Source organism: Mitsuokella apri (assembly GCF_047974105.1).
Classification (GTDB): domain Bacteria; phylum Bacillota; class Negativicutes; order Selenomonadales; family Selenomonadaceae; genus Mitsuokella.
Genome location: NZ_JBHYRS010000004.1, coordinates 61,563 through 119,233 on the forward strand (window position 1 = coordinate 61,563; position 57,671 = coordinate 119,233).

Below are 57,671 nucleotides of genomic sequence, written 5' to 3' on the forward strand. Positions count from 1 at the left end.
ACCATCACGCAGATCGCCGCACAAGTCGGCTACAACAACTCCAACTACTTCCAGAACGTCTTTAAGAGCGCCCTTGACATGACCCCCGGTGAGTACCGGCGCAAATGGACGATCTGAAATCCGAAGCCCAAGGTCTATATATAAGGGTCTATATATAATAGAAGCAAATGACAAAAACAGCGCGGCTGCCTGAATAGTCTTCAGACAGCCGCATCACTTTTTGTCATTTTTTATTTTAAAAGAAAAAATCCCCGAAGGCCGGGTAAGCCTTCGGGGCAAAATTGGGATGGGCGGATGTTCGTGCCATTCACACTTGCATCCTGTTTATCTCAATCAGAGTTCTCCCTTCGCCTCACGTGCGACGAGGTCACGCATAATCTGCGGATACTGCTTATCGAGCTTGTAAGCCCAGAGGATCAGCAGCAGGACAACCCAGACAAAGATCGGACCAAACTCATAAAGGTCAATGATCATCTGGATGGCGCTGTCCGGCTGGACAGCAGCAGCCGTCGTCGAAGAAACGTAACCGGCATAGGAGAGCAGGCCCGTGAGGACTGCACTCGTAAGACCGGAACCGACCTTCGTGCCGACAGAACCACCGGAGAAGATAAGACCTTCCTGACGGATGTGGAACTTCCACTGGCCATACTCAACAACATCGCCGAGGAAACCGAAGATGACGGAGTTCAGCGGGGCAAAACCAATGCCGCGGATAACGCAGCTGAATACGACCCAGTTAAAATCAAGCGGATTCAAGAGATAAATCAGATGACCGACAAAGCAGACGCTGATGCCGATGAGGCTCATGTTGCGTTTGCCGAAGCGGCGCAGCAGGGCCGGGCAGAAAACAATCGTGAAGCCGATTGTCAGGCCCGTCTCCAAGAGGTACAGGATGGAGTAAAGCGAGCTGTCCATGAAGATGTATTTGCAGTAATACGGCAGGACCGTACCCGTGATATAGAAGATAACGTTCTGCATCATCCAGATAGTCATGGCCATCCAGAAGTATTTATTGAGTGCGAGGCATTTCAGAGATTTGCCAACAGGGATCTTCGCGACTTTCTTGCGTGCTTCGATGACAACCGTCTCTTTGCACTGTGAGAAGCAGAAGAGCAGGAGAATGAGACCGAGAACTGCCCAAATGCTCATGACTTCGACCCAGGCCATCTGGTTATCGCCAAACATCTTGACGAGCGGCAGCGTAGCCGAGACCGAGAGAATTTTACCAAGTGGAGAAAGGGTCATACGCGTGATGGACAGCATATCGCGTTCTTTCGAGATACGCGTCATCATCGCCGAAAGAGAACCATACGGCAGATTCAGTGCCGTATAGCAGACGGTTGTACAGAAGTTATACGTAACAAAGAGGTACGCAAACTGCAGAGCCGAAGAACCTTGTGGTACCGTATAAATAAGGACGATAGAAAGAGCGAACGGAACACTCATCCAGAGAATCCAAGGTCTTGATTTGCCCCATTTGGAATTCGTACGCTCCACGATGAAGCCCATGACGACATCGGAAAAACCATCGAAGCAGCGGGAAATGAGGAAAACAAGACCAACCATTGCAGGATCAATGCCCGCATAGTCGGTGTAGAAGAACGTCAGGATGCTCATTGCACCCCAGACAATGTTCTGTGCCGTATCGCCAAGGCCATACGCAATTCGTGTGAGCCAGGACAGCTTGCCGGAATTCTCCGCAGCTGCATTTGCTGGATTTGCCATGAAAAAACCCTCCCATTTCTTGAGCCCTATAAAGCTCTATCATTATGAAACTACATTATATTACGACAATTCTCATCGGCAAACATATATCTCATGAACAAAAAGAATGGCTTCATGAAATATCCTGGCCGGGGACAGGCTCCCCTCCTGTCCTCGGTCAAGGAAAACTTTCATTTTTTGCTTTACCGTTTTCACTGCTTGCCAAGCAGAATCATTGACAACGGAACAATAAGTTATATTTTAAATCAATATACAATAGAAACCGGCTTGCCTTCTTTATAAGACTGCGTCGTAGCAAAGGCAATCTGCGTGGACTTCGTGCCATCATAAACTTTGACTTCCGGTTTGCGGCCCGTCTGGACACAGTCGATGAATTCCTGCATCTCCAGGAGATAAGCCTTGGCAAAACGCTCCGGAAAACCGCTGACACATTCTTTGACGGCACCGTGCTTATCATAGATCATGCAGAGGTTCTTCTCCGGAACCGGGCTGATGCGCAGCGTTCCTTCCGTGCCGACAACTTCCGTTTCAACATGGTAGCCATACGGAGCCGTGCGGCCGACATGGACAAAACCGATTTTGCCGCTCTTGCATTTGTACATCGCTACGCCCGTCTCATCATCGCCGGCAGCCTTGAATTCCGGATGCTTGAACGTCGCACCGGATGCATAGACTTCCGTCGGGTCCTCGCCGAGGAACCAGCGCATGAGGTCGATATCATGGATGGCCATGTCGATGAAGATGCCGCCCGAGGTCGGCGCAAAGCGGATGGCGCCTTGTACGAGAGCCTCCGGGTCAATGCCCGTAGCCTTTACCATATACGGCTCACCAATGAGGCCGGCCTTGATTTTTTCCATGGCATATGCATAGGACGGGTCGAAGCGGCGCATGAAGCCGAGGAAGAATGCGAGTTCCGGATGACGCTCTACAGCCTTTTCTGCCTGCTTGCATTCCTCAACGTTGACACCCAGCGGTTTCTCCGAGAAGACGTGCTTGCCGGCATCAAGGGCCTTGGCAATCTGCTCGCAGTGCAGACCGCTTGTCGTGACAATGGCCACGGCGTCGATATCGGCCTTGGCGAGCATCTCGTCAAAATCCGTATAAACATCCGTCACACCGAGTTCTTTCTTGGCATATTCAAGTTCAGCCGGCATGATTGAGCAGGCTGCCGTAAGCTCCGCATTGGGGATCTTATACGCGATGTTGCCTGCATGAACCTTGCCGAGACGACCGAGACCTGCGATACCAACTTTGACCTTTTCCATGATGACCTCTCCCTTTATGATAATCTAGTTCAAAACTTTATCATTTTTCTTCGTTCAAGCTTGTTTCATCTGAACTGTTATTATCATATCATGGGTCAGTTCTGAGGTCATTATCGCCACATGCTTAAAAATGTTCATTTCTTGCTCTCATGTGTCTGACTTCTCAGTTTCATCCGGAACTGTATCCTTGGCACGATCCTTCCCCTGGAACTTATCAAGGAAATGATACTTGCCTCTGGCAGAAAAATAATGACGGAATGTTTTCGGTGTCATATTCATCTCACGGCGAAAGGCACGCACAAAATACGAACTGCTTGTAAAGCCTGTCATCATCGCAATCGTATCGATTTTTTCCATCGTATAGACAAGCATCTTCTTTGCCTCGTCCAGCCGGTAATTGAGCAGGTACACATGCGGCGGCATCATCATCATGCGTTTAAAGAGCCGCGTAAAATAAAACGGACTCAGATTGACCGCAGATGCAACATCCGCTACCGAAATCGGCTCGGCAAAATGTTTCCTGATATAAGCAACGGACTGACGCACAGCTTCTTCTGCCGGCGTCTCCTCCTTAAGCGTCTGTTCAGCCAGACGGCAGAGCAGGCTGTACAGAAGGCGCGAAAACTGGAATTCGCTGCAGTCGCCGCTTTTCAGCCCTTTGAGGATATCGTCGACGAGTCCGACTACCTGTTTGCCATAAAAAGCGTTGAGGTGTCCCGAGCCATTTGTCTCATAAATATGCTCAAGGATTGGCGCGACTTCCCGGCCATCGAAATGAAACCATTTCACCACAGAAGGTCCCTCGGACCAATAATCATTTGACTCACGGCAGGCCAGCAGCACAATCTCTCCCTGCCGAGCGACAAAATGCTCACCGCGCAGCTTGAAATGCAGCTCCCCGCTTTCGATATACTGAATCATATAGGCATTCATGTAATCGCGGCGGATGCGGTACGGTGAGTCCAGCTTATACTTAGCTCCCCACATCGGATAAAAAAGATGCTGCTTGGCAAAATTGCTGGCCGAATAAAAATAGATGCCATCGCGCCAAAGCACGCCCGGTTCCTCTATCGTCATAAAAATCCCTTCTCTCAAGATATGCATTTCCTTGTTACCATTATCCATTATTGCACATTTTAAGAGAAGGGTGCAGGCAAATACAAATCAAATCAGAAGTTGCGTTTGATAACGGCTTCCGATTTTTCTTTGCCGATGCGGTAGACATCGTCAGCCGGCATTGCATAATACTCCGGACGGAAAAGTTCGAGAGAAAGTACATCCTGTGCCCAGCCAATCTTTTTAAGCGTCTGCAGGATGCCATCGAGGTCAATGCAGCCATCGCCCGGCCATACGCGGTCATCGTCGCGCAGAGCGCCATACTGGAAATCTTCTGTATCATTGAGATGAACAATGAAGATTTTCTTGCCATCAGCCTGAGCGAGGTCTTTCAGGCTGGAATGCATGCCGTGGAAATGGAAGCAGTCGAGCGTCAGGCCGACATTGTCCATATCGAGTTCCGAGATGATATCATATGCTTCGCCAAAATCGTTGATCGAAGCCTCCGGATGGCCCAAGAATTCGACCGAAAGGCGCATGCCCGCTTCACCGCAGATATTGCCCATCTCTTTGAGGCAGGCAAGGGTCGATTTGCGGATAGCCTGACGCGTGACTTTCTTGAGGCCGACTGTCGGCACCGTGATGACGGTCTTGCAGCCAATTTTCTTACCCCATTCACACATCTCACGCAGTTTGCGCAGCGTTTCCTTATAATCCGCCTCCGGCAGATTATTGAAGTACTCCAGCGTATTGAAGGCCCATGGCTTGACCGGATGCGCTGCAAAATAAGCGGCAAGTTCCTCGATGGAATGGTTTGCAAGATAATTCTTAAGGCAGTCCATCGTGCGGATCTCAATCATATCGTATCCGTACTTCTCGCAGAGCGCGAGATCCTGCTCCAGCGTCGTTCCCTTGCATTTGAGTGCCGTAGCTTCATTCATGCTGAGTTTCATTTCATACTCCCCTTTTCCTGAATCTGGCATCTGTACATGGTATAATATAGATGACGAATGAACAGATGCTTGTTTATTTATTGTTTACAGTTATTATTATATTGGTATTTCAGCTTATTTTCCTTTATGTTATTGTCGTTTTTCAGAAAAGAATGACGCAAATAAAGTGTTGAAACAGCACGCTCTGCCAAAAATACCATGCCATGTCTTCGAAAAATCCTCTATTATCTTGCTCTCATGCTGCTAAGAAGGTGATATTTTGCTTCAATATTTTATCCCGCGGACGAATGGACCTCATTCTGCCCAAGATTCCAGCTGCCATCTTCGCAGTGTCTGTGATATCGATTCGCGTCATGGCAAACTGCCGCGCACAATGCACATGCACACAGACCGCGCAGAAATCATCCTCGTGACAGCCGGACATGGCAGCTTCAATATTGACACAGGCCATTACCTCGCAGGCAAAGGCGATATCCTCTTTTTCGACAGCGGCATTCTGCATGACGAAACAACAGTCGAGGGTGACCTGGCTACCAGCTGCCTGTCTGTCTCGGATTTCAAGCGGACAAAACGACGGCCCAATGCCATGGTCGGAGACTGCTATGCTCCGCTCCTGCACCTTGGCGATTCCTTCCCTGAAATCTATGCGCTTTTTCAGGCCCTGACAAAAATGGCGCGAACAGGAAATCCTGTCTCCCTGCTCGATGCTCTCACGGCTGTCATTTTAAACAAACTTGACCTCGAACTGCACAAACACGGTCAAAAACCACAGAAGCAGGCAGAATCCTTAGGGCTGACCGTCAAGGCTTACATCGACCATCACTACCGTGAGGAAATTACCCTGAAATCCATTGCGGAGGCTCTGAAGTTCAATCCTTATTATCTTGCCCATGCCTTTAAAGAACATATAGGCTATTCCCCAATGCAGTACATCATCAGGCGGCGCATCGGCGAAGCCCAAAATCTGTTAATCAGTACAGACCGCAGCATTACGGATATCGCCCTTTCCTGCGGTTATAACAACTCCAACTACTTCCAGAGTGTCTTCAAAAACCTTATGGGTATAACACCGGGGCAGTACCGGCGGGACTGGGTCAAGAATACTTCTCTTCAAAAAGAATAAAATAAGCGGCTCTGGCAAACGCTGAAGCCGCTTATTTATCATATACGAATGGATTAGGGCAATTTACTTACCCTCTGGCCTTTGTCTTGGCCGTGACGACGACGTAGATGCCCGCCATGATCATGAGCATGCCGAGAAGGATATGGAGCGTCATGGGCTCGCCCAGGCAGATGATGCCGCCGACGACACCGACGATTGGTACGGCCAGCACGGCCACCGAGGCCTTGCTGACTTCAATATGCTGCAGGATCCAGCTCCAAAGGAAAAAGGCCAGAGCAGAAGCGAGCACGCCGTTATAGAGCAGGCAGAGGATGGATTCCTTGTTCCAGATGACGGGCCCCTGCGGCACGATGATCGTATAGACGAGCAAAGTCAGCGAGGCACAGACCATCTGCCAGGTCGTCAGCGAAATGGCGTTGACATCCGACAGCTTGAGCTTGACAAAAATGCTTGCGAGGCCCCAGAAAACAGCGCTCAAAAGGCCGATGAGGATGGCCGTAATGCTGCCGCCCGCGTGTACATCCATGAGGACGACCATGCCGGCAAGGGCCAGAATAATGCCAAATCCCTTGCGCCAGGTCAATTTCTCCCCGAGCAGAAAATGCGCCATAACCGCCGCAAACACCGGCATGCTGTAATTGAGCACCGAAACCATGCCGGCACCGAGCGTCAGCATGCTCGTCTGGGCCGCAATGTTGTTGAGCCCCATCTGCAGAATGCCCGTGAGGAAAATCCACGGCCAGTATTTTTTCTTTGGCAGCGGCAGACGCAGCCAGAGCCAGACCGACAGCAGCACGACAGCGCCAAAGAGAAAACGGTACGCCACAAACGTAATGGGCGGGAAAAATGTATTGGCCGTTTTCATGACAACCCAATTCATGCCCCATATCAAATAAATCAGCAATAATGCCTTAACCAAGGGAATCCCCTCTTTCCACAGAAGTACAGAGAACCAATCTGCTCAATATATACTCTTTATATTACCACGTTCATAAAGAAAAAACAGTTCCTATCTTGCGGAAAAATCGCATAAAAACAGCAAGACTGCTCAAAGTCTGGAACAGTCTTGCCAAATATGCAAAAAATCTGCGTATCTCTCTTCATCAGTCTTCACCGCGGGCAGCTCTTGCCACGAGATCCCGCATGATTCTCGGATAGAGCTGGTCGAGTTTGTAGCAGTAAAGAATGACAATGACGATGGCCCAGATGACGAGCGGGCCGTATTCATAGAGAGCCACGATCATGTCAATCGCACTCTGCGGCTGGGCAGCCGAGGCCGTCGCCGAAGAGACGTAGCCGGCATACGACAGAAGACCTGTGAGCAGGGCACTGACAAGGCCGCCGCCAATCTTATTGCCGACAGAGCCGCCCGAGAAAATCAGGCCTTCCTGACGAATGTGGAATTTCCACTGGCTGTAGTCGACTACATCGCCGAAGAAACCGAAAATAACGGAATTCAGCGGCGCAAAGCAGAGACCGCGGATAAAGCAGCTGAACAGCACCCAGTTGAAGCTGTACGGGTCCAGCAAATAGACCAAATGTCCGAAGAACGCCAAAATGATGCCGTAGAGCGACATATTGCGCTTGCCGAATCTCTTCAGGAGCTTCGGGCAGAACAGCATCGTCGCGATAATTGTCGTGAACGTCTCGACGAGGAACAGGATGCTGTAAAGCGAATCATCCATGAAAATGTACTTGCAGTAGTACGGCAGGATGGTACCGGTAAACAAGGCAATGCAGGCCTGCATCGTCCAGAGCCCCGTGGCCATCCAGAAGTATTTATTGAGCCCGAGGGCTTTGAGGGCAATCTTAGCGGGGATCTTCTCGGCCTTTTTCTTTGGGGACGGCTTGACTTTCTCCTCGCATTTATAGAAGCAGAGCAGCAGAAGCAGCAGGGCGACGACAGCCCAAAGGCTCATGACTTCAATCCAGGCCATCTGGGAATCGCCAAAGAATTTGACGAGCGGCAGAGTCGCCGAAACGGCAAGGATCTTGCCAAGCGGGGAAAGCGTCATACGCGTGATGGAGAGCATATCGCGCTCCTTGGAAAGATGCGTCATCAGGGCCGAAAGACTGCCATACGGGAGATTCATGGCCGTGTAGCAGATGGTCGTACAGAAATTATACGTTACAAAAATATAAGCAAACTGCAGGGCCGTCGAACCTTGCGGTACCATGTAGAGAAGCACGATGGAAATGGCAAATGGCAGGCTCATCCAGAGAATCCAGGGACGTGCCTTGCCCCATTTCGAATGCGTGCGTTCGACAATGAAGCCCATGCAGACATCGGAAAAACCATCAAAACAGCGCGAAAGCAGCATGACCACACCGACGACCGCGGGGTCAACGCCGGCATAATCCGTGTAGAAGAACGTCAAAATACTCATCGCACCCCAGACGACGTTCTGTGCCGTATCGCCGAGGCCATAGGAAATGCGGGTAAACCAGGAGAGCTTATCTGCAGTGGTCTGCGTCACCTGCGCTGCAGGTCCTGTTTGTCCTGTCATCGAAATTCCTCCTTTAATGCCAATGCTTATAATGCTTATTTATGAACCGACAGATTATATCATTCACGATTTCCCAAATTTGCCGAAAAAGAAAGCCTTCCGCGCGTCTGGGAAGGCTTTTCCCGCCATTACGGGATCATTTAGGAGTAGGTTTTCTGTTTTTGCATAAGAGAAACAAAAGCAGCAGTCAAGTGGGGGCAGCAAGAACGGTGCTTAGCAGAAACCGGCAGCACGCAGATTCTCGCGTCCTTTTTTCGCCAGTTTGAGCGGAATGTCAAACGATTTGACAGGGAACAGGTCCTGCTCGACGACGCACCAGCCGTCATAGCCCTTTTCCACCAAAGCGTCATGGAACTTCTTGAAGTCAATGCTGCCTTTGCCCGGCTCGACCATGATATCTTCTGTCACGGCCTTGGCAAACGACCAATGTTCCTTGTCCATCTGTGCCTTGACAGCAAGGTCGCAGTCCTTGATATGGATGTACGGAATGCGGTCTGCATGCTTCTTATAGAAGGAAATCGGCTCGCCGCCGCCATAAACGTGATGGCCCGTATCAAGGCAGAGCATGACGTTCGTATCCTTCAGCAGACGCTCAATCTGAGCCTCCGTCTGAACATGGGAGTCGACATGCGGATGGAACGTACCAATGAGGCCGTAGCTTGCCACATGGTCAGCAACGCGCTGGACGTTATCAGCATAGCGTTTCCATTCCTCATCCGTGAGCTCCGGATTCATGGCAATTTCGCCCGTCTCGAGGTCCGTGTACATCGGCGGCAGCATGACGATATACTTCGCCTGAGCAAAACATCTGAGTACCGGTGCCATCTCGTCAATCGTCTTCATCATGCCCTGCACAGAATCCTCATCGAGGAAATTTCCGCCAACCGTGCCAGCCACGAGGATGAGATTGCGTTTGTCGAGCTCTTTTTTGAGCTCCGGTGCCGTATTCGGGAAATAGCCCCAGGGGCCGAGTTCTACGCCGGCGTAGCCTGCTTCTGCCATTTCATCGAGGCAGCGGTCCCAGGACGGCTGTTTTTCATGTTTTGGGAACCATACGCCCCAGGAATCTGGGGCAATGCCAACCTGAATTGCCATTTTGCGTGCCTCCTTACTTTACATCAACCCATGCATGCTTGTCAGCCGACTCGAGGATGGCTTTGACCGTGCGGTCAATCTTGTAGCCGAACTCGAAGTTGCAGGTATATTTCGTACCCTTCGTGATTGCCGAGAAGAGCTCATGTGCTTCGAGAATCTTCATATCGTTGTAGGCAATGGCAATGCCGCCGGCCGGCTGGAATGCGGAATAGCCCTTGTGTTTCGGGTTCAGGAATACCTGACGGAAGCCGCGGTCGCGTTCATCATCCGACTGGAAGTAGACCTGTACTTCACCCATGCGCTCCAAATCGTATTTGACCGAGCCCTTCGTGCCCTGAATCTCATAAGCGAGGTAATTCTTGCGGCCCGTAGCAACACGGCTCGAGGAAATCATGCCCGTAGCACCATTTGCATATTCCATCATGAAGGAAATGATATCCTCGTTCTCGACTTTTGCCATTTCCTTCGAGCCTTTTGCTTTTGGACGCTCCGGGAAGATCGTGCGCTTCATGGCATCGACTTTCGTGATGTCGCCCATGATGAACTGGGAGACGGACAGCAGATGCGAGCCGAGGTCACCGAGTGCACCGCAGCCGGCCAGTTTGTTGATGTGGCGCCACGTGATCGGCAGATCCGGGTCAAGCAGCTGGTCCTGATCATAGCGGCCGATGAAGAGCATGATGTCACCGAGTGCACCGCTCTGTACGAGCTCGCGGACATAAGCATTGGCCGGGTTGCGCGTGTTGTTGAAACCGACGTAGTTGATGACGCCTTTTTCAGCAGCGAGTTTTGCGAGTTCTTCCGACTCCGCCGGAGAAATCGACAGCGGTTTCTCGCAGTATACGTTCTTGCCATTTTCAAGAGCAACCTTAGCTACTTCATAATGGAAGGCATTCGGCGTAGCGATATCGACGAGGTCAATGTCCGGATCCGTCACGAGCTCATGCCAGTCCGTCGTCATGCGATGGAAACCGATCTTATGCTGCGCGATCTTGGCACTTTCTTCATTATTATCAGCGACCATCTCAAAAACAGGTACGCCGAAATCCGGTCCAAAAAGCATCTGCTCATTGAGCATTGCCGTGCTGTGTGCTTTGCCCATCCAACCTGCGCCAACGAGGCCAATACGAATCTCTTTCATTTTTTACTCCTCCTCAATTTGTATAATCATGATTGTTTGGGGCTTTTGCATTTGCTCTAGCTCCTTACGTTGGTTATATTATATCTCTCTATGCGCTGGCAATCATTACATACAATTCGCACAAACTATACAAAAATTACTCTATTGATTTTTGTATAGTTTCGGATTAAAATAAAAGAAAATCCACCATTTTCATCTATATGATAAGAGGTGTTCATCATGGAAATACGCGATAAGGGCGTTGTGCCGCCGTCCTTCATGGACTTCTCGATCCCTTCGAGTTTTGCCCAGCAGGCACTTTATTACACACCGGAGTTCGGGCATTTTTACTGTCAGGAGAATTACCGGGTCAAGCGGCCGTACATCGATTCCTCTTTGCTGATGTTCGTAAAGAGCGGCGTCTTCTACGCTGAAAGCCGGGAACAGAAGGCAGCCGCCCATGCCGGTGAGGTTCTGCTGCTCGACTGCCGCTACGCACATATCTACGGCTGTCAGGAAGCCGGCGACTTCCTCTGGTTCCATTTCCGCGGAGCGGAAAGCGCCGCCTATACAGGCTATCTCTTCGAAAAAAACGGACTGCTCTTCACGGGTGAGAATATTCCGCTGCTTGAGCCGACCTTCCAGAGCATCCTCTCCATGGGACAGTATACGCTGCAAAGCGAGGCGATCCTTTCACACCGCATTGACCGCATTCTCATGAATCTCGCCAATTTAGAGGGCAGTTCCCAGCCGGTCAACGAAACCCTCGCGCCGGCCCTGCAGCATATTCAGGAACATTATGCAGAGCCTCTTGAACTCGACACGCTGGCCGGCCTATGCCTGCTGAGTCCCTCGCACTTCATCCGCACCTTCAAGAAATACCTCGGCTGCACGCCGCATGAGTACGTCCTGCAGTACCGCCTGCGCCAGTCCAAACACCTGCTGCAGACCACCGCGGATTCCATCGAGACCATCGCGGAAAACTGCGGTTTCAACAGCGCCTCGCATTTTGCCCGCGCCTTCAAACACGTCAACCACATGACCCCGACAGACTTCCGCCATCTCGATTTCTAAATTCTTCATAAGACTTAAGACGACAAAAAGCCTTTCCCCCTGGCAAAACCAGAGAGGAAAGGCTTTTTCCTGTTCTATGAAATAAGGAGAATCAGGCTTTTTTCTCAGCAGCGCGTTTCTGACGCAGCTCGATATACGAGATGATGAGGTCTGCTGCTGCTTCAAGCGAGATCTTGCTCGTGTTGATCATGAGATCGTAGTTCTGCGGATCGCCCCAGGTGCGGCCCGTGTAGTACGCATAGTACTGCTCACGGTGCTTGTCTTCGGCATCGAGGTCTTTGAGCGTATGGCCGGCATAATGCGTCTTGGCGCGCTCCTGGCGGAAATCATCGTCCGCATAGATGAAGAACGAGAACGTATTTGGATGGTCCTTGAGGATATAGTCAGCGCAGCGGCCGAGGAATACGGCACCCGTGCCTTCCTTGGCAATGCCCAGAATAACCTTTGCCTGTTCGATGTACATGCGGTTGTGCATTGGCACGCGGACATACGCATAGTCGCCGAGGTTGCCCATGCAGTTCTCCGGTGCGTTGTAGGAACGGTCGATGAGGTCATGGAAATTGTTTTCCTCGCCCATGTTCTGAGCTGCCATGGCCACGACCTTGCGGTCATAGCGGCGTACGCCCATTTTCTTCGCGACAAGGTCAGCAACTTCGCGGCCGCCGCTGCCATACTGACGTGTAATCGTAACAAGAGTGTTCTTTTCCATAATACTTCCCTCTTCTTTCTAAATTTCAAATTCCAAAAACAAAGCCGGCCTCTCCCGAGGGATCGAGCCGGCTGTATCTAACAGTGAATCTTAGAGTTCGCCTTTTGCTTCACGAGCAACGAGGTCACGCATGATCTGCGGATAAACCTTATCGAGTTTGTAGAAAGCAAGGACGAGAATCAGGACAGCCCAGACGAACATTGGGCCCCATTCATAGATCGAAACAATCATGTTGATAACGTCCTGGGACTGAGCAACAGCACCCGAAGAAGTAGCGACATAACCGACATAGGAGAGCAGGCCCGTAAGAGCTGCACTCGTGAGGCCGGAGCCGACTTTCGTACCAACGGAACCGCCGGAGAAGATCAGGCCTTCCTGACGGATATGCGTCTTCCACTGGCCATACTCAACAGCATCGCCGAGGAAACCGAAGATAACGGACTGGACAGGAGCAAAACCGATGCCGCGGATAACGCAGCTGAAGACGACCCAGTTGAAGTCCATCGGATTCAGAAGGAAGATTGCATGACCGACAAAGCAGACGATGACGCCGGCAAGACTCATGTTGCGTTTGCCAAAGCGTTTGAGGAGTCTCGGGCTGAAGACAGCCATGACGAAAATCGTGATGAGTGTTTCAAGGAGATACAGTCCGCTGTAAAGCGAATCGTTCATGAAGATGTATTTGCAGTAATACGGCAGGATGGTACCAGTAATCGTGAAGATGACGTTCTGCATCATCCAGATAATCATGCCGGCCCAGAAGTATTTGTTGACAGCAAGGCATTTGAGGGCTTTGCCGACAGGTACTTTTGCGACTTTTTCACGAGCTTCAATAACAACTGTTTCTTTACATTTTGAGAAGCAGAACAGAAGCAGGAAGAGTGCTACGATTGCCCACACGCTCATGACTTCAACCCAAGCCATCTGGTTGTCGCCGAACATCTTGACGAGCGGCAGCGTGGCCGAAACGGAAAGAATACGGCCCCATGGGGACAGGCACATACGCGTGATGGAAAGCATGTCACGCTCTTTCGAAGAACGCGTCATCATCGCAGACAGAGAGCCGTACGGCAGGTTCAGGGCCGTGTAGCAGACCGTCGTGCAGAGGTTGTAGGTTACGAACAGGTATGCAAACTGCATAGCTGACGAACCATGTGGTACCGTATAAATAAGGACGATAGAAATTGCGAATGGCACGCTCATCCAGAGGATCCATGGTCTTGATTTGCCCCACTTGGAATTCGTGCGCTCGACGATGAAGCCCATGATGACATCAGAGAAGCCATCGAAGCAACGGGAAATCAACATGACCAGACCAACCATAGCTGGGTCGATGCCAGCATAGTCAGTGTAGAAGAAGGTCAGGATGCCCATTGCACCCCAAACGACGTTCTGTGCGGTATCACCGAGGCCATACGCGATTCGCGTCAGCCAAGAGAGATGCGCGCCGGATTCAGCCGGAGCTGCTCCTGGATTACTCATTGAAAACCCCTCCCAATAATAATATGGAATTAAATATTTCTTGTGGATGAAGTCTCTCTTCATCTCTGTCTATATAATATTTTAATAGTTTTCGCACTATTTTGCCTATACTTTTTTGTCTTTTATGAGTAAGTTATGATTTTCTTTTGCTTGACTCATTAGCATTTTCAAGGCTTTATTGAGGTTATAACGCCAATGAAGAATTATCTTGCTATAAAATATTGCTTTCTGCCCTATGAACAATAAAAAAGACGGGGAAATTCCTGTCATTCCCCGCCTTTTCCAGTAAACGTTTCCTTTGAGATTGTCCCAGATTATGATTTCAGTCCACTATGTGTTGTCAGATAAACGCCGGCAAAAATTGCTGCGGCTCCAGCGAGCTCCTTGAAGCCAATAACCTCACCAAAGCAGAGCACACCGCCGATCATGCCGACCACCGGTGTGATGTTCTGGAAAATCGAGGTCACGCTCGCACCGGCATTGTGCACGCCGATATTCCAGAACAGCATGGCCATAACGCCGCCAAAGATAACGGTGTAAAAAAAGGCCAGCCATAAAGAGGTGCTCAGCATGACAGGAGCAAACTGCCCTGTGATGAGTCCATAGCCCGTCACGATAAACGCGCCGAAGATGCCGGCCCAGCCCGTTGTCTGCAGGGCCGACATGCGGCGCATGATCTTGAGTGCAATAAGAGAATACGTGGTCCAGGCGACCTGTGCGAGCAAAAAGAGAATATCGCCTTCATTAAAGGACAGCGTCCGCATAACCTCAAGAGAACCATGACTGATGACAATCAAAGCCCCCGCAAAAGACAGGACGATACCGCCCCAGGCCAGGAGACTCAAGCGCTCGCGGACAAAAATTGCCGCGAGAAAGGCCGTGATGGCAGGGCTGGCCGCTGCAATCAGGGTGCAGTTCGTGACGGTCGAGATGCCCAGGCCGGTAAACTGCATGACATTGTTGAGGCCGATGCCCGTCACGCCCATGAGGAAGAGCCCCAAAAGGCAGCTGCGCGGCGGCAGGAGTTTCTCACCGCGGTAAACTGACAGCGCCAAAAGTGTCGTGCCGATCAGATAATAGCGCATGGCCGTGATGGTCACAGGCGACCAGACTGCCACCAGCCATTTGATGCAGAGCGGCTGAATGCCCCAGATAATCGTAGTTGCCGCGAGCAGGAAATACGTCTTTCGCTTGGTTGCTTCGTCCATATAAGCCCTTCCTTTCCTTCAAGATTTACAAAAAACGTTGGGAACCACCAAAAAAATTACTTCATGCAAATCATTCAATGCCCGTAACCAGATAGATTCCGAGGCAGACAAAGACGACAAGTGTTTTGAGAAGTGTCAGAATGACCACATCGTAGTACGATTCACGGTGCGTGAGGCCGCAGACAGCCAGCAGCGTGACAAGAGCACCGGACTGCGGTACCGTATCAATGCATTCCGAAGCCATGCAGATGATGCGGTGCAGGACATCGGGACTCATGCCAATCTGCTGGGCCCAGGCCAGCCATTCCTGACCGAGCATGCCAAGGGCAATCGTCATGCCGCCCGAAGATGAGCCCGTCACGCCTGTCATAATGCCCGTCGTAACGATGGCCGACATCAAAGGACCGTCGCCAATCTGCAGGCCGAGCAGGGCTTCCTTGATGATGGCAAAAGCCGGCAGAGCGGCAATGACGCAGCCATAGGCATAGCCGGAAGCGACATTGAGAATGGCTGTAGTCGAACCAATCGCGCCCGTATTGATTGGTTTCGTGAGACCGCCCTTAAGACGCAGGCGCTTGCGGCCGATGATGGCCGCGGCAATACAGCTGACGATGAGCGCGGCATTGATGGACCAGATGGCCTGTACCTTATCAACACCGCCCGCGAGCAGCGAAAGGTGCAGCGGTACAAAAGAATCCAGGCTCGTCGGATCCCAGTGATAAGCCCAGTCCCAATGAAACGGATTGCTAATGATGAGGTTCAGCACAATGACAAGCAGCAGCGGCAGAGCCGAAAGCCTCCAGTCCGGCAGAGCCTCACGCGATTCTTCCGGCTCATTGAGGACGTGATGGCCATAGCCCTCGCCCTTCGCCTTGAGTTTTTTGTGACGATAGCTCACCCAGCCCCAGGCCAGCAGGAAGTAAAGCACGCCGCCAATCAGGCCGAGTATTGGTGCAGACCACGTCGACGTACCGAAAAAAGAAGTCGGGATGATGTTCTGAATCTGCGGCGTACCCGGAATGGCCACCATACTGTAGGTAAAAATACCCATCCAGAGCAGGCCCGGCAAAAGTTTTTTCGGAATGTCAGCCTGCTTAAAGAGGATGGCTGCAAACGGATACATGACAAAGGCGACGACAAAAACCGAAAGACCACCATATGTCAAAACACCGCAGCCTAAGAGCACGGCAAGGATGGCCTTATCACGGCCGAGTGCTGTGACAATCTTATCGGCAACAGCAGCCGCGAGACCGCCCTGCTCCATGATCTTGGCAAAAACAGCGCCGAGCAGAAAAACAGGATAATACGTCTTGATGTACTCAGCTGCCTTGGTCATGTAGATTTCGCTGTAAACCGGCATGGAAGCATGGCCGCTGCCGATAGCTGCCACGACCGCAAAAATCGGTGCAATGAAGATAATGGAATAGCCGCGATACGCGAAAAACATCAGGAGTATCAGGCTGAAGACAATCATGCTGATTCCCATAGGGATAATTCCTTTCTATATAATATATTGTGCAGTGCACAGGGGATGAGAACGGCAGATAAAAGGGGCTGCCCCCCTGCCCATGTTGCATGATGGACAGGAGAGCAGCCCCTGAAAATCCGATGTCTTTTGACAATCAGATATGTGCTTTTTCTTTGATGTACTTGCGAGCCTTGATCGCATACTCGAGCGGGTTGGCTTTTGCCGGATCCTGCTCAGCTTCGACGATGAACCAGCCATCATAGTCGCTGGCGTTGATGATGTCGAAGATCGGACCAAAGTCGATATCGCCATCGCCCGGTACCGTGAACATACCAGCGCGGACGCCGGCGAGGAAGCTCATGTTTTCTTCCTTGACCTTGTTGCGTACGTCCATGCGGATATCCTTGAGATGTACGTGGCGGATGCGCGGCAGATATTTCTTGAGGATATAGATTGGATCCTCACCGGAGCAGACGAGATGACCCGTATCATAAAGCAGGAAGACGAGATCCGGATCCGTCATTTCCATGAGGCGGTCAATTTCTTCCGTCGTCTGGACGCAGGTGCCCATGTGATGATGATACGTCATCGTCAGGCCGATTTTCTTAGCGACAGCGCCGAGTTTGTTGAGGCCTTCAGCCAGCGTCTTCCACTGCTCTTCCGTGTTATGCGGTTTGTCACGGAAAACAGCTTTGTCGAGCTTGCCCTGAACGCTCGTGCCCTGCTCTGCAACATTGCAGAACTTAGCGCCCATAGCTTTGAGGAATTCGCAGTGTTTGATGAAGTCTTTTTCGACCTGCTCATACGGCTGCGTGAGCAGATAGGAGCTGAACCAAGCGCTGGCAATCTGCAGTCCGCGCAGATCAAGTGCCTTCTTGAGGACAGCTGGATCTTTCGGGTACTTGTTGCCGATTTCGCAGCCCGTGAAACCAGCCAGAGCCATTTCACTGACGCACTGCTCAAAGGTGTTCTCTTTGCCGAGGTCCGGCATGTCGTCGTTCGTCCAAGCAATCGGAGCGATACCAAGTTTGATGTTAGCCATTTTGACAAACCCCCAAAATATGATATTAAATATGGGTCTTCCTGCCGCCCTGCTTAAAGGCAGAACAGCAGGCGCCCTCTTATACATCTAGAAAAAACGTTAAATATTAATATTTACGAGCTGCGTCGTAATGCGGTTTCATGACATCTTCATAGCACTTATTGACTTTGTCGAGTTTGGAAACCTGTGCGACGCCGACACGCCACCAGTCACCGTAGCCATGAACCATCGTCTTCGGCATAACCTTGCAGTCGATGAGCGTCGAAACCGTCTGTTTCTTAGCATCTTCCATAGCTGCCTTGAATTCCTCTTCCGTATGAACCGTGTAAGCAACGCAGCCATAGGAACGTGCGTTCATGGCAAAGTCTACCGGAACATACGCGCCGTCGAGCTGGCCCGTCTTCTTGTTGCGGAAACGGAACTCGGTGCCGTAGCTGCCCTGGCCATGACCAATCTCAAGGTTGTTGATGCAGCCGCCCTGCATGTTATCGAACAGGATGACGTTGATCTTCTTGCCCTCAGCGATCGACTGCGGCAGTTCGGAATGGAGCATCATGTAAGCGTAGTCGCCGACGAGAGCATAGACTTCGCGCTCCGGCTCAGCAATCTTGACGCCGAGAGCTGCGTTGACTTCATAGCCCATGCAGGAGAAGCCATACTCAACATGGTAGCTGCCTACCGTCTTCGGACGCCATACACGCTGCAGATCGCCCGGCAGGGAGCCCGATGCACCGACGATGATGCCGTTCGGATCCATGTATTCTTCGAGCATGCCGAGGACACGCGTCTGCGGCAGCGTCTCGCCAACAGCTGCTTTGTAGTTCTTGACAGCCTCTTCGAAATCAAAGTCATCTTCAACTTCCGGCTTGTAGTCCTTATCCGTGAAGCGGACATGGAAGACACGGTCGACTTCTTTGATATAAGCTTCTTTAGCTGCTTTGATGTCAGCTGCATAAGCATCCGATACATGATAGCCCGTCTTGCCAAGAGCTTCGTCGAGCATCTCAAGAGCTGCACCGGCATCGCCGACAACCTGGATGCCGTCGAGCTTATAAGCATGGAAGCGGGAAACGTTGATGTTTACATACTGGACGTTCGGGTTCTGGAAAATCCATTTCGAAGACGTCGTGAAGTCCGTGTAGCGCGTGCCGACGCCGATGACAACATCTGCATCTTTTGCCAGCGTGTTGGCAGCAAGGCCGCCCGTCTCACCGACACCGCCCATGTTGAGCGGATAATCCCAAGTAATCGTGCCTTTGCCGGCCTGCGTCTCGCCAAACGGAATGCCGTATTTCTCAGCGAATTTCTTGAAGACATCCTCAGCTTCGGAGTACTTAACGCCGCCGCCGAAGATCAGGAGCGGACGCTCTGCTTTCGCAATGGCCTTGACAGCTTCCTCAATCGCACGCTCGGACGGTTTTACGCGGTCGATGTGATGAACGCGTTTCTGGAAGAAGTACTCAGGATAATCCCAAGCTTCACCTTCAACATCCTGCGGCAGGGCGATGCAGACAGCACCCGTCTCAGCCGGGTCAGTCAGCACGCGCATTGCGTTAATGCAGGCCGTCATGAGGATTTCCGGACGCGTTACGCGGTCCCAGTATTTGCAGACTGCGCGGAATGCATCATTCGTCGTCGTCGTCAGGCTTACCGTCTGCTCCATCTGCTGGAGTACCGGATCCGGCTGGCGGTCGGCGTACGTATCGCCCGGCAGGAACAGAACAGGGATGCAGTTTGCCGTAGCCGTAGCAGCTGCCGTGACCATGTTGGCAGCGCCTGGGCCTACAGACGACGTGCAGGCGTACATCTGTTTACGGCGTTTCTGTTTTGCAAAGCCGATAGCAGCATGTGCCATGCCCTGCTCATTGCGGCCCATGCGCATGATCAGGTGGCCCGGATCTTCTTCGAGTGCTTCACCGAGGCCGACGACGTTGCCGTGACCGAAGATGCCGAAGATGCCTTCGAACATTGGGACTTCTTTGCCATCGAATTCTACGTACTGATTATTGAGGAATTTGACGAGAGCCTGTGCTACCGTCATTCTGATTGTCTTAGCCATTGGATACCCTCCACTCTTTATGCAGGATTACTCAGGATTATTTTTTATGCGGCTGCCAAATCTTTTCGTCGGCATCCGGCTCAAGGAGCCACGTGTGCTCCGGCAGATCGTTGCGCGTCTTCTTCCATGGATCCCCATCGAGATGACGGATCATCCAGCTGTACCAGATGGCATAACCAGGAGCTGCGCACTGCGGATGCATGTAGCCGCCGGAAATCTCCGACCAGCTGTTGTCTTCGATCTTAAAGACGTTATCGCCGATGAAGGCACAGCCGAAGCCCTGCGGACGGTCTACTTTATACGTGTAAACCTCCGGCTGCGGATGATTGTGCGGCGTGTAGCCCGTCCAGCAGCCCGGCGTCATGATGACTTCGCCGTTGACCATGTTGGAGTACGGTGCATTGTCGTAATCGAAAATCGTACGGACCGTACGCTCTGCCGTGCCCTGCCATACACCGCCGCCGAAGACGTCAGCCTGTACATCTTTCGGACGGTAGAAGACCGGTGCAAAATCGCGGTCATTGATGGTCTTCTGAATCAGGAGCTCCGATTTTTTCAGAGCTTTGACGACAACCTTCGTGTTGCGGGGAACATGCAGGCAGTACGGGTTCTCGTCGAGCAGAGAATCGCGGTGCATGATTTCCTTCTGACCATTCCAGGCAATCTCAACATCGCCCGTCGTGATGACAAAAGCGGTTTCCTGAAGCGGATCTTCGAACTCGACGATCTCGTTCTCATCCATTTCCTGATAACCGATATCCATAAGCATATCGCTCTCGCGCGTAGTCATTGCATTATAGCCGTGCTTGAGCTGACCTAAACGACCGAATCTCATAATGCTGCCTCCCAATCGAGTTCCGTAATGACTTTTTCATCCTTATGCTCCTGCATGAATGCATCGATCTGTTCGACCGTCTGCATTGCATCGGAGCAGCTGTGGCTGGCAACGACCATGGCGGCATGAGCCGTGCCATGCTGCAGGGCCTGCGGTACCGTCCAGCCTGCGAGCAGACCATAAACGAAGGCGCTGCCATAAGCGTCGCCGCCGCCGAACGATTTCAAGAGTTTGATATGATACGACTCAACCTTATAGGCTTTCTTGTCTGCCGTATAAGCAATCGAGCCCTTCTTGCCGTGTTTGATGATGACGATCTTGGCACCCTGAGCGATGTATTTCTCAGCGATGACGTGATCAGCAGGTTCCGTAGCCTCTTCATCAAGGCCTTCCGTGAGGTTGACCTCATCGCGCGAACCGATGATGACATCGGCCATGCTTGCGAGCAGCGAGTAGTAAATCTGAATGTCCTTCTTGCTGCGCCAGCTGTACGGGCGATAGTCGATATCGAAGATGACGCGCGTATTGTGCTTCTTGGCGTACTGTACAGCGAGCAGGCATGCCTCACGCGACGGGCTCTTCGAAAGGGCCGTACCGGAGACAATCAAGATCTTGCTGTCGGCGATATACTGCTCATCAACATCTTCCGGTGTAATCTCGAGGTCTGCGACCTGGTCGCGGTACATCAGGATGCTCGACTCCGTCGGGCTCTTGATTTCCGTGAACGTCAGGCCCATGCGCTCACCGTGCTTTGCACGGGTCATCTGCGTCGTGTCGATGCCGCGCTCATTGAAATAATTGAGAACGAAGTCGCCGAACTGGTCGTCGGACACGCAGCCAATAAAGCCAACCTTTTTGCCCAGTTTGTTGATGCCGACGGCCATGTTGCCCGGCGAACCGCCCAGATACATTGAGAACGTCTTGACCTTGTCAAGCGTGCGGTTCAATTCATTCGGATTGAAATCCAGCGTAACGCGGCCGATCAGAACGACATCGCGCTTTTTATTTTCATCAAAGGTAATGAGTGCCATGTTATTTATCCTCCTCATGCCTTATTTTCGAGACCGAAGATATGCATGTGTTTCTTGACATTTTCGTAAGTGCCCTGAACGATCGCATCGCTGAAGTCAAAGTACTTTGCCTCTGGGTTGGCAGCGGCGACTTCTTTGATCTTTCTGGCCGAAGCATCGTACGAAGCCGTGGCGATGTTGATTTTCTGGATGCCGTTGGCCAGGCAGTTCTTGAAGTCCTGCTCCGTCAGACCCGTGCCGCCATGCAGTACGAGCGGCGTCTTGACAGCCTCGTGGATTTCCTTCAGGCGGTCAATGCGCAGATGCGGCGTCGACTTGTAATTGCCATGAGCTGTGCCAATGGCTACTGCCATGGCATCAATGCCGCTTTCTTCTGCAAAGCGCTTGGCTTCTTCCACACTCGTGACGAGAACATCGACACTCTTATAATCGCCTTCAGCGCCGCCGACGCGGCCGATCTCGGCTTCGACATCAGCGCCATAGCTCTTGGCGAGCTTGACGACTTCCTTCGTACGGGCGATGTTTTCATCGAGCGGGTATTTCGAACCGTCAAACATGACGGAAGTAAAACCAAGGTCCAGAGCCAGCTTGATGGTCTCCATCGTGCCGCCGTGGTCAAGATGTACGGCTGTCGGCATCTTGCACTTCTTAGCTGCTGCTACCATCACAGGTCCTAAAAGGTCCAGCGGGGAATAGCGCAGGCGGCCTTCTGCAATCTGCAGAATCAGCGGAGCATGGAGCTCTTCTGCCGCCTTGATGGCCCCCATGGCCATCTCCATATCGGATACATTGAAGGCGCCGATGGCGTATGTGTTATCCGGTTTATTGATCAGGTCTGTCAAATGTACGAGTGGCATGACCACCCCTCCTATCTGTTGCGGTATATATTAGAAGAGTTCCTTGTAGATCTCGATGAGCTGTTCCTTCGTCGGGATGCGCATCGTGTTCTGCGGGCTGCCGCTCTCAAGGGCATCCGAAGCCATCTTGTCGAGCTGTGCGAGGAAGTCTTCCTTCTTGAAGCCGCGCTGCTCGAGCAGGGATTCTGCCGAAGGAATGCCGACTTCCTTGCAGAAGCGCGTAACTTCAGCAACAAAGGCCTCAGCCGCTTCATGATCCGGCGTCTTGTCATCGGCAACACCCATGATGCGGCCGATCGTAGCGAAGCGGGCCGTGTTCTCCTCGATGGCGAACTTCATGCAGGCCGGCAGCAGGATGGCATTCGAAACGCCATGAGCGATGTGGAACAGAGCACCGATTGGACGGCTCATGCCATGGACGATCGTGACAGAAGCGTTGTTGAAGGCGATGCCGGCTTCCGTAGCAGCAATGCTCATCTGCAGACGGGCTTCGACATTCTTGCCATCTTTGTAGCAGATCGGCAGGTTCTTATGAATCTTCTTGATCGCGGAAAGTGCGAACGTATCCGTGAGCGGCTGTGCCTTGCGGGACGTATAAGCTTCAATCGAATGGCACAGAGCATCGATACCAGTTGCAGCCGTAACGGATGGCGGAGCCGTCATCGTGAAGGTCGGATCTACAACAGCGAGTGCCGGGATGATCGACGGGCCGCCGAGCAGCATCTTAACGTTGTTTTCCGTATCTGCAATGATCGTGTTCTTCGTGACTTCAGAGCCCGTGCCTGCCGTCGTCGGGATGGCTACGAGATACGGTACCGGCATATCAATGTTGACATGCATGAACTCGTTGATCTTCTTGCCTTCCGGCTGCGTCGACATGAACATGATGGCCTTTGCCGTATCCATCGGGCTGCCGCCGCCGAGAGCTACGAGGAAGTCGCATCCTTCTTCGCGATAAACTTTCAGGCCAGCATCCACAATCTTGTCCGTCGGCTCCGAATTTGCACCAGCGAAGGTGACGTACGGGATGTTGGCTTTGGCAAGTGCATTCTCAACTTTTGCAGCATTGCCAAACTTAACCATGAACTGATCCGTGACGATCAGGGCCTTGGTGCCTTTGCCCTGAATGTGCTCACCAAGTTCTTCAATAACGTTCGTGCCAGAAATGATCTTTGCCGGAACCATGAAAGTATAACCCATATTGTCCACTCTCCTATTCTGATGATGTTATTAACGATGTAGTTGATAACCTTTTGATTACCTTATGGCTCTAATTTAATACTTTTCCGTCAGGTTGTCAATATGTTTTTGGGGATTTTGGCAAGATTTTGCGATATTTTATTTTTTCTGATAATCATGAGTAATCATGAACACTGTTACAATAAATATAGGTTAATTCCCAAAATAATACTATATTTATTTGCTTTTTCCCTTGTCTATCGATGGCGATTCTATTATAATAAGTTTATCAAATATACTCATAAAGTGATTATTTTTTGAATGCCTGTTGATTATTTATGACGTTCAGATTCGACACGCAGAATGGTCTCGGGCAGATAAAGCGGGTGATCTCTCATGAAAATCGATCGAATCAATCGTATCCATGAATTATTGAAGAATGTGCACAACATCTCCATCAATGATCTCTGTGATACGTTCCAAGTTTCCAAAAATACCATCCGACGTGACATTGCCGAGCTCGAACAACAGGGCGTCATCAAAAAGGTATACGGCGGCATCGTGCTGGCAGAGCCATCCGGCGATCCGGAACCGTTTGCTTCGCGCGAAGGGCGCAATGCCGATGCCAAGAAACAAATTGCGCGCATGGCTGCGGACTTCGTGCACGACGGCGATGTCATCTACATCGACTCCGGTACGACAACGATGCATATGATCCCGTACCTTACGGACAAACACCGCCTGACCATTGTCACGGCCAGTGTCCATGTCATCAACGCTGCTTCCAACTACAGCAATCTCAATGTGCTCGCCACGGGCGGGTCCCTGTTCTCTCCTTCCAAGGCCTTTGTCGGGCCGCAGGTCGTACAGGTCCTGCGCCGCTATAACATATCGAAGGTTTTTCTCGCCAGCACGGGCATCTCACTTGAGCACGGCGCCACGAATGCCTCCCCGCTCGAGTGCGAAATCAAACGCTGCCTCATCGAAAAAGACTGCGACCATTTTCTGCTCGTCGACGATTCCAAATTCGATGTGTCCTCGCTCATGAGCTACTGCACACTCAAAGAGGTCCAGTATATCGTGACGAATAAAATGCCGCCTGAAAAGTACGTATCGTACTGCACGGCCAATCACATCAAGCTGATTACACCGGATACCCTGCGCCAAAGCGAGGCCCAGAAAATCGCAGCCCTGCGCTGAAGCCAGAAATTCCGTACATATAATATAGATGTCAACAGGAGGAATGCACGATGAAGAAACAGCCCTTATATATTGGTGGGAAAGAAGTCATGACGGAGGAAACGCGCCCCGTCTATCATAAGGCGACCAATGAAGTCATTGCAGAAATCGCCGTAGCCGGAGAGAACGAATGCAAAGCCGCAGTCGATGCAGCAGAAAAAGCATTCCACGAAGTTCATCTCTCACCTTACGAACGCTATGAGATCATCCTCAAGGCAGCCAATCTCATGCGCGAGCGCATTGAAGAATTCGCCAGCACCCTTTCGGCAGAAGCCGGCAAGCCTCTTCATGATGCCCGCGGCGAAATCGGCCGCGCCTATCAGACGCTGATTCTCTCCGCAGAAGAGGCCAAACGCCTGAAGGGCGAGACGATTCCTCTTGCCGGTGCGCCAAACTGTCAGCATAAGCTCGCCTTCACGATTCGCCAGCCGCTTGGCGTCGTCTGCGCCATCACGCCGTTCAATTTCCCTGTAAACCTTGCAGCGCATAAGATTGGCCCGGCACTCGCTGCCGGCAATACCGTCGTCTACAAGCCGGCTTCGGCAACGCCGCTGACGGCCGCCCTGCTCTGCGACGTTTTCCGCGATGCGGGACTTCCTGCCGGCTGCCTGAATCTCCTGACAGGCCCCGGCGCACTCGTCGGCAAATACCTGACAAAAGATGAACGCATCCGCATGTTCTCGTTCACGGGCAGCGTGCCCGTAGGCAAATCCCTGCAGAAGGAAGCCGGCTTCCGCCGCTGCGCGCTTGAACTTGGCTCCAATTCCGCCAACATTGTCCACGAGGATGTCCGCGACGTCAAGAAAACAGCCGAACTTTGCGCGAAATACGCCTTCCTCAACGCCGGACAGGTCTGCATCTCGTGCCAGCGCGTCTATGTATCGCGCAAAATCTATAAGGAATTCTGCGACTATGCCGTTGCCTTTGCCAAGAATTTCAAGACCGGTGATTTAAAGGATCCCGCTACCTGCCTTGGCCCGATGATTGCCGAAAAAGAAGCCGTCCGCATCGAGGGCTGGGTCAACGCCGCCAAAGAAGCCGGCGCCAAGATCCTGACGGGCGGCCATCGCCACGGTTCGTACTACGAACCGACCATCCTCACAGATGTCACGCCGGACATGGATGTCATCAAAAACGAAGCCTTTGCTCCAATCTTCTCCATCATCCCGTATGACACGATTGAAGAAGCTGTCGCGGGCGTCAACAACTCGCGCTACGGCCTGCAGGCCGGTGTTTTCACGAGCTCCCTCTACATCGCGCATTACGCAGCTGAGCATATCGAAGCCGGCGGCGTCGTCATCAACGATGGCTCGAGCTTCCGCATGGACAATATGCCGTACGGCGGTGTCAAGGACAGCGGCATCGGCAAGGAAGGCCCTGAGTACGCCATCCGCGAACTCACGGAAGAAAAGACCATCATCATGAACTTCGATTAAATTTGATATTTCCTTCTATAATAAGAGGCCAGCAGCAATGCTGGTCTTTTTGCATGCCATCATATAGATGAAATATGCCAATAAAAAAGAGAGCAGGAATTTTCCTGCCCCCTTGGAGAGGTTTTCGTTGAAGCGAAATATTAACCATGAATGACATCGGTGTATTCCGGATACTCGCGCAGGCGGTCAACCGGCGGAAAGCCAACGGCCCCTGTAAAGCGGCCGCGCTCCCAGTCGGGACGCGTCGACCAGAACATATCGGTGAAGTCCCGCTCATTGGAAGCAACGACCTGATAACTCAAAAGTTCCGGGACAAAAGTGCCATCCGGGCCGACCTCGGCCGAAAATTCCGTGCGGATGCGCAGATACTGTGCTTCCGGCAGATTCGAGATATCGATATAATTGGTGCCGTTTTTCAGGACAATCTGACGGCTGCCCTTGATGGTTGCCATATCATCCGACACTTCAACCGTAGCCCTGAGGCCGGCCTGCAGCGGCAGATGCGTTTTGGCCTTGAGCTGTGTGAAACGCCAATATTTCTTCTGCGTTTTGAAAGCCGGATCATAGACAGCCGGATGACGCCATTCCGTCGTATGCGTGCCGACCTTGAGGATATTGCGGAAATCGAGCCAGACGGCGAGATTCTCACCCTTCGGTCCCTTATTTTCCGGATGCTCATAAATCTCCTCATTGTCCTCAGCCGTCAGTCCCGACTTATAGAAACGGACCTGACCGATATGAGCCGGCAGATGCGTGAAGTACTTCGGACGGCCGATTTCCGGAATGACGTGGCCGATATAAGAGTAGCCGACAAAGATAGGCTGATCATCCCACTGGCGGATTTCATTGTCCTCGGCAATGCCGGCGACATGGGCAAGCTGCTGGCCATCGCAGTAGGAATCCCCGCCGCGCTTTTTATCAAACGTCATTGTGTACTGCGCCCAATCGCCAATTTTCGCATCGCCGCCCTGCCACGAATATTCCGTGATGTCATGGCAGATGCCCCATTTGAGGCCGCCCGTGCGCTCCACGACCATGCGCAGGCAGTACGTTGCGCCCCAGCCGACCGACTTGCCGCGGACCATCAGCGGGTTGTGTCCCATCTCATTGGGACGTGCCAGGCGGTCGATTTCAGCCCAGACCATGCCCGTAAAGCCCTGCGGGGCCCGAAGGTCATGGCTTGCCGGAATCTCGATGTAATCGCCGTACTGCTCAAGAGCCACTTCCATATGACCATCGACTTCGCGCACTTTCGGCGAGCCGTGCAGCAGGGCCGTATGACCGTGTCCCGACTTATCGAGCACGCGCGGGATGATGCGGATGCCGCCCTCAATCGAGACTTCCTTGGGCAGCTGGTCGGCGATGCTGACCTGGTATTCGCCGCCCTGCTGGAATTTATAATGGAATTCGATATAGCGCTTCTCATGGCCGCGGAAGAACAGGCTTTTCGTCTCCGCAATGCGCTGATTGATATAAAGCGGTACCGAGACAAAAATCTCATGGTCGAGATTATTCGTCGCCTCAATGCCGGCAATCAGGCAGTCGGCAGCTTCTCCCCTGCCGGCGCGGACTTTCATATGCGCATAGGAAAGCTGGGTCGGCTCAAAGACGACAAGCTTGAGCTCCTGCTCACCGATGCGCAGGGTGTGTTCGCCGGTCTGCATGGCCTGATAGAAGGCACCGACCTTGCGCTTTTCTCCTGGCTTCAGGACGATGACCTGACTGTTCTCCTCCGTGCCAAACAGATTGATCGTATGCTCTGTCTTGTTATCGAGCAGGTCAATCGTGACCTCTGCCATGGCCGTGCCGCGGTTCTCCGCCAAGGCCCGGATTTCGACGTTGCCGTTATTGTCAACGCGGCGCAGTTCAATATCCGAAAGCTCCACAGCTGGTTCATCATGCGTCAGATGGATGGTGTCGACGAGTTTTTTCGTGCCGTCCTCGAGGAAGCCATAAATATGATAATCGATGGCCTCTTCACTCACATCAAGGATGCCAAAATTGCTGTTGCCCGTGGCTATGACTTCAGGGAACTCACTGAGCAGGCGTTTCTCACCGGCACTTTCTTCATAAGCAGCGGCAGGATCCTGTGCACTGCCCTCACAGATATAGACCGTGCGCGCGCCGATTTTCGGATTGACGGAAACCGATTTGATATAGTAATGAAGATGGCCGCCGAGCACGAGCTGTGCGCCGCAGCGTTCCGCAATGGGCACGATATAACGGTTATTCAGAGGATCCGTGTACGGATGATGCATCATGAGGATGCGCCATTTCGCCTTTTTCGCCGCAGGGCTCGTAAGGTCGTCTTCGACCCATTTCAGGATGCCATCGATTTTTTTGCGCGTTTCCGCGTCGAGCGGCATCTCGGAATTGACGGCATTCATCTCAAAAAGGCCCCAGGGGTTGCTGTCCACGAACGTGAAATGCACAGGCCCGTAGTCAAAAGAAAACGTATTGCCGCCATCAGCCGTGTGGACCGTGCGGCCCTGCGTTGCTACAAAGTAATCATCATAGAACGGGCCGTCATCATGGTTGCCATGCACATAGTATGCGGGGATGCGCGCGAGGATATCCGGGATCTTGTGGAACCAGTTATCCTTGTACTGGTCATGCTGATAGCCCGTGCCGAAGGAAATATCACCGCCATGCAGAATAAAATCCGGCTTCTCCTCAGCTATCATCTTCTTGAACAATTCGCTGTTATGGAAGAGATGCGAGTCCGAAAGAGTCAGAATGTGCATCGTCTTAGGCTTTGCCTGCAGCGTCTTAAAAGAAGCCGCTGCCACTTCGCCGCCGCCCGATACCGTATAAGCATATTCCGTATTGGGAGCCAGATTGCTGAGGACCGCCGTGTAAATATACGCACCCGCTGGATACTCCTGGCACGGCCCTTCCTTTTTGCAGCAGACATCCCCCTTCTGCTCCGTACCATCGGCCGTTCTTGCCGTCACCTGAAACTCCTTTGGCGCAGCTGTTTCCCAGGCCACTGTGATCTGCGTGGCGCGCGGGTCCAGAAGATAGGGCCCGTTGATGATATTCTTGTTCATATGATCTCCTCCAAGATCTGCCATGGTCCTTCCTTCAGCTGCAGCCATCAACACCATAAAGCTGGCAAACGGTACACCAAGGGACTAGGGTCATTTATTCCATAAACTACAATAATTCATTTCTGCCTTAACATAAATCATTCTTTCCCTATATCTATCTTAATAATAGTAGAGAAAGAATGATTTAGCAAATCTTATTCAGCTTCTTCGTCCGAATCCTTATGCTTCTTTGCCCAGAGAGTCGGTACGATGAGAATCGTCATAATGGCAACCGAAGCGATCCAGAAGGTCGTGATCGTCTCAAAATGGTACGTCGTGACACCATCGACAACAACTTTAGCCGAATCCACCAGAATACCGTTGACGATATCCTGCAGGGCTGCACCGCCATAAGCGAGCAGGCCGATAACACCCATGGCAGCACCGGTTGCTTTGCGCGGGCAAAGGTCAACAGCGAGCAGGCCGCCGACAAAGCAGAGGATGACGCCAAGGCCAAAACCGAAGATGGCAACACAGATCGAAGTGAGCGTCGGGTCGCCAGCCGGTACATAGCAGACACCAGCGATACCGATCAGCATGATGACGCCGAAAACAATCGTCGTAACGGAATGATGCGAATGGAAAATCTTATCGGAGATGATGCCGGAGAAGAAGGAACCAACACCACCGAGAATTGGCGAGAGAGACATGATACTGCCGGCCGTTACCAGGTCAAAGCCCTTTGCTTCCTGCAGGAAGATAACGCCCCAGCTCGAAATGGAATAACGGGAAATACCAAGGCAGATAGCAGCAGCGGCGAGCAGCCATACATACGGGTTCTTGATAACCATGAGCTGTGCTTCCTTCGTGGAAACCTGCTGCTCTTTCTTTTCCTGTGCAACTTCACCTTCAAATTCATTTGCAGACGGCAGGCCGTACGTCTCTGGACGGTCACGCATGAAGCGGTACATGATGAAAGCGAGCACGATGCAGCAGACGCCTGGTACGAAGAACGCTGCGTGCCAGCCGAGTGCGGCGATGATCAGCGAAGTGCCGAGGTACGTAGCACCTTCACCAACATAATGTGCGATACTGAAAACACCGTAATAAGTAGCTAACTGGCTCTTTGCAAACCATTGGGACAGGGAAACGATACACGGCGCGGAGCCCATGCTCTGGAACACGCCGTTGACAGCCCAGAGTACGATGAACACCCAGGTCGTATTGCTCATGCCGAGGATGGCATTGACGATAGCGGCACCGAGTAAGCCCAGCGGTACGATCTTCTTGATATTGCAGTGGTCGGCGATAAAGCCGTTTGCGCATTTACCGATGGCGATGGCAACGAGCATGCCAGCGCCCATCATGCCAAGTTCAGTCGCTGTGAAGCCATCCTGCAGCATTGGCTTTTTCGCAACGCCAAGCGTCATGCGCATAACGTAGTACATACCATAACCAAGAATCATGGCCGTAACGGCCTGGACACGTGCTGTATGATACATCTTCTTGACCACAGCCTTGTCCTGAATGCGAGGCTTATCTGGTCCTGTCAGAAACCATTTCAGCATTTTCTCCACCTTACCTTTCCTCTAAAAGCCGAAACTATAAGTTCTTTTTTCCAATCTCTCCGGAAAAGACTGGATTTTTTGTGATTTATCAGTATAATAATAAATATGAAGATTAAGTTTCCCAATAGTCAACCATCAAATTATCATCAACTGATCTTTCTGGAATTTATTATACCGGAATATGCCAAGAAATTTCTCTGAATTCTTGGTCCGTATTGTGCGAAAACTTATAATTTTTGTTTTTCCCAACGTATTTTCTAGTATTTTAACGCAGAAAGGTCGAATATCATGCCCACCATCCCGTTTGGCAGCCCCAAACAATCGCAATTCGAAATTGGACGGCGGCCTTACCTCGAGTCTGTTGAAAATCTCAATAACACCACAGCATTCGGCACATTGAAATCCCACCATGAAATGGCCGAGCTGCTCTTTGTCGAAAAAGGCCACTGCCGCCTGCTCTTAAAGGAAGGCAGTCTGCAGCTGCGCACCGATGACCTCGTGCTCATCAACAGCGACGTTTTGCACGACTTCAAGGTAAATACCTCCTTCATGGCCTTTACCCTGCATGTCAGTGCCCTGCAGCTCTGCGGACTTGCGCCGGGGCAGCTCGTAAAAACGCCGCAGCCCCTTGTCCTGCATCTTTCGCAGGAAGGACAGCATGCGTTTCTGCGCGGCCTGCTCAAAGAAATCAAGCTTTTTGCCGCGTTCCACGATGACAGCCCCGACCGTGCCGAGATTGCCGCGGGGCTCGTACAGGCCCTGATTCTCACGACGGTAAGGCTGGCTGCATCGGCCAATGAGAACAGTGAAGAAAATGCTTCCTTTAATATGGGCACACGCATCAAGGAATACATCGATGCCCATTATCTCGAAGAGCTCAAACTGCCGGATATCGCCGAAGCGCTGCACATCAACCTCTATTATTTATCACATACGTTTAAGGACCTCACGGGGTCCTCGCCCATGCAGTACATAATAAGGCGCCGCATCGACGAGGCTCAGACACTGCTGCTCACGACTAACATGACCATCACGGATATTGCGATGCAGTGCGGCTACAATAACTCCAATTACTTCCAATCCGTATTCAGCAACATCGTCGGCATGCCGCCCGGAAAATACCGCAAGACATGGTCAACCTAAAAAATCACCAGCCAATTCGCTGGTGATTTTTTTTGCGCAGTGCCATCTAAACGTGTTACAATGAACAAAATACGGAAAATTATTATTGATAAAGAATAGAGGTAAATTTTTATGATAAAAACATCTCAGCTGCACATTGGCTGCCATCTCTCTTCCGCCAAGGGCTTTCTCGCTATGGGCAGGGAAGCCGTAAAGCTCGATGCCGATGTCTTTGCCTTCTTTACGCGCAATCCGCGCGGCGGCAGGGCAAAAGAGCTCGACCTTGACGATGTCGCGGCCTTTCTTGCCTATAAAGAAGAACATGGCCTTGGCACGCTCGTCGCCCATGCCCCCTATACGATGAATGCCTGTGCGGCTAAAGAAAATCTGCGCGTCTTTGCGCACAATGCCATGGCGGATGACCTCGCGCGCCTTGAGCATCTGCCGGGGAATCTCTACAATTTTCATCCGGGCAGCCACGTCGGGCAGGGCGCGGAAAAAGGCATTGAGCTTATCGCCGGACAATTAAATGATGTAATCTTCCCCGAACAAAAGACGACCGTCCTTTTGGAAACGATGGCCGGCAAGGGCACGGAGGTCGGCCGCAGCTTTGAGGAGCTGCGCGCCATCATTGACCGCGTCGAGCAGCAGGATAAAATTGGTGTCTGCCTCGATACCTGCCATGTCTGGGATGGCGGCTATGACATCCAAAATCATCTCGACGAAGTCTTGACGGAATTTGATAAAATCATCGGCCTTGACCGCCTCAAAGCCATCCATCTCAACGACAGCCAAAACGAGCGCGGCAGTCATAAAGACCGCCACGCCCGTATTGGTGAAGGAAAAATTGGCCTTGAAGCCCTCGTGCGCGTCATCCGCCACGATGCCCTCAAGAACCTGCCCTTCATTCTCGAAACCCCGAATGACGCCGCCGGCTACGCCCGCGAAATCGCCATGCTGCGCGGGAAAGCAGAAGCCTAAAAGCGAAATAATTTCCTTTTCCTCTTTCCTCAAAATATCATATAATAAAAACAAACAGCTTTATCCCTATCGTCTTTCAAAGGAGCCCCCTATGGAGCATACAGCAAACAAAAATCCGGCTGCCCATACGCAGGGCCGGTATCATACCATATTGCCCAGCATGCAGGAGTTCTTCCATTCTGCAAAAGAACAGCTCGAGCAGGAATGGACTTCCTGTCATATGTTGAAATCATGTCCTGTGTTCTTCAACATCACGAACTTCCATCTCTATAATGCCGCTTATGGCATCGAGAGCGGCGACCAGTGCCTGCGGCAAATCGCAGCCCTCCTGCAAAAGTATTTTCCCGATAGGCTTATCACACACCTCGGAGCAGATCACTTTGCCGTGCTGGCCGATGCTGCCGACGTCAAGATCCGCGTTGAGGCTGTCTGCCATGAGGCCAGATTCCTGCTGACCAGCCCCAATATCGAGCTCAAGGCCGGTATCCGCTATCTTACAAAACTTTCGCCCGATACTTCTGTCCATTTTTTGTTTGACAATGATGCCGCACTTGCCTGCCATTCCGTCAAACAGGATGCCACGCGTCATTTTGCCGTTTACACCGAAGAGATGGGCCGCCTGCACCGGCTGCGCAATTACGTGCTCGAAAATTTTGAAACGGCATTGCAGAATGAATACATCAAGATTTACTACCAGCCGGTCATCCGTTCTCTCAATGGCAAAATATGCGGAGCAGAGGCCCTCGCGCGCTGGGAGGCACCGGAGCACGGACTGCTGTCACCGGATATTTTTATTCCTGTATTGGAAGAGGCCAATTTAATCCACCAGCTCGACCTCTATATGGTCAGAGGCGTTGCGAAGAGACTGCGCTTCCTGATGGATCAGGATACGCCCGTCTGCCCCGTATCCGTCAATCTCTCAAGGCTTGATTTCCAACTGACGGACCTTGCATCTGACATCGAGTCCATCTTGAAGCGATACGACCTGCCCCGCTGTCTCATCCACCTTGAAATCACGGAAAATGCCCTGACGGCCCAAAGCCAGTCCATCCGCAGGGGGATTAAACAGTTTCAATTGATGGAATATCAAGTCTGGCTCGATGATTTCGGCAGCGGCTATTCCTCTTTGAATGTACTCAAAGATTTCCATTTCCACACCCTGAAACTCGACATGGCCTTTTTGCGTCCCTTTACGAAGAAAAGCCGTACCATCCTGACGGCCATCATCCGTATGGCGAAAGAACTCGGCATTCATACACTCGCAGAAGGTGTCGAAACAAAAGAGCAGGCTGACTTCCTGCGGGGAATCGGCTGCGAAAAAATACAGGGGTACTATTTTGGCAGGCCGCTTCCAGAAGAAGAATCCCACGAACGCTGTCATGACCAGTCTCTGAAGATTGAAACCGAAGAAGAAGATACGCTCTTCAGTCAGGCCGGACTTATCGACATCAGCCGTGCCCTGCCCGTGGCCATCGTCTACGATGACAATGAGAATATACGCATCCTGCAGTGCAATTCCGCTTACCTCAAAACACTCAACAGCATTGGCACCAAGAACCTCTCGGACAGCAACTACTTTCTCAGTGCACCGGACTTTCCCATGCGCCATAAATTCCGCCGTTTCATCAACAAAGCAAAACAGAGCGGCCAGTCGGAATCCATGACGTATGTCGATAACGGGCAGTATCTGCGTGTCAATCTAAAGACCATTGCCCAAGTCGGACAAAAGGCCATCCACCGCGCAGAACTTTACAATATCAGCATTGATGAGGCCGTCAAAGACAGGGAGTCCAGACGTTTTGACCAAATCGTGCGCAATATCATCCTGACATTTGAAGGACTCTGGTATTTGGATATGCAGTACGATACTCTCGATATCATCGAAAGCGTTTCGCCGCAGTATAAGGCAGGCATGAGCATCCCCCATATCGATGAGGCCCTTTCTGTCTTTGCCAGCCGCTACATTCATCCATCCGACCGCCAGCGCTTCCGAGAGCTTTTTAAGAAGGACAATTTTTATGAGGCAGCCTCTGATTCCCATTGTTCTGAAGTATCTGCACCGTTCCGCATGCTGCGCACCAATGGCAGCTTTGACTGGCTGTTTTTTACGGGTATCGTCATGGTCAAGTCACCTGCCAAGGATGTCCTGATATATTTGACGAAAAATCCTCTCGACCATCTGCCCGACCGTCAGCAGCTCATCCTTGAGATGCTTAAATCGTACGGTATGGAACAAAATCTCTTTACGCCGCCGGACTCCGGCCTGCAGCATGTCTTCTGGCAGACGTTTCTCCATCATACCAAAAGTAAGTTTTTCTGGAAAGACCGTCAGCACCGCTTTCTCGGTGCCAGCAGAGCCTATCTGAACTGGCTCGGTCTTGCGGACGAAGCCTGTATTATCGGCAAGACCGCTCAGGAAGTCGGCATTTCCCTTGATGTCAAGGGCCGGCTGCAAAAAGAAGAAAATGTCATGTATGCGGGCAAGGCAATCGAGCATGCCGCAGAAACCGTGATCTTCCGGCAGAAACTCTATTACGTTTATGCATCAAAGTATCCCATTTACCAGCAGGAAAAAATCATCGGCATCATGGTATTCCTTGAAGAGACCAAATGCCTAAAAAGAAAAGATGAACACCTGCCAAAATCAGCAGCCGCTGCTCCGTCCATTCATTTTCCCTACGAGCTCTTTGAGAATACGGCCGATGGCATCGTCATCACCGATTTGGAAACATATGACGTACTTTACTGCAATCCGGCCATGCGCAGGAGCCTTCATCTGGCACCGGATGCTCCCTGCAAAGGAGAAAAATGCTATGCGCTCATGGCAGGGCTGACGGCGCCATGCGAAGACTGCGTGCGGCCGCAGCTGAGCTACGGGCATGCGCATAAACGCGTCTTTCACAATCCAATTGCCGGCTTGGACTTTCTGCTGCAGGATACGATCATCAGCTATCAGGGACGAAACTGCCAGTTCACCAGAATCCTCAATCTTGCGGATTACATCCATCGGGATACTCATGTCAAGGAAACGCTTTTCCGCGAAGCATCCATCAATGACGCCATCCGCCTCGGCATGTACGAGCTCAATCCGGAAGACGGCATCAAAAGGATTCTGGCCCGCATCGGCCAGCAGCTGCATGCCGAACGCATGCTGATCATCGAAGAGCAGGACAGCAATGTACAGGTTACCTATCATTGGACTGGGGACAAAGCTAAAGACCTGCCTTCCGACTTTCCTGCCATTCCCCGCACCGAGCTCTGGCCTCTCTTCAATCTGTTTGCCCAAAAACAGACGATTTCCCTGCCGGACCTCGATGCCTTCTGGAACATACATCCAGACTATGCGCCGCATCTGCCGGGCATCCGTCAGCTCGTCGCATCCCGCCTCATACTCGACGGGCAGCCTTTGGGCTTTGTCGAGGCCGTCAATCCAGCCCCTGAGCATATCCATGATGCCGCGCTGCTGCTCTCCACGCTGACGCGCTTTCTCGCCATTCTGCTGCGCAACCGCGATATGATGAAGCGTCTTGAACACCTCAGCAAGGTCGACCAGCTCACCGGCATTATGAACCGCCGCGGACTGCTCGACCGCATCAGCGCCTTGCCCGCAGACCGCTGCTACGCCTTTTTCTTCGGCGACCTCAACGGCCTTAAGGAAACGAACGACACGCAGGGGCATGAAGCCGGCGACCGGCTGATACAATCCGCTGCTGCCGTCTTCGTGCATGTCGGCGGCGAAAACAACGTCTTCCGCATGGGCGGCGATGAATTTCTCATGCTCTATGAAGCCCGTGACGAACAAAGTGCCAAGGCCATTGAGCAGAAACTCAACGAACATTTTGCGGCCGCCAAGATCAGCATTGCCCTCGGCTGGACTCTTGCGACCACGCCAATCGACAATATAGACCCAGTTCTTGCACGTGCCGACAGCCTGATGTACCAGCAGAAAATTCTGCACCACCGCACGCGTCATAAACATTCGTAAAAAAAGACAGCAAAAGACCGCAGTCCTTTTGGACTGCGGTCTTTCTGCTGCCTGATGAAAGTCTTTTGACTTCCATACCCTATGCAAAATTCGCCGTGCGAATTATTTGTTCATTGCTTCCTGTACAGCAACAGCAACAGCAACGGTCATGCCGACCATCGGGTTGTTGCCTGCACCGATGAGGCCCATCATGTCAACGTGTGCCGGAACGGAGGAAGAACCTGCGAACTGAGCATCGCTGTGCATACGGCCCATCGTATCCGTCATACCATAGGAAGCCGGGCCGGCTGCCATGTTATCCGGATGAAGCGTACGGCCCGTGCCGCCGCCCGATGCAACGGAGAAGTACTTCTTGCCCTTTTCAACGCAGGCTTTCTTGTAGCAGCCGGCAACTGGATGCTGGAAACGCGTCGGATTCGTGGAGTTGCCCGTGATGGAGATATCAACATCTTCGTGCTCCATGATGGCAACGCCTTCCTGAACGGAATCAGCGCCGTAGCATTTAACCTTAGCACGCTCCGGATCCGTACCGTATTTGATTTCTTCAACAATGTTGAGCTTGTTAGCCTTGAAATCATAATCCGTTACGACATACGTAAAGCCGTTGATGCGGCTGATGATCTGAGCAGCATCTTTGCCGAGGCCGTTGAGGATGACGCGCAGCGGGTTCTTACGAACTTTGTTAGCCGTCTTAGCGATACCAATAGCGCCCTCTGCAGCTGCGAAGGATTCGTGGCCAGCGAGGAAAGCGAAGCAGCCAGCTTCTTCCGAGAGAAGCATAGCGCCGAGGTTGCCGTGGCCGAGACCAACTTTGCGGTGGTCAGCAACAGAACCCGGTACGCAGAAAGCCTGCAGGCCTTCGCCGATCGCTTTAGCAGCATCAGCAGCCTTCTTGCAGCCCTTCTTGATGGCGATAGCAGCGCCAAGCGTGTAAGCCCATTTTGCATTCTCGAATGCGATCGGCTGGAGATCTTCTACGATCTGATACGGGTTGATGCCCTTCTCGTCGCAGACTTTCTTAGCATCTTCAATGGAAGCCAGACCATACTGTTTGCAGACTTCGTTGATTTTATCAATACGGCGCTCATAGCCTTCGAATAATGACATTCTATTCATTCCTTCCTTTTACCTTGAAACTCGGAATCTCGTTACGCAAAGAGATTACTCTTCACGCGGATCGATGAACTTAACACCGTCAGCGAAGCGGCCCTTCGTGCTCGTGTTAGCTTTGATAGCCTCGTTGGCATCTTTGCCGGCACGAACAGCTTCCATGACTTTGCCGAGCTGTACGACTTCGTAACCGATGATGCGGCCTTCTTTGTCGAGAGCCAGTTTCGTGACATAGCCTTCTGCGAGTTCGAGGTAACGCGGGCCCTTCTTGAGCGTGCCATACAGCGTACCGACCTGGCTGCGGAGGCCTTTGCCGAGGTCATCGAGGCCAGCGCCGACCGGCAGACCGTTATCGGAGAAAGCCGTCTGGCTGCGGCCATAAGCGATCTGCAGGAACAGCTCGCGCATAGCCGTGTTGATTGCATCGCAAACGAGGTCCGTGTTGAGTGCTTCGAGAACCGTGAGGCCCGGAAGGATTTCAGCAGCCATAGCAGCGGAGTGCGTCATGCCCGAGCAGCCAACCGTCTCAACGAGAGCTTCCTGGATGATGCCGTCTTTGACGTTCAGCGTCAGTTTGCAGGCACCCTGCTGCGGAGCGCACCAGCCAACACCATGGGTAAGACCGCTGATGTCCTGTACGTTCTTGGATTTGACCCATTTACCTTCTTCAGGAATCGGGGCAGCACCATGATGTACTTCCTGAGTTACGCATGCCATGTCTTCCACTTTCTGTGAATAAGCAATCATTGTTCGTATTCCTCTCTTTTCTAAAATATAATACTGAGGTGCATTCTCCATGGAGTCAGCATCAAGGGCAGGAGACCTGCCCTTTTCCCTGCTCAGGGGAATGCTGCCTCTATCTCGCCATTAAAGCTCTACGAGGTTCTTGCCCGTCATTTCTTTCGGGATCTCAAGACCAGCCAGCGTCAAAAGCGTCGGTGCGATATCGCAGAGAGCGCCGTCCTTGACGGACTTGACACGGTCCGAAACCACGATGAACGGCACAGCGTTCGTCGTGTGCTTCGTGAACGGCTGGTTGTTGACGTAGTCCATCATCTTATCGGCATTGCCGTGGTCAGCCGTGATGCAGACCTCGCCGCCGACTTCCTTGATGGCTGCCACGAAGCGGCCAACGCAGGAATCAACCGTCTCAACAGCCTTGACAACTGCCGGGAAGACGCCCGTATGACCAACCATGTCGCAGTTTGCATAGTTCAGGATGATGAAGTCGTATTTCTCGGAACGGATGGCCTCGCAAACCTTATCCGTGACTTCGACAGCACTCATTTCCGGCTTGAGGTCGTAAGTAGCGACTTTCGGACTCGGAACGAGGATGCGGTCTTCGCCTTTGTACGGCTCTTCGACGCCGCCATTGAAGAAGAACGTAACGTGTGCGTACTTCTCCGTCTCAGCGATACGGAGCTGCGTGAGGCCGTTGTCCTGAATGATCTCGCCGAGAGTCTTGTCGATGTGCTCCGGTGGGAAAGCGACAGCAGCATTCATGCCATCTTCGTACTGCGAGAACGTCGTGAACGGGATGTGAAGATTCTCATCGCGCTCAAAACCATCGAACTCTTTGTCAACGAAAGCATGCGTGAGCTGACGTGCACGGTCCGGACGGAAGTTGAAGAAGATAGCGCCATCGCCGTTCTTCATGCCTTCATAGCCCTTGACGACAAACGGCACGACGAACTCATCGTTGACACCGTTCTCGTAGCTTGCCTTGAGGCCCGCCACCGGATCATCGGCGACCACGCCTTCTGCGTGAGCAATGGCCTCATATGCCTTCTGCTCGCGGTCCCAGCGATGGTCGCGGTCCATGGCGTAATAGCGGCCGGCGACCGTGGCAATCTTGCCGACGCCAACTTCTTTGCATTTTGCCTCGAGTTCCTCAAGGTACGGCTGTGCGCTCTGCGGCGGCACATCGCGGCCATCGAGGAAAGCATGGACATAGACTTCTTCAATGCCCTGCTGTTTTGCCATCTCGAGCAGTGCATAGAGATGACCCTGGTAGCTGTGTACGCCGCCCGGGGAAACAAGGCCGAGAAGGTGCAGTGCACCGCCATTTGCTTTGACGTCCTGCATGCTCTTGACGAGGACTTCGTTCTTGAAGAAGTCACCGTTCTTGATGTCACGCGTGATGCGCGTGAGCTGCTGGTAAACGAGGCGGCCGGCACCGATGTTCGTATGACCGACTTCCGAGTTGCCCATCTGACCATCCGGCAGGCCGACGAATTCGCCGGAAGCCTGCAGATGACTCGAATTATAATTTGCGATGAGGCCGTCGAGGACCGGAGTCTTCGCAGCTTCTACCGCATTGCTCTTGTCGAGCTTGCCACCGAGGCCGCAGCCATCCATGATGATGAGAGCGACCGGTGCATGTTTGATTTTTGCCATTGTAGAATACTACTCCCTTTAAAGGAAAACAATCAGTAGTTTACGATCTCGCTGAAGTCCTTAGCCTTGAGCGAAGCACCGCCAACGAGGGCGCCATCGACGTTCGGCTGTTTCATGAGATCTTTGATCGTAGCCGGCTTGACGCTGCCGCCGTACTGGATGCGGATGCTGTCAGCTGCTTCCTGACCGAATTCAGCAGCAACCGTCTTGCGGATATGAGCGCAGACTTCTTCTGCCTGATCGAACGAAGCCGTCTTGCCCGTGCCGATAGCCCAGATCGGCTCGTAAGCGATGACGAGCTGAGCGACTTCTTCCGGCTTGAAGCCAGCGAGAGCAGCTTTGACCTGGCCTGCGACGAAGTCGAGGTAAACACCGGCTTCGCGCTGCTCGAGGGACTCACCGCAGCAGATGATCGGCGTGATGCCGGCAGCAAATGCTGCATGAGCGCGTTTGTTGACGCCTTCATCCGTCTCGCCGAAGTAGCCGCGGCGCTCGCTGTGGCCGAGGACGCAGTAATCTACGCCAATCTCGTTGAGCATGCCCGTGGAAATCTCGCCCGTGAAAGCGCCGTGATCTTCCCAATGAACATTCTGTGCACCAACGTGGATGTTCGTGCCAAGAGCAGCGTCAGCAACAGCGGCCAGAGCCGTAGCCGTCGGGCAGACGACAACCGTTACTTTTGCATCTTTGACGAGCGGAGCCAGACCGCGAACGAGGTTCTTGCCCTGAGCGATCGTGTTGTTCATCTTCCAGTTGCCTGCGATAATCGGAGTTCTTGCCATTTTTAAAATTACCTCCTAAATATTCATCCAAAAGACTTTGCGATTCTATCAAAAGATACAGGATTATTTGTCAGCAAGTGCTGCAATGCCCGGCATCTCTTTGCCTTCGAGGAACTCAAGCGTAGCGCCGCCGCCCGTCGAAACGTGCGAAATCTTGTCCGTCAGGCCCGTCTTCTTCAGGGCTGCAACGGAGTCGCCGCCGCCGACAATGGAAACAGCACCATTTTCCGTTGCTTTGGCAACAGCCTGAGCAACAGCGAGCGTGCCTTTGGCGAAAGCGTCGAATTCGAATACGCCCATCGGTCCGTTCCAGATAACCGTCTTTGCGCCTGCGAGAGCTTTCGTGTACTCTTCCGAAGTCTTTACGCCGGAATCGAGTGCCTGCCAGCCATCTGGTACCTTGTCAACATCAACCGTCTGCGTGTTGGCATCCGGAGCGAATTTATCGGCAATGACGAGGTCAACCGGCAGAACGACTTTAACGCCCTTCTCCTCAGCTTTCTTGAGGATGTCGCGTGCCAGGTCGAATTTATCCGGCTCGCAGAGGGAATCACCGATTGGCAGGCCCTTGGCTGCATCAAACGTATGAGCCATGCCGCCGCCGATGATGATCGTGTCGCATTTGTCGAGCAGGTTCGTGATGACACCGATCTTATCGGAAACTTTTGCACCGCCGATGATGGCAACGAACGGATGCTGCGGATTCTCAAGTGCCTTGCCGATGTAGTTGATTTCTTTTTCCATCAGGAAGCCGGCAACCGTTTCGATGTACTTTGGAACACCTGCGTTCGAAGCATGTGCACGGTGGGAAACGCCGAAAGCATCGTCAACAGCGACATCAGCAAGCGATGCGAGCTGGCGGGCAAATTCCGGATCGTTCTTCTTCTCTTCCTTATGGTAACGGAGGTTCTCAAGCAGCAGGACATCGCCCGGCTTGAGGGCAGCAGCTTTTTCCTCTGCTTCTTTGCCAACGCAGTCCGAAGCCCATTCAACCGGACGGCCGAGCAGCTCCGAAAGGTGTTTTACGAGATATTTCGTGGAGAACTTGTCCTCACGTGCCTCGGTCGGACGGCCGATATGGCAGGCGATGACCAGAGCAGCACCATGATCGAGTAGATAGTTCAGGGTCGGCAGCGTGCGGACCATGCGCGTATCGTTCGTGATGTTCATCTTGTCATCGAACGGAACATTGTAATCAACGCGGACAAATACTTTTTTGCCATTTACATCAATGTCTTTGATGGTTTTCTTGTTCATCGTAAAACCTCCAAGGTTTATTTCTCTCATAAAAATGAGGCCCGGCCCAAACAAACGGCCGGACCTCAAGAGATCTTCTACTGTATTCAGTTGAGAACTCTTAATTCAATTACTTAACTTCCTCAGCGAAGTATTTGATCGTGCGAACCATCTGGCTCGTGTAGGAGTTCTCGTTGTCGTACCAGGAAACAACCTGTACGAGCGTGTTGCCGTCAGCCATCGGGCTAACCATCGTCTGCGTTGCATCGAAGAGGGAGCCATAACGCATGCCGACAACATCCTTCGAAACGATTTCGTCCGTGTTGTAACCGAAGGACTCCGTGGACTCTTTCTTCATCTGCTCGTTAACCTGGTCAACCGTAACGTTGCCCTTAACAACTGCATAGAGCAGCGTCGTGGAGCCCGTCGGGGTCGGAACGCGCTGTGCAGCACCGATGAGTTTGCCATCGAGTTCCGGAAGAACGAGGCCGATAGCTTTTGCAGCACCCGAGGACGTCGGAACGATGTTCTCAGAAGCAGCACGGCTGCGGCGGAGGTTGCCCTTGCGCTGCGGGCCATCAAGGGTCATCTGGTCACCCGTGAAAGCGTGAATCGTCTGCATGATGCCGCTCTGGATCGGAGCGAGGTCATTCAGAGCCTTTGCCATCGGAGCGAGGCAGTTCGTCGTGCAGGAAGCAGCGGAGATGATCTGCGTGCCAGCCGGAATCGTCTTGTGGTTCGTGTTGAATACGATCGTCGGGAGGTCTTTGCCTGCCGGAGCGGAGATAACGACTTTCTTAGCGCCAGCTTTGAGATGAGCGGAAGCTTTCTCTTTGGACGTATAGAAGCCCGTGCACTCGAGGACAACGTCAACGTCATGCTTAGCCCAAGGAATGTTAGCAGCATCTTTCTCAGCATAGATCTTGATCGTCTTGCCGTTTACCGTGATGCTGTCTTCGCCAGCTTCAACCGTGTCAGCATACTCGTACTTACCCTGGGAGGAATCGTACTTCAGAAGATATGCGAGCATCTTCGGGCTCGTGAGGTCGTTGATAGCGACAACTTCATAACCCTCAGCGTCGAACATCTGACGGAATGCGAGACGACCGATACGGCCAAAACCATTGATAGCAACTTTTACTGCCATTTGAAAATTACCCCCTAAATATTCTTAGAAGTTTCAGTTCTTACAGCTCTAATGATACAATAAATGCCGGCAAAATGTCAATGGTTTTATCATAAATTGAAGCAATTACAGTAGCAATAAAAATGCATATTGTCAAAATATTATATTTTAAATCCATAACAATATTATTTTGGTTATGAATCCCGTTCAATACTGACAAACAATACATTCCTTCGCTTTTCCAAAGAAAAACTGACAAGCAAAAATGCTTGTCAGTCAGAAGATCATATATAAATATTGTTTATACTTTATAGCTTAGTCATTCGTCGCATTCTGCTCTTCTTTTTCCATTTTTTCGAGGGCCAGCAGTGCCTGTACGAGAATTGCGCACTCCAGACGTTTTTTCTGGATTTCGCAGCCAACCTCATATGGCTCACGGATGTTGCCATGGAAGAGGTCTGCGTTGGCGTGGCAGCCGCCCGAACAGAAGAAACGGGCCCAGCAGTCGCGGCACTTCGGCTTGTTGAGCACATGGCTCTCGCGGAAATAAGCCGGCAGTTCCGTATTCGTGATGCCTTCGTAGATATTGCCGAGCTTGTAGCCTTCACGGCCGACGAACTGATGGCATGGATAAAGGTCGCCATTTTCGGAGACCGCAACGTATTCATGGCCGGCACCGCAGCCCGAGAGACGCTTCGCCACACACGGGCCGTTCGAAAGATCCATATTGAAATGGAAGAACCAGAAGCCCCTGCCCTCGCGGTGACGCTTCATATACGCCTCTGTCAGGCGGTCGTATTCCTCACGGATGCGCGGCAGGTCTTTTTCGGTGAAGCCCAACGGGCTGTCCTTCATGACGACCGGCTCGACCGACAGGATGTTGAAGCCTTCATCAACCATCGAGAGCACATCGTTCGTGAAGTCCATATTGTTGTGCGTATAGGTGCCGCGCAGGTACGTATAGACGCCGCGGTAGTCCCAGTCGCCGCCCTTGCGGCTCGCGATGCATTTCTTGAAATTCTTCACAATGCGGTCATACGTGCCGTGACCGCCGGCATCCGGGCGCATGGCGTCGTTGACTTCCTTGCGGCCGTCGAGCGAGAGCACGAGGGAAAAGTCATTGTCATTGAGCCATTTGATATTTTCGTCATTCAGCAGCATACCGTTTGTCGTCATGGTCAGCTTGAATTTCTTGCCCGTATCCTTCTCACGCTCACGGGCATATTCCGTGACGGCCTTGACCGTCTTCATGTTCATCAGCGGTTCGCCGCCAAAAAAGTCAACTTCGCAGTGTTTGCGCGGACCGCAGCTCTCGATGAGGAAATCAATGGCGCGCTTGCCAACTTCCGGTGTCATGACGGCGCGTTCCTGTCCGTAGCTGCCGCCATCGCCGAAACAGTACTTGCAGCGCAGGTTGCAGTCCTGCGCAACCATGAGGCAGATGGACTTGATGAGGCCCTTCTGCTTGAACGTCGGCGGTACATCGATATCCGGTGCAAAGAGTTCGCCCATCTTCATGAGCTCGTGAAGTTCGCCAAGGGCCTCGCGCAAATCGGCTTCTGGGTACGTCCCCCTGAGGGCTTCAACGACAGCTTCGTCATTCGCGCCGTCAAATGTATCCATCATATCGTAAATCATCTTGTCGATGACATGAACCGCACCGCTGTTGATATCGAGCAGGATATAATGGCCGCCCTGCTCGAATTTATGGATTTTCGCTTTCATTACTTCTCCTTATAATAGAAAAAAGCCTTCCCGTATGGGAAGGCCTCTTACGAAAAATTATTTCTCGCAAACCTGATTGCCTACCGTGCAGGAAGTCTTGCAAGCAGACTGGCAGGATGCCTGGCACTCGCCGCAGCCGCCCGTCTTGAGCGAAGCCTGCATCGAAGGTTTGTTGACCGTCTTGATGTGTTTCATCGTCAGCCCTCCTAACTAGATAAAAATCATATCTTCTTTTATTCTATCCGTTTTCGGACATCTTCGCAAGAATTTATTTTTTCATAGCCTGCCCGGGCAAAAAAAATACGCGGTATGCCAGCAGGCATATCGCGCAAAAAGGAAAGAAAAGAATCATCTCGGGGAAAGAATCATCTTCATAAAAATAGAATCACCTTTTAGAGAATAAGAGTCTATTCAATAACCTTAGAAGACGCGTGGATTATCAGAAGAAGAATTCAACACGGCCCCAAAGGGTATCGACATCGCGGTCGGAGTCAATGCTCTTGCCATTGAAGTACTTCGCCGTAGCGAGGACATTGTGGAACGGTGCGTAGTTAGCGCCGACTTCCCAGCCCTTAGCACCGACGACCTGGGCATCTTCCGTGCCAAAGATCGACGTGTACGTGCCGAGGTAACGGTAAGCGGCATAAGCGCCCCACGTACCCTTGTTGGCCGGCTCTGCACCTTTATAATTGTAGAGAACCTGCCAAGATTTATCGAGATTATCGGCACTCGTGTTGTTCGCATAAGCACCGAACAGGGCGTTCGTCTTATCAAAGCGGTAGCCGAGGTTTGCCGACCAGATGTCGGCATTGTCCTCGTCATTCTTGCCATTCGTGTACGTCTCGCCCTTGTTGAGATCGTCTTTCAGGCCCTTAAAATCATCGGAATTAAGATGATAGTAGCCTACGCCGCCAGTCAATTTGCTGACCTCTGGTGCATCATACTGAACCGTGATGCCCTGGAAGTTGGCCGAATCGCCAATATTCGTATCTTCGCCACGTTTCCAAGTGCTTGCTTTCTGGTCATCAACATCAAGACGACCAGCCATCAATGTCGTTTTAACATTGCTGCCAAAGGCAACCTGAGCACCGGAGAACGCATTTTCTTCATTATCAAAAACCAAACCATTTTCTGGCGTCTCAAAGCCAAGTTTACCAAGCTTTACCTGGAAGTTCTTGTAATCGCCCTGTGCATAGACACGTTTGAGGTCAACCTTATCCTCATCATGATCTTCGCCCGCGCCTTTATCATCGGACATTTCCGTCGTGGCATCGAGACGGGCGTTTACATGCCAATGGTCATTGACCTCAGCGCTCGGTTCGAGACGAAAGAGCAGCTTATCGGAATTGTCACGGTCCTTGCCGCTGTCACCGGCATGCTCCGTACGCACGCTTCTGTACGTGTAACGTGCTTCGCCGTTCCATTTTACCATGTCGGCATTGCGCTCGAGGTTGCTGACGCGGACACCGAGGTTGTTGAGTTCATCGGAGAACTCAGCAGCGAGTTTGTCAATCAGCGCCTTATCGGCTGCCGAAACATCCGTCTTGGCCATAGCCTTGGCGACCATCTGTGCCATTTCATAACGCGTGATGCTCTGGTTGCCGCGGAACGTCGTGTCGCCGTAGCCTTCGATGACGCCATCAGCAGCGAGCTGGGATACAGCATCGTATGCCCAATGGTCTGCCGGAACATCCGAGAACGGGTTAGCGGCTGCAAACGTCGTCGAAGCAGCGCCGACTACGAGAGCCGTCGTCAATGCGGATACGAGAGTCTTTTTCATAACAATCTCCTCCTTGTACAGATAACAACCTTATGTGTACAAGAGATTCACCAGAGGTAAGTTGCCTTGTTTCCTTTCTCTGTGTTTCTCCTGACAATCTTTATTATAGCATTAATTTACGAAGTGTCAACTAATAGTTTACATATTGTCAATTAACCTTTATAGCGGATAGAAGGATTGTCGTCAGGGGCTATCTTGTCTATAATAGAAAGAGAATATTTGAACACGAACCTTAATTTAAAGCTAAGGAAGGATTCTTTATGACATTTCAGCGTGCCCGCAAGGCGGCCCAAATTGAAGAACGCAAGGAGCAGATCCGCAAGGCGGCTTTTGCACTCTATAAAGAAGGCGGCCTTGCACGTGTCACCTTCACAAACATCGCCAAGCGGACGACATTCACGCGGCCGACAATTTACACCTATTATAAGAACAGCGAAGAAATCCTGCTCGATGTGCTCTGCCAGATACTGCAGTCTTTTGCACGGGAACTTCAGCAAATGTTTCCGGATGAAAAAAAAATAACCCGGAAACATTTCTGTCAGCAGCTGACAGACTGGATTATCTCGCATAAGGTGGAATTGCGCCTCTTTTCAATCCACCATACCCAGCTGGAACCAAAAGTCCGCTACGAATTGCTGGTGAAGTTCTGTCATGAACTGTTCACGACCTTCGATTTCTATTTTCTCTTCCTAGAACAGCAATGTCCCCAAAACAGTCGGGATGATATCATGAATTTCATCTGCTCCCTGCTCTTTTTCCTGACCAGCGTCTATCCACTGGCCGAACCTTCATCCATACAAATGCAGGCCTTTCAGGATGCCAAGCCCCCCTTTTCCCCGCCGCCTATCAACGAAAGCATTTACATCACGCTTTTTGCCCTGACTTCTCTACTGCATTTCGATGAGAAAGAAGATACTGCGCTCAAATCCTGAATGACAAAAAACCTCTGACGGAACGTTTCCATCAGAGGTTTTTTGATGCATATTTATTTATCTTGAGCAGATTTCCATATGGCGCTCGCAGAACGTCACAATCTGCAGCCCTGCCGTTTTGGCAAGTTCTGCTGCAGCTTTGAAGTTCATCGCAACATTTTCTGCCACGTGCGCATCGGAACCAAGGGTGATGTACCTGCCGCCGAGTTCCCGATAGCGCGTATAGACAGGCTTGAGTGCCTGCAGGGCGCGGCGGCTGCCGAGGCGGCGCGTGTTGAGCTCCATGACCGTGTTTGTCTCGATGGCCGCGCGCAGGACCTGATCAATATCGTCAGGGAATTCTTCATATGAAACTTCAGGATTATCATACGGCGCATAGCGGCTGATATAGTCAATATGGCCGAGTACGTCGATGAAATCACCATGACGAAGCACATTTTCTGCCATGAGTTCAAAATAGCGGTAGAAGGCTTCTTTTTTTGTCTTGCCCTCATAATACGCAGGATAGTAAATATCCTGACCATCGACGATATGCTGGGAACCGATAACGAGGTCAAAAGGCACTCGCTGAATAAAAGCCTCATTCTGCCTGCAGATAGCTTCATTCATGCCAATCTCCACGCCGAGACGCAGTTTGTCGCCGCGGTATACCTCATAGGAATGCCAATATTCCTTAGGATTGAAGGTGAAATCCATCTCACCGGGGTAATCGAGGTCGAGATGCTCCGTAAAGACGAGGCCCACGCCCTCGGCTTCAGCCTTTTGCATGGCTTCTTCGGGATTCATCTCGGAGTCAGCCGAGAACGCTGTATGGCTGTGACTGTCAAAAATCATCGCACACCTCAGGCTTTCTTTTCTGCTTCATAGGCCTCTTCAAGAGCATGCGCGAGCTGGTCCGGGCAGGACGTCGGCCGCGGGCCGCAGGTATTGCCGGCAAAACGGCTGATGACAAAATCGATGTCCATGCCCTCGACGAGTTTCGAAATGCCGCTCAAGTTGCCATTGCAGCCGCCTTCAAAGGCGACATGCCTGATTTTTTTGCCATCGAGCTCCACCGTGATTTTCTTGGAGCACGTGCCCTTTGTCTGATAGGTATAGACTGACATATTCGTTCTTCCTTTCCAGTTTTCCAGCTTTCCAGCAAAATCAAAAATCAGCGGTCAAGGACAGGCACTTTGGCGCGGATGTAAATCATCGCAATGCCCAGGCAGATGAGGCCCGTAAGCAGGCCGAGCCAGCCATTTTCCGTCAGGCCGTCCACGATATAGCCAAAGAAACTGCACGTAGCCACGACAATGACATACGGAATCTGCGTACTGACGTGGTCGATATGGTGACACTGCGCGCCGGCCGAGGCGAGAATAGTCGTATCGGAAATCGGCGAAGCGTGGTCGCCGCAGACAGCACCCGAAAGAACTGCAGTCACGCAGACGACGAGCATGCTCGGGTCGCCCATACCGAGAACCGCAATGGCAATCGGGATGAGGATGCCGAATGTGCCCCACGACGTGCCCGTCGCAAAGGCAAGACCCACGGCGACGAGGAAGAAAATCGGCGGCAGGAACATGACAATCGAAGCATGTGCGCTGACAATCGCGCCGACAAAGCCGCCGAGATTCAGATAATCCTTGCTGCAGATACCCGAAAGCGTCCAGGCGAGACAGAGGATGAAGATGGCCGGCGTCATGGCCTTAAAGCCCCAGCCGAAGCTGTCGCAGAACGCATTGAACGAGATGATGCGGCGCGGCAGATACAAAAAGCCCGTGAAGACAAAGGCAATGAATGAACCGAGCACGAGCGATTTTGCCGAATCGCAGTTGGCGAAGGCTTCGGCAATCGTCTTGCCCTCGTGAATGCCGCCCGTGTAGAGCATGCCGTAAACACAGGCCACGATGAGCACGATGAGCGGCAGGATAAGGTCGATGATTTTGCCGTGGCCGAGTTCCATATCAGCCGATTTTTCTTCGGCATCCTGATATTCCTTCGGGATGACAAACTTCTTGTTGTTCTCGACAATACTTCTGCCCATGGCCGCAAAATCACGGCCCGACCAGATGATGAACAGCATGAAGAGCATCGTCAGCCAGGCGTAGAGATTGAACGGAATCGTCTGCAGGAACAGGCTGAAGCCATCAATCGTGCTGTCTTCCGGCAGCGAGGAACCGACAGCTGCTGCCCAGCTCGATACCGGCGCGATGATGCAGACAGGCGCAGCCGTCGCATCGATGATGTAAGCGAGCTTCGTGCGCGCAATCTTGAGCTTATCCGTGACAGGGCGCATGACCGTGCCGACCGTCAGGCAGTTGAAATAATCATCGATAAAAATGACGATGCCGAGGAGAGCCGTCAGGAGAAGTGCGCTGCGCTGCCCCTTGATGGTTTTCGAGGCCCATTCGCCATAGGCGCGCGTCGCGCCCGAGCGGCTGATGGCCGCCACGAGGATGCCTAAAATGACGAGGAAAACGAGGATGTTGACATTGCTGCCGACTTTATCGGCCATGACGGCGAACATCGTGAGAATGGATTCGAGGATATTGCCGCCCGTGAACAGCAGGGCACCGGAAAAAATGCCGATGATCAGCGACATGTAAACCTCTTTTGTCCAGAGTGCCAGTACAATCGTAATGACTGGAGGCAGTACGGACCAGGCTGTTTCTGCCATTATCATACCTACTTTCTTTGCTTTATTTTACAATACAGACCTATTCTATAACAAAATCGTCATAGGAGCAAATACTTTATGCAAGGTTCTGCGCGGCAAAAGCATCGGCAAGGCGGCCAAATTCATCAAGCGTCAGTGTCTCGCCGCGGCGCGTCGGGTCGATGTCCGCTGCTTCCAAAGCGTCGCGTACGGCCTCTTTCGGGAAGCCGCCACCCTTCAGCGCGTTCATGAGCGTCTTGCGGCGCTGGCCAAAGGCAGCCTTGACCACGCGGAAGAACATTTTTTCATCGCGTACTTTGACAGCCGGCTCTTTGCGCACACGGCACGAAACGACCACACTCATGACTTCCGGTGCCGGAATGAACGAACGCGGCGGCACGTCGAGCACGATTTCAGGCTCCGTATAATACTGTACAGCCACGGAAAGTGCGCCGTAGATGCGCGAACCCGGTTTGGCCGTCATGCGTTCCGCGACTTCCTTCTGCACCATCGTGACCATCTGCGTAATCGGCAGATGGCGTTCCAGAAGCGTCATGAGAATCGGCGTCGTGATGTAATACGGCAGGTTTGCCGCGACCTTGAACGGACCCTCGCCCATGATTTCGGGGATATTGACCTTGAGGATATCGCCCGGCACAATGCGTACATTATCATACGCCTTCAGCGTTTCCTTGAGTACTGCCGGCAGTTTTTTATCGAGCTCCACGGCCGTGACATCGGCACCGGCTTCGGCGAGGCCCTGTGTCAAGGTGCCAATGCCCGGGCCGATTTCGAGCACGCGGTCGCCGGGCTTTACCTCCGCGGCATCGACGATGCCCTGCACGATGCGCGCATCGATGAGGAAGTTCTGTCCGAGCTTCTTGCTCATGCGCAGGCCAAAGGCCTTGAGAATATGCGTCGTCACCTCGCGGCTCGCGATTTTTGGCTGCAGTACTTTTTCATCCTCTGCGTTCATTTCGTCTCCCCCTTTGCCTTTTCTCCGTCTTCCTGTTCCATTTCGGCCACAGCGCGGTCAAATTCTTCGCGCGTCACACCGTAGTGATTGAGCCTTGTCAGGAACGTCTTGGCATTGGCAAAACCGAGCCCGAGCTTTTCGCCGAGGCGCGCGCGGCGCGCCGAAGCCTCAGGGGCTCCCGACAGGCCGTGCAGGATGAGGTCTGCACCCGAGAAAATTTTCTTCGGCTCCCAATCGAGCGTGCGGACCTTGGCAAGTGCCTTGCGGATGGCCTCGGGTTTTGCCTGTTCAATGCCGATATCATCATTGGCCGTCGCTTCTTCCACGGGCACAAAAGCGTGCTTGGCCTCTGGAAAACGGCGTGACAGGTATTTGCGAATGCGTTCCCCCGCAGAATCGGGGTCTGTCATGATGATGATGCCGCGCTTTTTGTAGGCCTGCTCGATATTTTTGAGGGCCTGCGGCTTGAGGTTGAACCCCTCCGTAATGATGCAGTCGGCTTCGACTGCCTTGTCAATGGCGACGACATCCATTTTGCCCTCGACCACCAGAACTTCTTTAATCATATATTTCCTTTCTATATATTACGGCCAGTCAGTCTTCCAGAAGCGGCTGCACCGCCGCGTAAACATCCTTGTGGATGGCCTCGATGCTGCGTGGCTCATCGCCTTCGCTGCAGGGCACGCGCGTCCAGCCGTATTTTTTTGTCAAATCTTCATAAGCAGCGTGGCAGCGGTGCAGATAGTCGGTATCGCGTTCATGAATGTCTTTTTTTACCGCTGTCTCTGCCGCTCTTGCCGCAATCAGCTTATCCGCGACCTCAGGCTTCATATCGAGGAAGATGACCTTATCGGGTACGGGCAGCCCGAGCTTTTGGAACTCAAAATCCCAGAGCCAATCGAGAAACGTCTCACGTTCTCTTTTATCCGTCAGCTTGACGGCCTGATGCACCATATTCGAAGTCGTATAGCGGTCCGCTAGGATAATATCACCGGCTTCATAGTATTTTTTCCATTTCATGCGATAAGAAGCGTAGCGGTCGACGGCAAAAAACGTCGAAGCTGCATAGGCGTTGACGTCCTCGGCATGGCCGCCAAAATCGCCGCGCAGGTACATGCGCACGAGCATCGAGGAATCCGCCTGATAATCGGGGAATTCCACGCGGTGCACGCGGCAGCCGTCACGCAAAAGATGCTCGTAAAGGGCTTTGGTCTGCGTGGCCTTGCCCGAACCATCGCCAGCCTCGATGATGATGAGTTTTCCTTTTTTTGTCATACTAGCATATCCTCCGCTTTCACTTTTGGCAGACCACCTGCAGCTGCCGCAAAGAGGCATCGCGCGGGCCGACGACCTTGAGGCCGAGCTCCTGCATGGACTTGATATAATGGAGACTTTCGCGCATGATGATATCACCGGGCGCAAGAATCGGGATGCCCGGCGGATAGAACATGAGCTGCTCCGCGGCAATGCGTCCTTCCGCCTGCCAAAAATCCACATCTTCCTTGTCGGCAAAAAACGCTTCCCGCGGCGTCATGCCCTGCGGCGGCACGGCCGGCAGCTGTTCTAGTGCCTGCTCTGCCTGCTTCAAGACGAGGCGGCAATGCTCTTTAGAGAGTTTCCGCAGGGCCTGCAGCAAATAATCCGTCTGCTCTTCCGTATCGGCATACGAAATGATGAAGAGCAGATTGCGTGCATCGGAGAGCTCACACTGGATTTTATACGCATGGCGCAAAATGGCCTCGGCTTCTACACCCGTAAGGCCAATCCCCGTGACCTGCACCGTGACTTTCGTCGTATCGAGCCCTGACGCGCCGTCATAAACCGTATATTTTGGTCCAAACGACCAGAGGCCGTCGATTTCGTTGATGTCATGGCGAAGTTTCGCTGCGAGTCGTACTGCTCTTGCCACAGTCTCCGTGCCGTTTTCCGCCATCTGCAGCCGCGCGATGTCGATGGAAGCCAAAAGGAGCTGATTCGGGCTCGTCGACTGCAGGAGGCTCGCGGCCTCGCGCACGCGCTCGAGACTGATGCGTCCCTCACGCACGAGCAGCATCGATGCCTGCGTCATGGCACCGAGGATTTTATGCGTGCTCTGCGCCGCCATATCCGCACCGCAGTCGAGAGCCTGCAGCGGCAGTTCCTCGGAAAAACGCAGATGCGGGCCATGGGCCTCATCGACGAGCAGCAGCATACCGTGAGCATGAACGAAATCCGCAATTGCGCGCAGGTCAAAGGTCACGCCGTAATACGTCGGATAGACCACGGCCAGTGCCTTTGCCTCAGGATGCTCTAAAACAGCCCTTTTTACCGTTTCGAGTGTCAGGCCCATGGCGATGCCGAGCTTTTCATCGATTTCCGGCTGCAGGAACACGGGCTTTGCCCCTGCAAGGATTATGCCGCCAATCATCGAGCGATGGGCATTGCGCGGCATGAGAACGGTATCGCCCGGCCGCAGAGCACCCAAAAGCATCGTATGGATGGCCCCCGTCGTGCCGTTGATCATGAAAAAGGCAGCGTCGGCGCCATAGAGCGCCGCGGCCAATTTCTGTGCTTCTTTGATGCACATCGTCGGCTCATGCAGGTCATCGAGTTCTTCCATCAGCGAAACTTCTTCGCGCAGCCCCTCCGCTGTCACTAAATCCCGCAGCAGCGGATGTGCTCCAAGCCCCTGTTTATGCCCCGGCGTATGAAAGGCCATGGCACCATCCGCTGCATAAGCCTTCATGGCTTCCGCAATCGGTGCCCTCAAGTTCTTCGGCCTCTTTTTTTCCACGTTCCCATCTTTCCTTTCTGCTTTCTCCGCAGTTTTTCACAGGTTATCCACTGTTCCTGTTGAAAATGTGCATAAAAATGTGGATAACTTCGCTGAAAAACGTCAAGTTATCCACATACTGCATCGTATCATTTTTGCTGGCGGCGTACAAAGAAAATGCCCAAAAGCAGTACTGCGCAGCCCACGACGATGGCAATATCATGCTTCGTGAACAGCGTATCCGTGCCGCCCTGCTCTACTTTTACACAGATGGCAATGCCTACGAGCACGGCCACGAGGAGTTTCGAGAACTTTGACAAAAGCTGCTTGTTCATTTCTTGCCCTTGCGCTCCTTCGCACGCTCTTTTGCAGCCTTCTCCTTGGCCTTGACTTTATCGTCAAGTTTCTTCTGCTGCTGATATTTCGCATAATCGACGCCCATGCTCGCGAGTTTGTGCTTGACGCTCATCATCGGATGGCGCAGGAACATGCGCTTGCCCGTCGAATTCATGATTTTGAGGAATTCCTGCGTCTGTCTGGGGCCAAAGCACGGACGCTCACAGCGGTCGCAGATTGGCTTCGTGATGCCATACGGGCAGCGGTCAATCTTGGTCATGACCGTAGCTAAAAGAGCCGTGCACTTCGGGCAGAGTTTGCCGTCAGACGTGCCGTGATGGCTGTTGCAGTACATGCCAAATGTCTTGCGGATATTCGCTTTTTCCTTCGGAATATTATTTTTGATCTCTACCGGTTTCTTTTTCGGCAGGAAACGCGAGAAAATGCTCATGTCAATCACCCTTCATTGTGGTTTAGTGGTTTATAAGATAAATACTATTCTATTTTAAAGTCAATGGCCAAGAAAAGCAAGCCGACTTTCTTTTCTCGCTCATTTCCTTCTTATTTAAAGAGCTCGAAAAGCTGTTTGCCGATGAGTACGGTCGTCATGACGATGAAAAGAGGCCTTACATAGCCTGCTCCCTTCGAAAGTGCCACGCGCGCACCGCACCAGGCACCGACAATCATCGAAAGGCCCATGGGAATGGCGTGGGCAAAATCGACAATGCCAAAATAACTGAACAAAATGGCCGCGGCGATGTTGCTCGCAAAATTCAGGGCGCGTGCATTGGCCGCAGCACCGAGGAAGTCAAAACCGACCATCAGAAACGCGAACAGCAGGAAAGAGCCCGTTCCTGGTCCAAAAAAGCCGTCGTAAAAGCCAAAGGTAAAGGCCACGAGACCCGAGAGCAGCAGGAGCCTCGTGCTCATGCCCTGATACGTCGACTCTTTGCCCCAGTTTTTCCTGCAGATGCTGTAAATGAGCACGAGAATCAGCATGACGACGACGAGCGGCCGCAAAAATTCCGAAGGAATCTGACGCACCGTCACGACACCGACAGCCGAACCGATGAGCGAAATGGGGAAAAGACGGCGAATCAGCCAGCCGTCCACCTTGCCCGAACGCACAAACGTCACAAAACTCGTAAAGGCACCCATGACGGCGGCCACCTTATTCGTGCCGAGCACCGTAAGCGGCGGCAGCCCCGTCCACATCAGCGCTGGAATCGAAATGAGTCCGCCGCCGCCAACAACCGAATCGATGAACGATGCCATGAAGCCAAAAAATACGAGAAAGCCCAGTGTGTTGATATCCAATAATTCCATCGAAAACGTCCTTTCGTGAGTCAGATATTTTTTATTATACCATAAATACAACCCTTTCCCGCACGTCTGCACAAAAGAAAAAGCCCTGCAATAAAATTGCAGGACTTTTTTACGCGATATATTACTCGTCGAATTCTGCACCAATTGCACGCAGGCGGGCAATCGAACGGCGCAAAGCAAATTCGGCACGGTCAATATCAATATCCTTGCTTTCAGGAGTTCCCTGATGGAAAGCGGCGATACGTGCTTTTGCACGGGCCATGGCTTCCTTCGCACGGTTGATATCAATATCAATTGGCTGCTCTGCAGCCGTAGCGAGTACCGTAATCTTTTCCGGCGTGACTTCCATGAAGCCGCCAGCGACTGCGATGAGCTGTTCATCGCGGTCAGCGCCGATACGGATGCGCATCGCATGCGGAACAAGGCCGGTTACGAGGGGTGCGTGATGCGGCAGAATGCCGAGTTCACCGCCCGTTGAACGGACAATCAGCATGCTGATGTCATTCGTGTAGACCATTTTATCTGGAGAGACAATCTCTAGCTTGATAGTCGCCATCGATTATCCCTCCTCTTCTTTAATCTTCTTCGCTTTCTCGATAGCCTCATCAATCGTGCCGACCATGTAGAATGCATTCTCCGGCAGGTCATCATACTTGCCTTCGAGGATGCCCTTGAAGCCGCGAATCGTCTCCTTGAGCGGAACATACTTACCCGGTGAACCCGTAAATACCTCAGCAACAAAGAACGGCTGCGAGAGGAAACGCTGGATCTTGCGGGCACGCGATACCGTGAGCTTATCCTCATCGGAAAGTTCTTCCATACCGAGGATGGCGATGATATCCTGCAGCTCTTTGTACTTCTGCAGTACAGCCTGTACACCGCGGGCAACCTGATAATGCTCTTCGCCAAGGACATCCGGGCTCAGGATACGGCTCGTAGAATCGAGCGGGTCAACGGCCGGATAAATACCGAGCTCAGCGATCTGACGCGAAAGAACCGTCGTGGCATCGAGGTGGGTGAACGTACCAGCCGGAGCCGGGTCTGTAAGGTCATCGGCCGGGACATAGACAGCCTGAACCGACGTGATGGAACCATTCTTTGTCGACGTGATGCGCTCCTGCAGGGCACCGATATCCGTGGACAGTGTCGGCTGATAACCAACGGCCGACGGCATACGGCCTAAGAGTGCCGAAACCTCGGAACCTGCCTGAATGAAACGGAAAATGTTATCGATGAAGAGCAGCACATCCTGATGCTGAACATCACGGAAGTACTCAGCCATCGTCAGGCCCGTCAGGGCAACGCGCATACGTGCTCCTGGCGGCTCGTTCATCTGGCCGTAAACGAGAGCCGTCTTGTCGATGACGCCCGACTCGGTCATTTCACCCCAAAGGTCGTTGCCTT

General features: G+C 52.2%; 50 protein-coding genes (2 of these 50 cut by a window edge). 9 read left to right on the forward strand and 41 right to left on the reverse strand.

The window, feature by feature from the left end:
* Positions 1 to 117: the end of a helix-turn-helix transcriptional regulator gene (locus ACE419_RS06825; RefSeq protein ID WP_432645928.1), read on the forward strand. The gene continues 723 nt to the left of window position 1, outside the view; 117 of the gene's 840 nt are visible here — the last part of the coding sequence; its start codon lies off the left edge, out of view; the stop codon is at positions 115 to 117.
* Between the two features lie 216 nt (positions 118 to 333).
* On the opposite strand, the gene ACE419_RS06830 is transcribed toward ACE419_RS06825, so the two are convergent.
* The 4 genes from ACE419_RS06830 to ACE419_RS06845 all read right to left on the reverse strand — a co-directional run bounded on the left by ACE419_RS06830 (position 334) and on the right by ACE419_RS06845 (position 4,999).
* The gene (locus ACE419_RS06830) at positions 334 to 1,725 is read right to left on the reverse strand and encodes an MFS transporter (RefSeq protein ID WP_435721450.1); all 1,392 of its coding nucleotides are present in this window, start codon (positions 1,723 to 1,725) and stop codon (positions 334 to 336) included.
* 245 nt (positions 1,726 to 1,970) lie between these two features.
* Positions 1,971 to 2,990 carry an inositol 2-dehydrogenase gene (gene iolG, locus ACE419_RS06835; protein ID WP_435721451.1) on the reverse strand — a complete coding sequence of 340 codons (1,020 nt, stop codon included), beginning with the start codon at positions 2,988 to 2,990 and terminating at the stop codon, positions 1,971 to 1,973.
* A gap of 147 nt (positions 2,991 to 3,137) precedes the next feature.
* Complete coding sequence (locus ACE419_RS06840) at positions 3,138 to 4,067, reverse strand: helix-turn-helix domain-containing protein (protein WP_435721452.1); 930 nt, start codon at positions 4,065 to 4,067, stop codon at positions 3,138 to 3,140.
* Positions 4,068 to 4,159: 92 nt separating this feature from the next.
* Complete coding sequence (locus ACE419_RS06845; RefSeq protein ID WP_302609655.1) at positions 4,160 to 4,999, reverse strand: sugar phosphate isomerase/epimerase family protein; 840 nt, start codon at positions 4,997 to 4,999, stop codon at positions 4,160 to 4,162.
* Between the two features lie 259 nt (positions 5,000 to 5,258).
* On the opposite strand from ACE419_RS06845, the gene ACE419_RS06850 reads away from it, so the two are divergent.
* A complete protein-coding gene (locus ACE419_RS06850) occupies positions 5,259 to 6,122 on the forward strand; it encodes a helix-turn-helix transcriptional regulator (RefSeq protein ID WP_435721453.1) in 864 nt (287 codons plus the stop codon).
* Positions 6,123 to 6,189: 67 nt separating this feature from the next.
* On the opposite strand, the gene ACE419_RS06855 is transcribed toward ACE419_RS06850, so the two are convergent.
* From ACE419_RS06855 to ACE419_RS06870, 4 genes are all read right to left on the reverse strand, one after another.
* Complete coding sequence (locus tag ACE419_RS06855) at positions 6,190 to 7,041, reverse strand: DMT family transporter (RefSeq protein WP_435721454.1); 852 nt, start codon at positions 7,039 to 7,041, stop codon at positions 6,190 to 6,192.
* A 184-nt stretch (positions 7,042 to 7,225) separates the two neighbouring features.
* Positions 7,226 to 8,629: an MFS transporter gene (locus tag ACE419_RS06860; RefSeq protein ID WP_435721455.1), complete on the reverse strand. Its 1,404-nt coding sequence runs from the start codon at positions 8,627 to 8,629 to the stop codon at positions 7,226 to 7,228.
* Between the two features lie 213 nt (positions 8,630 to 8,842).
* Entirely contained in the window at positions 8,843 to 9,724 is an 882-nt protein-coding gene (locus ACE419_RS06865; protein WP_432645936.1) for a sugar phosphate isomerase/epimerase family protein, read from the reverse strand.
* A gap of 13 nt (positions 9,725 to 9,737) precedes the next feature.
* Positions 9,738 to 10,865 (reverse strand): Gfo/Idh/MocA family protein, encoded by a 1,128-nt coding sequence (locus ACE419_RS06870; RefSeq protein WP_435721456.1) that lies wholly within the window; start codon positions 10,863 to 10,865, stop codon positions 9,738 to 9,740.
* Between the two features lie 219 nt (positions 10,866 to 11,084).
* Here ACE419_RS06870 and ACE419_RS06875 point away from each other — a divergent pair, with 219 nt between their 5' ends.
* A complete protein-coding gene (locus ACE419_RS06875; protein WP_432645938.1) occupies positions 11,085 to 11,918 on the forward strand; it encodes a helix-turn-helix domain-containing protein in 834 nt (277 codons plus the stop codon).
* Positions 11,919 to 12,009: 91 nt separating this feature from the next.
* Here the strand turns inward: ACE419_RS06875 and ACE419_RS06880 are convergent, their stop codons facing one another.
* The 10 genes from ACE419_RS06880 to ACE419_RS06925 form a co-directional block, all read right to left on the reverse strand.
* The gene (locus tag ACE419_RS06880) at positions 12,010 to 12,627 is read right to left on the reverse strand and encodes a cytidylate kinase-like family protein (RefSeq protein ID WP_432645939.1); all 618 of its coding nucleotides are present in this window, start codon (positions 12,625 to 12,627) and stop codon (positions 12,010 to 12,012) included.
* Between the two features lie 90 nt (positions 12,628 to 12,717).
* Positions 12,718 to 14,109 (reverse strand): MFS transporter, encoded by a 1,392-nt coding sequence (locus ACE419_RS06885; protein ID WP_432645940.1) that lies wholly within the window; start codon positions 14,107 to 14,109, stop codon positions 12,718 to 12,720.
* Between the two features lie 314 nt (positions 14,110 to 14,423).
* Entirely contained in the window at positions 14,424 to 15,317 is an 894-nt protein-coding gene (locus tag ACE419_RS06890) for a DMT family transporter (RefSeq protein ID WP_435721457.1), read from the reverse strand.
* 70 nt (positions 15,318 to 15,387) lie between these two features.
* Positions 15,388 to 16,803, reverse strand: a complete 1,416-nt coding sequence (locus ACE419_RS06895; protein WP_435721458.1) for a GntP family permease — start codon at positions 16,801 to 16,803, stop codon at positions 15,388 to 15,390.
* 136 nt (positions 16,804 to 16,939) lie between these two features.
* Positions 16,940 to 17,827 carry a myo-inosose-2 dehydratase gene (iolE, locus tag ACE419_RS06900; protein ID WP_432645943.1) on the reverse strand — a complete coding sequence of 296 codons (888 nt, stop codon included), beginning with the start codon at positions 17,825 to 17,827 and terminating at the stop codon, positions 16,940 to 16,942.
* A gap of 106 nt (positions 17,828 to 17,933) precedes the next feature.
* A complete protein-coding gene (gene iolD, locus ACE419_RS06905; RefSeq protein ID WP_432645944.1) occupies positions 17,934 to 19,886 on the reverse strand; it encodes a 3D-(3,5/4)-trihydroxycyclohexane-1,2-dione acylhydrolase (decyclizing) in 1,953 nt (650 codons plus the stop codon).
* A gap of 37 nt (positions 19,887 to 19,923) precedes the next feature.
* The gene (locus ACE419_RS06910; protein WP_432645945.1) at positions 19,924 to 20,721 is read right to left on the reverse strand and encodes a 5-deoxy-glucuronate isomerase; all 798 of its coding nucleotides are present in this window, start codon (positions 20,719 to 20,721) and stop codon (positions 19,924 to 19,926) included.
* Entirely contained in the window at positions 20,718 to 21,752 is a 1,035-nt protein-coding gene (gene iolC, locus ACE419_RS06915) for a 5-dehydro-2-deoxygluconokinase (RefSeq protein WP_295634910.1), read from the reverse strand. The genes ACE419_RS06910 and iolC overlap by 4 nt, the downstream gene beginning before the upstream one ends.
* 14 nt (positions 21,753 to 21,766) lie before the next feature.
* Positions 21,767 to 22,609 carry a class II fructose-bisphosphate aldolase gene (locus tag ACE419_RS06920; protein WP_435721459.1) on the reverse strand — a complete coding sequence of 281 codons (843 nt, stop codon included), beginning with the start codon at positions 22,607 to 22,609 and terminating at the stop codon, positions 21,767 to 21,769.
* A 30-nt stretch (positions 22,610 to 22,639) separates the two neighbouring features.
* Entirely contained in the window at positions 22,640 to 23,809 is a 1,170-nt protein-coding gene (locus tag ACE419_RS06925; RefSeq protein WP_432645947.1) for an iron-containing alcohol dehydrogenase, read from the reverse strand.
* Positions 23,810 to 24,184: 375 nt separating this feature from the next.
* Here ACE419_RS06925 and ACE419_RS06930 point away from each other — a divergent pair, with 375 nt between their 5' ends.
* Positions 24,185 to 24,988, forward strand: coding sequence for a DeoR/GlpR family DNA-binding transcription regulator (locus ACE419_RS06930; protein ID WP_435721460.1), 804 nt, complete (start codon positions 24,185 to 24,187; stop codon positions 24,986 to 24,988).
* Between the two features lie 50 nt (positions 24,989 to 25,038).
* Positions 25,039 to 26,463, forward strand: coding sequence for an aldehyde dehydrogenase family protein (locus ACE419_RS06935; RefSeq protein WP_432645949.1), 1,425 nt, complete (start codon positions 25,039 to 25,041; stop codon positions 26,461 to 26,463).
* Positions 26,464 to 26,603: 140 nt separating this feature from the next.
* Here ACE419_RS06935 and ACE419_RS06940 read toward each other — a convergent pair whose 3' ends face one another.
* Entirely contained in the window at positions 26,604 to 29,513 is a 2,910-nt protein-coding gene (locus ACE419_RS06940; RefSeq protein WP_435721461.1) for a purple acid phosphatase family protein, read from the reverse strand.
* Between the two features lie 194 nt (positions 29,514 to 29,707).
* Positions 29,708 to 31,060 (reverse strand): MFS transporter, encoded by a 1,353-nt coding sequence (locus tag ACE419_RS06945; protein ID WP_432645951.1) that lies wholly within the window; start codon positions 31,058 to 31,060, stop codon positions 29,708 to 29,710.
* A gap of 288 nt (positions 31,061 to 31,348) precedes the next feature.
* Here ACE419_RS06945 and ACE419_RS06950 point away from each other — a divergent pair, with 288 nt between their 5' ends.
* The 3 genes from ACE419_RS06950 (at position 31,349) to ACE419_RS06960 (ending at position 37,148) form a co-directional block, all read left to right on the forward strand.
* Positions 31,349 to 32,203 carry a helix-turn-helix domain-containing protein gene (locus ACE419_RS06950; RefSeq protein WP_435721462.1) on the forward strand — a complete coding sequence of 285 codons (855 nt, stop codon included), beginning with the start codon at positions 31,349 to 31,351 and terminating at the stop codon, positions 32,201 to 32,203.
* Between the two features lie 111 nt (positions 32,204 to 32,314).
* Positions 32,315 to 33,163, forward strand: coding sequence for a deoxyribonuclease IV (locus tag ACE419_RS06955; protein WP_435721463.1), 849 nt, complete (start codon positions 32,315 to 32,317; stop codon positions 33,161 to 33,163).
* Between the two features lie 91 nt (positions 33,164 to 33,254).
* The gene (locus tag ACE419_RS06960; protein WP_435721464.1) at positions 33,255 to 37,148 is read left to right on the forward strand and encodes an EAL domain-containing protein; all 3,894 of its coding nucleotides are present in this window, start codon (positions 33,255 to 33,257) and stop codon (positions 37,146 to 37,148) included.
* 102 nt (positions 37,149 to 37,250) lie between these two features.
* On the opposite strand, the gene ACE419_RS06965 is transcribed toward ACE419_RS06960, so the two are convergent.
* From ACE419_RS06965 to ACE419_RS07005, 9 genes are all read right to left on the reverse strand, one after another.
* Complete coding sequence (locus ACE419_RS06965; RefSeq protein WP_295712743.1) at positions 37,251 to 38,255, reverse strand: GGGtGRT protein; 1,005 nt, start codon at positions 38,253 to 38,255, stop codon at positions 37,251 to 37,253.
* Between the two features lie 54 nt (positions 38,256 to 38,309).
* Entirely contained in the window at positions 38,310 to 39,005 is a 696-nt protein-coding gene (locus tag ACE419_RS06970) for an iron-sulfur cluster assembly scaffold protein (protein ID WP_432645956.1), read from the reverse strand.
* Between the two features lie 120 nt (positions 39,006 to 39,125).
* On the reverse strand, positions 39,126 to 40,655 hold the full coding sequence (gene gpmI, locus ACE419_RS06975) for a 2,3-bisphosphoglycerate-independent phosphoglycerate mutase (RefSeq protein WP_435721465.1): 1,530 nt from the start codon (positions 40,653 to 40,655) through the stop codon (positions 39,126 to 39,128).
* A 32-nt stretch (positions 40,656 to 40,687) separates the two neighbouring features.
* Positions 40,688 to 41,437, reverse strand: a complete 750-nt coding sequence (tpiA, locus tag ACE419_RS06980; RefSeq protein WP_435721466.1) for a triose-phosphate isomerase — start codon at positions 41,435 to 41,437, stop codon at positions 40,688 to 40,690.
* A 63-nt stretch (positions 41,438 to 41,500) separates the two neighbouring features.
* Positions 41,501 to 42,694, reverse strand: a complete 1,194-nt coding sequence (locus ACE419_RS06985; RefSeq protein ID WP_435721467.1) for a phosphoglycerate kinase — start codon at positions 42,692 to 42,694, stop codon at positions 41,501 to 41,503.
* A 109-nt stretch (positions 42,695 to 42,803) separates the two neighbouring features.
* The gene (gene gap, locus ACE419_RS06990; RefSeq protein ID WP_295634947.1) at positions 42,804 to 43,820 is read right to left on the reverse strand and encodes a type I glyceraldehyde-3-phosphate dehydrogenase; all 1,017 of its coding nucleotides are present in this window, start codon (positions 43,818 to 43,820) and stop codon (positions 42,804 to 42,806) included.
* 294 nt (positions 43,821 to 44,114) lie between these two features.
* Complete coding sequence (gene scfB / locus ACE419_RS06995; RefSeq protein ID WP_435721468.1) at positions 44,115 to 45,524, reverse strand: thioether cross-link-forming SCIFF peptide maturase; 1,410 nt, start codon at positions 45,522 to 45,524, stop codon at positions 44,115 to 44,117.
* A 57-nt stretch (positions 45,525 to 45,581) separates the two neighbouring features.
* The gene (gene scfA, locus ACE419_RS07000; RefSeq protein ID WP_005841055.1) at positions 45,582 to 45,719 is read right to left on the reverse strand and encodes a six-cysteine ranthipeptide SCIFF; all 138 of its coding nucleotides are present in this window, start codon (positions 45,717 to 45,719) and stop codon (positions 45,582 to 45,584) included.
* Positions 45,720 to 45,963: 244 nt separating this feature from the next.
* On the reverse strand, positions 45,964 to 47,304 hold the full coding sequence (locus ACE419_RS07005; protein ID WP_435721469.1) for an S-layer homology domain-containing protein: 1,341 nt from the start codon (positions 47,302 to 47,304) through the stop codon (positions 45,964 to 45,966).
* A 260-nt stretch (positions 47,305 to 47,564) separates the two neighbouring features.
* On the opposite strand from ACE419_RS07005, the gene ACE419_RS07010 reads away from it, so the two are divergent.
* Complete coding sequence (locus tag ACE419_RS07010; protein WP_432645961.1) at positions 47,565 to 48,236, forward strand: TetR/AcrR family transcriptional regulator; 672 nt, start codon at positions 47,565 to 47,567, stop codon at positions 48,234 to 48,236.
* A 57-nt stretch (positions 48,237 to 48,293) separates the two neighbouring features.
* Here ACE419_RS07010 and ACE419_RS07015 read toward each other — a convergent pair whose 3' ends face one another.
* The 12 genes from ACE419_RS07015 to atpD all read right to left on the reverse strand — a co-directional run.
* Positions 48,294 to 49,070 carry a histidinol-phosphatase HisJ family protein gene (locus ACE419_RS07015; protein ID WP_435721470.1) on the reverse strand — a complete coding sequence of 259 codons (777 nt, stop codon included), beginning with the start codon at positions 49,068 to 49,070 and terminating at the stop codon, positions 48,294 to 48,296.
* Positions 49,071 to 49,078: 8 nt separating this feature from the next.
* Positions 49,079 to 49,342 carry a TIGR03905 family TSCPD domain-containing protein gene (locus ACE419_RS07020; protein WP_432645963.1) on the reverse strand — a complete coding sequence of 88 codons (264 nt, stop codon included), beginning with the start codon at positions 49,340 to 49,342 and terminating at the stop codon, positions 49,079 to 49,081.
* 47 nt (positions 49,343 to 49,389) lie between these two features.
* Entirely contained in the window at positions 49,390 to 50,898 is a 1,509-nt protein-coding gene (locus tag ACE419_RS07025; RefSeq protein ID WP_432645964.1) for a Na+/H+ antiporter NhaC family protein, read from the reverse strand.
* 76 nt (positions 50,899 to 50,974) lie between these two features.
* Entirely contained in the window at positions 50,975 to 51,853 is an 879-nt protein-coding gene (rsmA, locus tag ACE419_RS07030) for a 16S rRNA (adenine(1518)-N(6)/adenine(1519)-N(6))-dimethyltransferase RsmA (protein WP_435721471.1), read from the reverse strand.
* The gene (gene rnmV / locus ACE419_RS07035; protein WP_435721472.1) at positions 51,850 to 52,419 is read right to left on the reverse strand and encodes a ribonuclease M5; all 570 of its coding nucleotides are present in this window, start codon (positions 52,417 to 52,419) and stop codon (positions 51,850 to 51,852) included. The genes rsmA and rnmV overlap by 4 nt, the downstream gene beginning before the upstream one ends.
* 28 nt (positions 52,420 to 52,447) lie before the next feature.
* Complete coding sequence (locus ACE419_RS07040; protein WP_435721473.1) at positions 52,448 to 53,128, reverse strand: dTMP kinase; 681 nt, start codon at positions 53,126 to 53,128, stop codon at positions 52,448 to 52,450.
* A gap of 19 nt (positions 53,129 to 53,147) precedes the next feature.
* Entirely contained in the window at positions 53,148 to 54,578 is a 1,431-nt protein-coding gene (locus ACE419_RS07045) for an aminotransferase class I/II-fold pyridoxal phosphate-dependent enzyme (RefSeq protein ID WP_435721546.1), read from the reverse strand.
* 176 nt (positions 54,579 to 54,754) lie between these two features.
* The gene (locus ACE419_RS07050) at positions 54,755 to 54,940 is read right to left on the reverse strand and encodes a hypothetical protein (protein WP_435721474.1); all 186 of its coding nucleotides are present in this window, start codon (positions 54,938 to 54,940) and stop codon (positions 54,755 to 54,757) included.
* Positions 54,937 to 55,392 carry a nitrous oxide-stimulated promoter family protein gene (locus ACE419_RS07055; protein ID WP_435721475.1) on the reverse strand — a complete coding sequence of 152 codons (456 nt, stop codon included), beginning with the start codon at positions 55,390 to 55,392 and terminating at the stop codon, positions 54,937 to 54,939. The genes ACE419_RS07050 and ACE419_RS07055 overlap by 4 nt, the downstream gene beginning before the upstream one ends.
* Before the next feature lie 110 nt (positions 55,393 to 55,502).
* Positions 55,503 to 56,267, reverse strand: coding sequence for a TSUP family transporter (locus ACE419_RS07060; protein WP_435721476.1), 765 nt, complete (start codon positions 56,265 to 56,267; stop codon positions 55,503 to 55,505).
* A 121-nt stretch (positions 56,268 to 56,388) separates the two neighbouring features.
* Positions 56,389 to 56,823: an ATP synthase F1 subunit epsilon gene (gene atpC, locus ACE419_RS07065; protein ID WP_435721477.1), complete on the reverse strand. Its 435-nt coding sequence runs from the start codon at positions 56,821 to 56,823 to the stop codon at positions 56,389 to 56,391.
* Between the two features lie 3 nt (positions 56,824 to 56,826).
* Positions 56,827 to 57,671, reverse strand: the 3' portion of a protein-coding gene (atpD, locus tag ACE419_RS07070) for a F0F1 ATP synthase subunit beta (protein WP_435721478.1). It continues 568 nt past the right edge of the window; 845 of the gene's 1,413 nt are visible here — the last part of the coding sequence; the start codon falls outside the window, past its right edge — the gene reads right to left on this strand; the stop codon is at positions 56,827 to 56,829.

Bases quoted from the DNA above. Each gene is read 5' to 3' on its own strand.
- rsmA (WP_435721471.1), bottom strand. From the start codon at position 51,853: ATGAACGCAGAGGATGAAAAAGTACTGCAGCCAAAAATCGCGAGCCGC.
- gpmI (WP_435721465.1), bottom strand. From the start codon at position 40,655: ATGGCAAAAATCAAACATGCACCGGTCGCTCTCATCATCATGGATGGC.
- ACE419_RS06910 (WP_432645945.1), bottom strand. From the start codon at position 20,721: ATGAGATTCGGTCGTTTAGGTCAGCTCAAGCACGGCTATAATGCAATG.
- ACE419_RS07040 (WP_435721473.1), bottom strand. From the start codon at position 53,128: ATGACAAAAAAAGGAAAACTCATCATCATCGAGGCTGGCGATGGTTCG.
- ACE419_RS06865 (WP_432645936.1), bottom strand. From the start codon at position 9,724: ATGGCAATTCAGGTTGGCATTGCCCCAGATTCCTGGGGCGTATGGTTC.
- gap (WP_295634947.1), bottom strand. From the start codon at position 43,820: ATGGCAGTAAAAGTTGCTATCAATGGTTTTGGCCGTATCGGTCGTCTC.
- scfA (WP_005841055.1), bottom strand. From the start codon at position 45,719: ATGAAACACATCAAGACGGTCAACAAACCTTCGATGCAGGCTTCGCTC.
- iolD (WP_432645944.1), bottom strand. From the start codon at position 19,886: ATGGCTAAGACAATCAGAATGACGGTAGCACAGGCTCTCGTCAAATTC.
- ACE419_RS07050 (WP_435721474.1), bottom strand. From the start codon at position 54,940: ATGAACAAGCAGCTTTTGTCAAAGTTCTCGAAACTCCTCGTGGCCGTG.
- ACE419_RS06930 (WP_435721460.1), top strand. From the start codon at position 24,185: ATGAAAATCGATCGAATCAATCGTATCCATGAATTATTGAAGAATGTG.
- ACE419_RS06955 (WP_435721463.1), top strand. From the start codon at position 32,315: ATGATAAAAACATCTCAGCTGCACATTGGCTGCCATCTCTCTTCCGCC.
- ACE419_RS06875 (WP_432645938.1), top strand. From the start codon at position 11,085: ATGGAAATACGCGATAAGGGCGTTGTGCCGCCGTCCTTCATGGACTTC.
- ACE419_RS07060 (WP_435721476.1), bottom strand. From the start codon at position 56,267: ATGGAATTATTGGATATCAACACACTGGGCTTTCTCGTATTTTTTGGC.
- ACE419_RS06840 (WP_435721452.1), bottom strand. From the start codon at position 4,067: ATGACGATAGAGGAACCGGGCGTGCTTTGGCGCGATGGCATCTATTTT.
- ACE419_RS06935 (WP_432645949.1), top strand. From the start codon at position 25,039: ATGAAGAAACAGCCCTTATATATTGGTGGGAAAGAAGTCATGACGGAG.
- ACE419_RS06870 (WP_435721456.1), bottom strand. From the start codon at position 10,865: ATGAAAGAGATTCGTATTGGCCTCGTTGGCGCAGGTTGGATGGGCAAA.
- ACE419_RS07015 (WP_435721470.1), bottom strand. From the start codon at position 49,070: ATGATTTTTGACAGTCACAGCCATACAGCGTTCTCGGCTGACTCCGAG.
- ACE419_RS07045 (WP_435721546.1), bottom strand. From the start codon at position 54,578: ATGAAGGCTTATGCAGCGGATGGTGCCATGGCCTTTCATACGCCGGGG.
- ACE419_RS06845 (WP_302609655.1), bottom strand. From the start codon at position 4,999: ATGAAACTCAGCATGAATGAAGCTACGGCACTCAAATGCAAGGGAACG.
- ACE419_RS06985 (WP_435721467.1), bottom strand. From the start codon at position 42,694: ATGAACAAGAAAACCATCAAAGACATTGATGTAAATGGCAAAAAAGTA.
- ACE419_RS06890 (WP_435721457.1), bottom strand. From the start codon at position 15,317: ATGGACGAAGCAACCAAGCGAAAGACGTATTTCCTGCTCGCGGCAACT.
- ACE419_RS06860 (WP_435721455.1), bottom strand. From the start codon at position 8,629: ATGACAGGACAAACAGGACCTGCAGCGCAGGTGACGCAGACCACTGCA.
- rnmV (WP_435721472.1), bottom strand. From the start codon at position 52,419: ATGATTAAAGAAGTTCTGGTGGTCGAGGGCAAAATGGATGTCGTCGCC.
- ACE419_RS07005 (WP_435721469.1), bottom strand. From the start codon at position 47,304: ATGAAAAAGACTCTCGTATCCGCATTGACGACGGCTCTCGTAGTCGGC.
- iolE (WP_432645943.1), bottom strand. From the start codon at position 17,827: ATGGCTAACATCAAACTTGGTATCGCTCCGATTGCTTGGACGAACGAC.
- ACE419_RS07055 (WP_435721475.1), bottom strand. From the start codon at position 55,392: ATGAGCATTTTCTCGCGTTTCCTGCCGAAAAAGAAACCGGTAGAGATC.
- iolC (WP_295634910.1), bottom strand. From the start codon at position 21,752: ATGGCACTCATTACCTTTGATGAAAATAAAAAGCGCGATGTCGTTCTG.
- ACE419_RS06965 (WP_295712743.1), bottom strand. From the start codon at position 38,255: ATGTCATTATTCGAAGGCTATGAGCGCCGTATTGATAAAATCAACGAA.
- ACE419_RS07025 (WP_432645964.1), bottom strand. From the start codon at position 50,898: ATGGCAGAAACAGCCTGGTCCGTACTGCCTCCAGTCATTACGATTGTA.
- ACE419_RS06940 (WP_435721461.1), bottom strand. From the start codon at position 29,513: ATGAACAAGAATATCATCAACGGGCCCTATCTTCTGGACCCGCGCGCC.
- ACE419_RS06950 (WP_435721462.1), top strand. From the start codon at position 31,349: ATGCCCACCATCCCGTTTGGCAGCCCCAAACAATCGCAATTCGAAATT.
- ACE419_RS07010 (WP_432645961.1), top strand. From the start codon at position 47,565: ATGACATTTCAGCGTGCCCGCAAGGCGGCCCAAATTGAAGAACGCAAG.
- ACE419_RS06960 (WP_435721464.1), top strand. From the start codon at position 33,255: ATGGAGCATACAGCAAACAAAAATCCGGCTGCCCATACGCAGGGCCGG.
- ACE419_RS07020 (WP_432645963.1), bottom strand. From the start codon at position 49,342: ATGTCAGTCTATACCTATCAGACAAAGGGCACGTGCTCCAAGAAAATC.
- ACE419_RS06920 (WP_435721459.1), bottom strand. From the start codon at position 22,609: ATGCCACTCGTACATTTGACAGACCTGATCAATAAACCGGATAACACA.
- ACE419_RS06830 (WP_435721450.1), bottom strand. From the start codon at position 1,725: ATGGCAAATCCAGCAAATGCAGCTGCGGAGAATTCCGGCAAGCTGTCC.
- iolG (WP_435721451.1), bottom strand. From the start codon at position 2,990: ATGGAAAAGGTCAAAGTTGGTATCGCAGGTCTCGGTCGTCTCGGCAAG.
- atpC (WP_435721477.1), bottom strand. From the start codon at position 56,823: ATGGCGACTATCAAGCTAGAGATTGTCTCTCCAGATAAAATGGTCTAC.
- ACE419_RS06925 (WP_432645947.1), bottom strand. From the start codon at position 23,809: ATGGGTTATACTTTCATGGTTCCGGCAAAGATCATTTCTGGCACGAAC.
- tpiA (WP_435721466.1), bottom strand. From the start codon at position 41,437: ATGGCAAGAACTCCGATTATCGCAGGCAACTGGAAGATGAACAACACG.
- ACE419_RS06970 (WP_432645956.1), bottom strand. From the start codon at position 39,005: ATGATTGCTTATTCACAGAAAGTGGAAGACATGGCATGCGTAACTCAG.
- ACE419_RS06885 (WP_432645940.1), bottom strand. From the start codon at position 14,109: ATGAGTAATCCAGGAGCAGCTCCGGCTGAATCCGGCGCGCATCTCTCT.
- scfB (WP_435721468.1), bottom strand. From the start codon at position 45,524: ATGAAAGCGAAAATCCATAAATTCGAGCAGGGCGGCCATTATATCCTG.
- ACE419_RS06945 (WP_432645951.1), bottom strand. From the start codon at position 31,060: ATGCTGAAATGGTTTCTGACAGGACCAGATAAGCCTCGCATTCAGGAC.
- ACE419_RS06895 (WP_435721458.1), bottom strand. From the start codon at position 16,803: ATGGGAATCAGCATGATTGTCTTCAGCCTGATACTCCTGATGTTTTTC.
- ACE419_RS06880 (WP_432645939.1), bottom strand. From the start codon at position 12,627: ATGGAAAAGAACACTCTTGTTACGATTACACGTCAGTATGGCAGCGGC.